Origin of the sequence: Liquorilactobacillus satsumensis DSM 16230 = JCM 12392 (assembly GCF_001435195.1) — a bacterium.
Taxonomy (GTDB): Bacteria; Bacillota; Bacilli; order Lactobacillales; family Lactobacillaceae; genus Liquorilactobacillus; species Liquorilactobacillus satsumensis.
In genome coordinates, this window is sequence record NZ_AZFQ01000055.1 from 108120 (window position 1) to 159025 (window position 50906).

Sequence of the window (50906 nt, forward strand, 5' to 3'; positions counted from 1 at the left end):
GTTTTACCAGATATTAACACGTTTGTCAGGCGGGAGATACATTTTATCACCTTGCTGAATATTAAAGGTGGTGTAAAAATCAGTTAAGTTTTGCGGCTGAAGATTGGCACGTAATTCATGGGGGGCATGCACGTCAATATTTAACAATAATTTTTGGCGTTCCAGCGAGGATTTAAGACACCAGACACGTGCCCAATTAATAAAGAATGCTTTAAGAGAAACATTCTTTTCACCTTTTGCGGCTTCCAGTGCACAACTTAGGCCACCGGCATCGGCAATGTTTTCTGAGACTACTAATTTGCCGTTTACCTTGCCCGCAGCAGTTTGAAGTCCATCGAATTCTGCAATCATTTTTTGAGCGAGTTTTTCAAAGTGAGCGCGATCTTCTTTTGTCCACCAATTATTGAGATTTCCCAATTCATCAAAGTGGGCCCCATTGTTATCAAAAGCATGTGAGATTTCGTGAGCAATTACGGCCCCAATTCCGCCGTAATTTTCACTTGAAGACTGCTTTAGGCTGTAGAAAGGAGCCTGCAAAATTGCTGCCGGAAAAACGATAATATTATAGGAAGGGTTATAGTAGGCGTTGACCGTATCAGCACTCATTTCCCATTTTTCTCGATCAACTTCCTTGTTCCAACGGCTGTAATGATCTTTGAGGTAGATTTTGTCAAAGTTCACACTATTGTTGAAGAGTGAATCTGATGTTACTTTGAATTTTTTATAAATTTCTTCAAGCTTATCAGGATAGCCAACTTGGATTCCAAGCTTTTCAAGTTTGACAACTGCTTTTTCTCGTGTCGGTTGGCTTAACCATTTATTTTGTTGCAGTCGCTTTTTATAAACGGTGACCATCTTGTGCACCATCTGAGTAACATCATTTTTGGCTTGTTCGCCGAAGTATTTGTGTGCGTAGTAAAGACCCACAATTTGATCAAATTGGTTGATTGCTAAGTAGTAGGCACTCTTTTGGGGATTCATGGGTTCTTTGCTGCCTGAGATTGCACGTGAATATTCACCCGAGATGATCCGAGCTTGATCTGAGAGGTAAGGGCTGACAGCCAGCAGTGACTTTGCAAGCATCCAACCACGCATGTTAGCAAACGTTTCGGGAGTTACCAAAGAATTCAAAGCGGCATAGTATTTTGGCTGAGTCACGATCACCTGATCAGGTTGTGCATCGAGAAGTTCAGTCACAAAATGCTGAATATCAAAATGATCACTTGATTTAACGAAATCAGCAAAGCTGTATTTATTGTAAGATTTTACATAATCAGCTAATTCGGTGCTGTCTTTGACATGTGGGACAAGGGTCTTATCAAATGCAAGTGTTTGGGCGATTGTTTTTTGAGTAAACTCCGCAGAATATCCAGCAAGTTTGAAGAGTTTTTCTAACATCTTGGTATAAACTTGCAATAATGCTTGTGCTGCAGGGTTATCGTCCGTATAGTATGTTTTATCCGGCAAGATCAAGTTAGGGACACCGGCTGTAAGTGCATACCGCGAAGTATTTTTCATATCAGGTTCGACATATAAAGGAATAGGGCTAGGATAGCCGCTTAAGGTTAGCGCAGCCAGTTTTTGTTCCCAATCAGTCAGATCTTTTATTTGCGCAACTGTTTCAAGGTAGTGGCGTGCAGCTTTAAAACCAACTGCATCTCTTTTAGCGAAATCATGAGCAAGGCGATAGAATTTGATGAATTCTAGGAGATAGGGATCCGTGATTTCTTGCGGGTTTTGTGCTAAGCGATCAAAGTCTTTCATTAAAAGCTTTTCAATATTTTCTGCAAGGTCCGCAAAACCGCCTGTTGAGGATTTGTCTGCTGGAATCTGAGCAGTTTTGAGCCAAGTACCATTGACTGCTTGGTACAAGTCATCTTTAATGAGTTTCTGATTAATTGTTTCAGTCATACTGAAGCCTCTCTTCCTGTGCTGATATAATTAGTATTGTAGTTCAAAGTAAAACAGGATGATACTCTAAAAAAAATTGATGTAGCTTATAAGACTGGACTAAGGTAACATCAGTAAAAATAAAGGGGACACAATAGTCGAAAGGCTTTGAACATCAGTCCGAGTTAGCGATAGTCAAAGCACGGCTGTGTTATAACTCGGTGTTAATGTGCAAAGCCTTTGTCGTGGACCCAGATTTAAATTGTAGCCTAAAAATTGACCGTATCCGGATCAGCCGCGTAGCCAACAATCCCATCAAGTTGATCAATGGTAGTCATATCCTGTTCTGAGAGGGTAAAATCAAACAGCTTAGTATTTTCCTCAATGCGTTCTTCATGAATTGATTTCGGAAGCGGAAGAAAATGATGCTGCAAAGACCATCGCAGACAGATTTGAGCAACAGTCCGCTTGTTCTTTTTTGCGAGTGCTTGGAGGGTCTTATCTGAGAATATTTCACCAGTGCCTAATGGACTATAAGCTTCAAGCAGGATTTGGTTTTGTTGACAATATGAGATTGTTTCTGTGTCCAAATCACCCGGGCAAATTCTAATCTGATTAACCATTGGAACGATTGTTTGAGTCTCTTTTAGAATTTCAAAATGTCGCTTACGAAAATTTGAGACACCGATTGCCCTTATTTTTCCAGCACGATAAGCATCTTCAAGCGCACGCCAAGTTTCCTGTAAACGTTTCTCCCAATTATCCGTGCGGAAAGGTTTAGGATTCGGCCAATGAATCAGGAAAAGATCAAGTGTTGATAATTGGAGATCTTTGAGTGATTGCTCAATTGCAGCGGTTGCAGCCTGATAGTCGTGTGCACCATTATTAAGTTTACTTGTAATAAAGAGTGAGTGGCGGGAAATGCCGCTTTCCTTGACTGCTGCACCAACACTTTGCTCATTGCCGTACATTTCGGCGGTATCAATATGACGGTAGCCAGATGAAAGAGCTGATTTAACAGCTACTTTTGCAACTGCACCAGCGGGCGTTTGCCATGTTCCAAAACCAACAACAGGGATTTTTACGCCGTTATTCAAGGTGTAAGTATCAATTAAACTGTTCATCCAAAAACCTCGCTTCAAGTAGTTTATGATTCTCAGATTCATTTTACTACACTGAACTGAGAATTGTTAATTTCAGCGGTGCAATGTTCAAAATAGCGTTGCTGAGCTTTTTTCGCAAATGCTTTCAAAAACCGGCAAAATGGCTTGAATAAGGGATAATCACTATACTCTGAATATAAATTAAATGCTATAATACAAAGGAAACATTTTTTGGGCAAATTCAAAGGGGGAATGAAAATGACAAGGTTCAGTGATAAAACGATTGCTGCAGCAATTGCCACAGGCCTTGAAACCCTTGGAGTATCGCGAGAAAATGTCCAAATAGCGGTGATTCAAAAACATAAACGAGGCTTTTTAGGAATTGGACGTAAACTTGCGATCGTAGACTTGACAGTGAACCCACAATTGCTTGAACAAAAAAAGAAACCGGCTAAAGACCGAGTCAAGCTGTCAAAAGAAACCCCACAGCTTAAACAAGATCCACCTCAAGTTATGCTAAAACAGGCTAAAAAACAGCAGGTGCGGGATGCAGTGATTGCAGCACAATATTATTTAATTGATATCATAGAGAAAATGGGAGTAGCAGTAACGGTCCAAGTCGATTATACTAACAAAGAAGCGAAATATGTGTTAATTACTACGCAAGAAGGTCGGTTGATCGGTAAACGCGGCCGCACGCTAAATGCTTTACAGGTTTTAGTGCAGAATTATTTAGAAAAGAAAGGTGCAGCGCGAGTGAGAGTTGTTTTAGACGTTGGCAACTACAGAAAAAGACGGCGGCAGACACTCGAACGGCTTGCCGAAAATGTAGCGCTTGAAGCCATTGTTGAGCATAAAAAAATTGCATTGGATACGATGCCGGCTTTTGAAAGAAAAATAGTGCACACTAAGTTGGCACATAATGAAAAAATTGTTACGTATTCAAGAGGTAAAGAGCCACAGCGGTATGTTGTGGTTGATGCAGAAAATAAACAAAGAAAATTTTAGGAAAGTAGGAGTGTATCATGGGATTAGAACATCGGCCTGATAAATTAGAAGATGAGCTGTGTTTTGCGATTTATACTTCACAAAAAATATATAACAAATTTTATGCGATGGCATTAAAGGAATACAAACTAACTTATCCGCAGTATATTACGTTATTGACCCTGTGGGAGAATGAAGAACCCATGATGATCAAACAAATTGGAGCGCGGCTGAACTTGGATAACGGGACCTTGACACCCTTGTTAAAGAGAATGGAAAAAGATGGCTGGATTGAACGGAAACATGGGGAAGAAGATGCCCGACGTGTGTATATCTGTTTAACACATAAGGCAAAAAGCAAGAAATATGAGATCAAAGATAAATTAACATCTTGTTTCGCGGCAGTTGATATGACGCCTGAAGAATACAAAAAAGATGTGGCCTTAATTAAAAGCATTGGCAAAAGAATTGGCGTTGAAGATGATTAACCAGGTTTGAAGACTGGTTTGGGGATTTGTTCCATAGTAATTCGGATACTTATAAAATAAAACTATGAGAGTGTGACATAAGTCGAAAAAATTTGAGTGCTAACTCGAAATTACGAACATAGCGAGTACTTTGCGATGAGTAATTCGAAGTTAGACGGAGAATTTTGACTTATGGAACACGTTTATTCGGAATAAAAGAGGGGCTGTGACAAAAGTTAACTTTTGTCACAGCCCCATAGTTTTTGACTCTTTTTTAGTGGATGTGGTTGAACAGCAAGAGGTGCAATTTACTTTTTTAAAACAAAAGACGTGATACTAGAGGAACGACTGCATCCACAACAACACCGATTACAACCACCGCAATTGCAGCCATTGAGCCCTGGACAGAACCGAGTTTTAGCGCAAAGGCAGAACCGATGGTATGACCGGAAGTTCCCAACCCTAGACCAGTTCCGATTGGATCAGAGTTTAAATGGAAGAACCGAACTAACCAGTCACCTAAGGCATAGATAATAACTGCGTTTAGAATGCAGGCCATTGCGGTGATTGCTGAATTCCCCCCAATTGCACTTGAAATTGGTAAGGCGATTGCAGTGGTGGCAGCTTGAGGTAACATTGAAGCAATTCCAGTTTGGCTGAGACCCAGCAGCTTGGAGATCAAGACGATTGCAAATAATGAGAGCGTGGTGCCTACCAGGAGGCCGGCTAAAATCTCTTTCCAGTATTTTTTAATAACATCGTTTCTTTTATATAGTGGAATAGCGAAGGCAATGGTGGCAGGATTTAAGAACCAAAAAACGAGATCACCGCCGGGTTTATACGCCTGTGTGTAAAATTGAGTGACGTTTTGCTGAAAGAATTTTGCTAGTAAAACGAGCAGTGTGATTCCTAAAACCATTGCTACGAACAGCGGTTGGAAGATAAAAAGACCATGCGATTTTTTGAAGAGCCACTGACCGCAAAGATAGACCAGTAGGGATAGGCAGATGCCAAAAAATGGAGTTGTTAATAATGACATGCTACTCCTCTCCTTTCACGTGGATGCGATGTTTAATTGCAAGCGGTTGGTGGACGAATTTGTGTTTTTCAAGATGTGCTTTCCTTAACCAGATAAAGGTACGTGTTGTGTATGCGGTTACAACCAATAGAATAATGGTTGAGCAAATAATAACTAAAATTAATTGGAGGCCTGCTGTACGCATTACATCAAGGCTCGCGGTTAAGGAAATTCCAGAGGGAACAAAGAGAAAGCCGATAATACTGATTAAGAAGGCTCCTAGCGAGTCTACCCATTCAAGTTTAAGCAGGTGAGCTGATAAGAGTACGTACAATAAAATCATCCCAATTACAGGCGCTGGAACCGGAAAAGATTTGGGAAACAAGCCGGAAATTAAGTTTGAGACAAACAAGATAGTGGTGTAAATGCCCATCTGAACGAGCAAAGGAGCTGCGGCTGCACCTTTCTTTTGTTCCACGTGTGTTTTGTTCATTTTGTTGACCTTCTTTCTTAGACTTTGTTCTTGATGAATTAAGAATAGTACAAACAAAATGAAAAAAGCCGTCTTTTGCGGTTAATTGCAAAAAACGGGGGGTGAATGTTTAAAATCAGCGGGTCAAAAATCAAATTACATATTAAGTCGTGTCTTGAGAACTTTAAGATAGGAACGACCAACCGGAATTCTTTGATTATTAGTCATGATTAAGATGAAGGTGTGGTTGAACCAGGGCTGCAGTTCACGGATATTGTCAATGTTCACGATTGCACTGCGATGCACTTGAATAAAATGTTGAGCAGCAAGATGTGAACGGAGCCAAACTAATGTTTCATGTGAAACGTATTTTTTGCCATCCAATGTAAAAATTGTCAATTCGCCATTTTCAACGGTTGCTGCTAGGATTTCACGGGTTTTGATAACAACTGTCCGCTCGTCATTTGTCAGTGTAATAAATTGGTTATCTTTTTGCGGTGCAGGTGAGGACGGAGGGCCCTGGGGTAACCGAGTCGAGAGCGCCAGCTTTGCTTTTTGGAGTGCTTGATTGATGCGTTCCTGATCGAAAGGTTTTAAGACATAGTCGATAGCATTAATATCAAAAGCCTGAACGGCATATTTGTCGTAGGCAGTCGCAAAGATTACTAGTGGCGGTGTGTTTAATTGATGCAGTTCTTTTGCAAGTGTAAAACCGTTTTCTTCATTTAAAGAAATATCGAGGAACACGAGATCAATGTGGTGCGCAAAAAGAAGTGCCAAGGCCTCTTTAACGCCTTCAGCTTTAAAAACTGTATTTACGGTAATATTTTGTTGCAGCAGATAAGCAAGTTCATCACGTGCCAGCGGTTCATCATCAACGAGCAGGACATTCATACAGCTTCCTCCAGTTTTCAATAAAAAAATATTTTTCACTGTAATTATAGTCTACTTGCTAATTAATTTGAAATTTGGAAATGAAATTGGAACAGCTGCTACTTACTAAATTACTAAGCAGTGTGAATGGCACTTGAACTTTGTTTAAATAGCGTTGCGTTTACTTTAAAAATAGTTCTGTTTTCTTATTACTGCGAATTAATGCGTAGATATGTTTTCCTTGGGTATCATTAACTTCACCTAAGTCGATTTCATAGCCGCCAGGAACAAAAGTAAAATTCTGCAGTCTTTCTTTGACGAAACCGAAAACCGCTTTTCCAAGTTTGTGATGTTCATTTGTTTTTTGAACTGCAGCACTTAGTGTGTAACCTTCTTTTAAAAAGGACTGAATCATTGCGATTTTGAGAAACATAAAGTGACTATATTTTCGGTGCTGACCTTCGTCAGAGCTATTTTCAGGGTGAATATAGCCGCGTTCTTCCCAGTAACGCAACTTTCTTTGCGAAACACCAGTGGCTTTTGAAATATCACCAATTCCGAAGAGGAAATGTTCGTTTTTTATTATATCCTTGAAACGGGTAACATACGCAGCATTGTTTTTGTCTCCCATTGAACGTTCTCCTTTGTCAATTATCATAACGTTAATTGTAACCTTTATAACATCTTTGTCAAATTATTTGACAATTAAAAAAGATGAGTATATTATTTGTCACGTTGAACTATTAGTTCACATACTTATTTTAGAATGTTAGGGAGAGAAGACAACTTGGGAAAAGCAATTGATGAGAATGGTAAAGCGTACAACAGAACGTTATTGGTCGCACTTTTACTAATAGGTTCATTTTGTACCGTTTTAAATCAGACAATTTTAACAACAGCATTTCCAACTTTGATGAAAAGTTTTGATATTAATACCTCAACTGTCCAGTGGCTCACATCGGGATTTATGATGGTAAGTGGCGTAATGATCCCGATCAGTGCCTGGCTGACAGTACGTGTGAACTCTAAGGCATTATATGAAGGCGCAATGGTCGTCTTTTTACTGGGAACAATCACGTGCTACATCGCACCTAGTTTTTCTGTCTTATTGACGGGTCGTTTAATTCAGGCACTTGGGGTAGGGGTTACCATGCCGTTGCTACAGACAATGATGTTAACGATTTTTCCGGCAAATAAACGCGGAGCTGCTATGGGAATGGCAGGTCTTGTAATTGGGGTTGCACCTGCAATTGGACCCACACTTTCAGGTTGGGTAATTGACAATTACCATTGGCGGACTCTATTCGGGATGTTGATTCCGTTTGCTGCTTTGGTGGTAATTGCGGGTTTTTGGTTAATGAAGGACGTCTTACCCACGCAAAAGGTTAAACTTGATTGGCTTTCAGCGTTACTTTCGACAATCGGTTTTGGAAGCCTGTTATACGGTTTTTCTGAAGTTGGTGAAAAAGGTTGGGGTAGCAGCATTGTAATCCTCTCAATTATTGCGGGTGTAATTTTTGTTGTCCTGTTCGGTATCCGACAGTTGCGTTTAGAAAAACCATTTTTGGACCTGCGGGTTCTTAAAAATCCAGAATTTTCAGTAGCAGCACTTTTAAGTTCGGTGCTAATGATGGCAATGATCGGTGTTGAGATGGTACTGCCGCTTTATTTGCAGACTGTTCGCGGAGAAAGTGCATTTCATTCAGGTCTCACTCTTTTACCAGGGGCTTTAATGATGGGTGTAATCAGCCCGATTGCAGGACGTGTTTTTGACAGGATTGGAGCAAGACGAATCGCAATTACCGGTTTATTTTTATTAACAGCTGGAACGATTCCGTTTGCGTTCATTACTAGAGAGACACCATTTGTTTATCTAGTTACGTTGTATGCTCTTAGAATGGCTGGAATTGCAATGTCGATGATGACCGTGACGACTTCAGGGATGAACTCCTTGCCGCTTAAGATGATGAGTAATGGAACGGCCGTTAATAATACAATTCGACAGGTAGCGGCATCGGTTGGAACGGCAGTCTTGGTCAGCATTTTAACAAATGTTACTAAAAATGATATGCCTGGTAAGGCCATGTTGCACTCCGATCCTTTGGCATATAAGAATGCAGCTTTTCAAGCGACACTCGGTGGGTATCATGCCGCCTTTTGGGTAGCAATTGGTTTTAGTTTGGTCGGTTTAATTGTCGCCTTCTTTGTTAGTGGACGGACTCCTGGTGAAATGATGCAAAAAAGCACGGAGAATGTCGGAGGTGAACAAGCATGATTATTATTTGTTTATTGATAGCAGCAATTTTGCTTTTTACGGTCATGATAACGATTGATAAAGTGGGGTTACGCACAATCCTGAGCTTTATTTGCGTCGCGGTGATTCTCGTGTCAATGTTTTTCATGGTTAAGAACGACCGTGAGCATTTTGGGATGCATCAGGTTTCTACAGTAAAAACAAGCAAACTATATTCTGCAGCCTCGTCGTCACAGCTTAAGATGTTGCTTTATCAACAAGTCGGTACATCCGGTAAAGAAAAAGTCTATATTTATAAAACCAGTGCGGCACAAAAGAAGGTTACGACGACTAATCCGGATCCGCGCAATACTCATAGCAAAGTAGTTAAAGTTTCCGGCACAGCGGAAGTGGTCACAAAGACAATGCGTTGGGAATACAAGAATAGTTTTTATAGTTTCTGGTTTGGAATCTCAGGAAATGGGCATCAGCTGGTGCGGCATTATAAGACCTTTAGGATTAATAACGCGTGGCTTGTACTAAGTACAACGCAAGCCAAGAAACTGGCACAACTTGTTAAGCAGAACCAAAGCAAGATGAAAGAAGCTGGTAAAACGTTTGTTACAGCACAGGTCAAGCAGGCACTCACAGCGGCTTTAACGAAAAATCCAACAATGTCGCAAGCACAGCAACAAGCGTTGACTAAAAAGGTTGCCGCCCAAGCACAGGCGCAGTTTCAACAACAGGCGTTGGCGAAGCTGATTGCAGAAGTTAAAAAATAAGCATTGATTTACTGCTCGGTAAGAAAAATACAGCAAAAAATTTGAAGTTACTTAAAGCTAGAAAATTGGTCAAGATGTACATTTTGACACAGTTTCCTAGCTTTTTTGCTTGCATTCTCATAGTGAGAAATGTACCAGATCACCATATATTCCAACGTGAAGATTTAAAATGCTGCTGCACGGTAACAAGTGCTTATGTTGGTCTAATAATTTTTTGAGGAGTAACATAAAAGTCGTAGACTGCTTAAAAAAGCTGATAAAAATGTCAACGCTGAGATTTTGAATAATTAAGCTAGTATTTTAACAGGATTGAGCAGATTAGAAGAGGTGAAAAAAGCAATTTCTGTGACAAGCAGTATGCTTTTTTTAAAATCAGAGTAATGGAGCTGTATGAAAAATATGAATAAAAATACACATAACAGCCGCCTAATGATGAAACTCTTTACTTATATAATTGCTTTAGGCGGATTTTTATTTGGATATGATACCGGTGTTATTAATGGGGCTTTGGCATTTATGAGTCTTAAAGACCAATTGAATTTGAATGCTGGGACTCAAGGGATTGTGTCCAGTGCGTTGGTTCTTGGGGGTGTCCTAGGAGCAATTAGTAGCGGACGAATAGCGGATCGAATCGGGCGCAGAGCTTTATTGCGCTGGATTGCCATCTTATTTACTGCTGCGACAATCGTTTGTGCGTGGGCACCTGGGATTGGGATCCTGATTTGCGGGCGTTTTGTCCTTGGGATAGCAGTCGGGGCTGTTTCAGGATTATCGCCCATGTATCTTTCCGAAATCTCAACCCCTGAAAAAATTGATCGGAACGTTAATCGAAACGCAATTGCAATTGTTCTTGGACAGCTAGTGGCATTCACTGTAAATGCGTTTCTAGGAAATATCTGGGGCGACTGGCATGCGATTTGGCGTGTCATGATGTTAATGGCAGCATTGCCTGCGATTCTAATGTGGGTGGGCTCATATCAAATTCCAGACAGTCCTAAATGGCAGCTGCTGCACGGTAAAGAAACGGGTGCAAAGACTAGTTTCGAAAAACTGGGTTTCTCATCGGATTTAATGCAAGAAAATGTGGCGGTAGTTCAAAAGGGATTACAGGAGAACAAGGTTAAAAAAAATGTCCCTTTGCGACGAATTCTGCGCAATAAACCGTTGCTGTTTGTTTTTATCGCTGGGATCAGCATCGCGCTGATTCAACAAATCTCCGGGGTAAATACCGTGATGTATTACGGGACGGTTGTTTTGGAAGATGTTGGCTTATCAAGAGGTTCTTCGCTTTATGGAAACATCTTGATTGGGAGTGTTTCTTTTTTAGCAAGTATCGTAGGCACACGCTTAATTGCAACACATAATCATCGGAATATCTTATTAGTTGGAATTTTTGGGAATGTTGTTTTTCTAGGGATACTGTCTTTGATTTTACAGTTGCATTTGCTACCAACAGCATGGTTGAATGTTGCTGTACTAATCTTTTTAACTTTATTTTTGGCAAGTCACCAAGGAATTGTCAGTCCGGCAACTTGGCTGATGATGTCGGAAATCTTTCCGTTGCCCGTTAAGGCACGTTTCATGGCGTTCGCCACAGCAACTACGTGGTTGACAAATTTTGTGATTAGCTTGATCTATCCTACGTTAATTGCAATGTTCGGTTCAGCGCTGACCTTTATGATCTTTTCATTGACCAATGTTTTCAGTATTTTTCTAACGCTGTTCCTAATAAAGCCAGCCAAGATTCAAGCTGCAAAGCACGCACCGATTAAATAATCCTAAGGAGTGTTGATGATGGCAGATTTTTTTGTTAAAACGAGTGCACCAGTGAGTGAATTACCGCAAAATGATCGTCCTAAAATGTTTCTGTTTGGGACACCGAGCTACACAAATATGGGGGACCAAGCCGTTTCGTTAGCGATTAGAAAATATTTTGAACTTGAATTTCCGCAGTATCAATTTATTGAAATCATGGACTACGACACCCACGCTGGAATTAAAGCGGTTAAAGAAATTATTAACGCCCGTGATATTGTGGGTTACACTGGTGGCGGCAATCTGGGCAGTTTGTACACTGACATTGAGGAAGGTCGTCGGGAAGTCTTTAAGACATTTACACATAATCTGACAATTTCTTTTCCCCAGTCAATTCATTTTGAAAAAAATGACTACGGAGAAAAAGAGTTAGAACTTAGTCAAGCAGCTTATGCAAGTAATCCTAACCTAGTGTTATTTGCCCGTGATGCGCAGAGTTTTCGCCGAATGCAAAAGGCATTTGACAATCATGTCCGCTTCACCCCTGACATGGTCCTTTTTCTTGAACCACGAATTCTTAAGCTCAAACGGCAAGGAGCGCTCTTTGTGCTCCGCCATGATGGTGAAAAAGTGCTGACTGAATCCTTTATTACGACGTTAAAGGACGTGTTGGCAAAGGAAGGACCGGTAGAGCGGACCGATACAGTTTTAGAAAATCCAGCTAAAATAACACCAGTCACACGGGAACGACTTTTTGAAGAAATTCTTGAAAAAATTGCTAGTCAAGAAGTTATTGTTTCTGATCGTTTTCATGCAATGGTTTTTTCGGTGCTGACGCAAACCCCATGTCTTTTATTTGGCAATAGTTATGGCAAAGGAAAGCATGCTTATTACGACTGGCTGGAAAATGTCAAATGGATCCAGTATACTGATGAAACAGATTTGGGAAGAATTACCACTCAAATTGATGATCTTAAAAAAGCACCAGTTCACGACTTTGAATTGCGGGCAAACTTTAAAGATCTGGACCGTTTATTGCAGGCACATACTGCTAAATTCAACTAGTAGGATATTAGTTTGACAGCGTACAACTGTTATTTTGAGCTGCGGCAACTAGAGTATGAGGTGGTCATATTTTAACGAAAGGAACGCCTTGGAAAGTTATTCTCAATTTTGCATGGCCAATTTTACTGAGTGGGCTTTTGCAACAACTTTATAATCTGGCTGATTTGATGATTGTAGGGCAACTATTAGGGGCGCAATCAGTTGCGGCAATTGGCAGCACAAGCAGTCTAGTAGGCTTTGTTTTGGGCTTTTCACAAGGAATTACAACTGGAATGGGGCTGATCATTGCGCGGCTGTTTGGTGCACGCGCTTTTAAAGATGTCAAACGCCAGTTTAGTATTAGTTGTCTGATCTGTGGAGTCATCGCCATGATATTAATGGTTTTAAGTCTGGTTTATGTCAAGCAGGTACTGCTGCTTTTGGGGACACCGCTGGCAATTTTTAATGATGCCCGCGACTACATTTTAATGATTTTTGCAGGCATTCCAATTTCAATGGCCTTTAATCTGTGCGCTAATATGCTGCGTTCGGTAGGAAATAGTCGGACACCGTTAGTTTTCCTAGCGATTGCAGTGGTGATTAACATTGTCTTGAACTTTGTCTTTATCTTAGCGTTTGGAATGGGAACAATGGGTTCGGCGTTAGCAACTGTAATCTCGCAATTTGCAGCTGCAGTATTGTGTGGAATTCACATGTTGAAAAATGAGATGATGTTTCGCTTTAAAATGCCAACTAAGCTTAAATTTAAGGAACTAGCAGCGCAGTTAACTGTTGGGATTCCAATGGGGATGCAGTTTTCAATCATCGCAATTGGTGCTTTACTTGTACAACGTGCACTGAATGGATTGGGCACGACCGCAATTGCTTCTTCTTCCGTTGCTGCAAAGGTAGACCAGGTTGCAATGTTGCCGCTGTCTGCTCTGGGAGCAGCCTTAGGGACATATATCGCTCAAAACTATGGTAGTTTGCAGTATAAGCGGATTTTAATAGGTATTAAGCAAACAAGCTGGATATCATTAGGAATTGGCTTATTTTTAGCAGTTACGATTATTGGTTTCAGTGATTTGTTGACATACCTGTTTGTTCTGAGACCATCAGCGGGCTTGTTGCAGCTGAATCGTTTGTACTTTAGAGTCGTAACGCCATGGTATCTTTTGTTATCAGTACTTTTTATTTTACGGTTTACACTGCAGGGACTTAACTATAATTTGCTGCCCATGATTGCGGGTGTCGTCGAATTAATCATGCGCATGATCGCTGCCTTGCTTTTTGTCAATTATTGGGGTTATCTGGGAATCTGCCTGGCTGAACCATTAGCGTGGGGCGGCGGATTATGCACCCTATTACTGTGGTTCCCGACAGCAATCAGGCAGATTAAACGATTAGTGAGGATCGAAGAACCAGGCAGCGCGGGATAAAGATTCAAGAATAGCTGTGTGTTGAGATTAAGAAGGCTGCGGCAAAAGTTTTTTACCACGGCCTTTTTTAGTATAAGCTGTTAAGCAGCTGAGACGAGGAGCGGATAAGCGTTTAGTAACAAGCGTAAATTTTCACAAATTATTGTAAATTAAACAATCTCTTGTTGCCTGTATGTCAGTTTTCTCCTATACTCGAAAGTGAAACTGCAAGTCTAAAGTTAACCAAACGTGGTAAACATTTTCATGGAACACGACATGTTGCGGAGGTTGGCGGAAAAATTGAGTTCTTTTGGGGAGAATTCCCGACGTGCTGGTTTCAAGTTAAATTAAGACCTGAGTTTTGACACAATTCTAATAAATTAAAGGGAATATGATGATGAATTTTTTTAAGTTCAAGCAAAAAAAGGGACTGTCTTTAGTAGCACTATTATTTATAGTAATACTTGTCGCCGGAGGGTTAATTTGGCGAACAGTTAAGCAACAGCAAACTGCGACGCGGCAGCGAATAGAAAGGCAAAGGGCTGCAGCCCAGGCAAGTTCTGCAGCGCAGCAGGAGTCCTCTAAAAAGACTCCCATGGTGAAAAACGAACCAACAATTGTTAAAAGCGCGGCCTTAGACAACTATTTTACCAAAAATGGTTTCATTGGAAGTGTTTTAATCGTCAAAAATAATCAGATTGTCTTGGAAAAAGGTTATGGGTATGCGAATGCAGCCCAAAAACGCAGTAATACACCTAGTTCAGTATTTTTAATCGGTTCAACGGAGAAAGCGTTAGTGGCGACGTCTATTCTCCAGCTTAAAGAACAAGGAAAGCTTAATCTTGATGATCCGATTGGTAAGTATTATGCAAATTTTCCAAATGGTCAAAAAATTAAGCTGCGCAATCTGTTAACACATACCTCGGGGTTGAGAGGGCGTGCTGAAACTTTTGCTGAAAAGACACCAGCAGAACTGCTGCAAGAAATCAGCAATAATGGGATTAATACACAACCAGGGCAGTGGCACTACATGGATGATAACTACGTAGTGCTTGCTAATTTGGTTGAAAAGCTTTCAGGGCAGTCTTTGAGAGAGTACCTGCAACGGCACATTTTTCGGCCCAGCGGTCTGCAGCATACTGGTTTTGCCGATGAGAACTTTTTCAAACGCTCAGATGCAGCCAACGGATATTTGAAGCAACATTACTTGACTGATACACAAACAGAAAGATTGCCAGCATTTTCTCAGCTTTATGGGGTCGGTGACATTTACATGGATCCAGGCGACATGTATCGATTTGACCAAGCACTTACTAGCGGAAAGCTGATTTCAAAAGAAGATTTGCAGACAATGTGGACCCCAGGAAGTAGTTCTAAATATGGGATGGGATTTTACAATGATCCTGGATTAATTATTAATCGCGGGTATCTTTCTGGATTCAGTATTTCGAATGGCTTTTCCCATGATAAGAAGAACTTTATTGTGCTCTTTTCAAATGTCAAAGATAGTAATCTTTCCTTGGGGCTTTTGAATGGGCACATCTTAGCACTTTTAAATGCAGCTTAAAAAAGGAGAATTTTTTTGAAAATCGGTTTTTATTCACCATCTACTCCAATTACCAAATTAGCGCCGCTTAGGTTCCAACGGGCTAAAAGGTTTTTAACAGCTAAGGGAGTCAGTCTTGTGGCAGGGAGTTTAACCGGAAAGGGTGATTTTTACCGTTCGGGTTCTATTGCACAACGAGCAGCTGAACTCAATCAGTTAATCCATAATGATGAACTGGATGTTATTATGGCAACAATCGGAGGGACTAATAGCAATTCACTTCTGCCATACATTGATTATGAGTATTTGGAAGAACATCCAAAAACTTTCGTGGGGTATTCTGACGCCACTGCGATCTTATTGGCGATTAAGACTAAGGCACCAAGTTGTCGCGTGCTATATGGTCCGGCACTGGTCGCTTCATTTGGCGAATGGCCGCCGGATGTTGAACAGACTTGGAACTACTTTGTTCAGATTATGAATACTCCCAAAGGGGGAGCTGTCACAATCAAGGCTCCACAGTTTTGGACGGATGAACGTGCGAACTGGGAAAGCTTCGAACATCAGAAGGCAAAAAGGGTGAACACTTGGGAGTACAATACCCCCTGTTTAACGGGTACGCTGTTAGGCGGAAACTTGAACACAATTTACGGGATTTTGGCTTCACCCTATTTTCCGCAATTGAAGACCGATACAATCCTATTGATTGAAGACGCAGAAAAAGATGCTGCAACTGTTGAAAAAAATTTTGCGATGTTGAAAAATGCGGGAATTTTTGAGCGGATCAAAGGTGTGCTGCTCGGAAAACATGCTTTGTTTGACGACCAAGGAACACAGCGACAGCCGTTTGATATTTTGCGAGAAGTTATTAATGAACCTGTGCCAGTGATTGCTGCGTATGACAGTTGCCACACGATTCCCATGATTACCACTCCGCTGGGTGCAGCGGTTCGAATTAATGCAGTTGAGATGACAATCACATTTTCACATTTTTAACTGTGTTTTCGAGTAAGTCGAACTGATAAAAATATACATAGCTTAATTTATAACTAGCGGTACTCAAAACAGGTGCTGATAAAAGTGGAAGTTTTTCCTTTTTTGTCAGCACCTGTTTTTTGCGTATGCGCTACAACTGCTAACGGTTAGGTTGAAAAACGTTTAGAAGTGCAAATACAGGGCTAGTAAGCAATATAATCATCCAATTTTTGTGCATTGGTGATAATAATCCTGCGTTTGTTATCGGAACTGTTGCCGAATTCAATAATTCCTTCGTCTTTTAATCTCCGCATCATGCGGCTGACACTCGTATGGTTGGCAATGCCGCAAAAACCTGCAATGTCTTCATTAGTAACATAAAAATCGATTAGAATTTGTGAGCTATCAGGTAAGGATTTACCGAACTTCAATGACATATCGCGCAAAAAGTTTGCAAGTGCTCCAAGCTTTCCATTCATTGTTAGGCGTTGTAAGCGGGAGAAATTTTCAGATAAACGGTGACGATAGTATTGTTTAACGTAGTTTTGTAATTCTGGATTCGAGTTAACATACTGCCAAAATTTAACGCGATTGATCTGATAAAATGCGGCGGTTTCAGATTCAATCCGCACATTGAACGGTTGCTCGTCGTACTGAAGAGCCTCGTCATGCAGCAGTGAAATTACATCGGGCTGATTGATGTATGAGATGTTGAATTCACGCCCGTCTTGTAAGATAACAGAGGTTTTAATAATTCCTTCTTTGAGGATGAAAACACTCGCTGCTTTTAAACCATGAAATGTTAGGTAGGTGTGACATTTTTTGGTGATTGTTGGGATGTGTTTGCTTTTTAAAAAATGAACTAGGTAATCAATATCTTTGTTAGGCAACTATTTTCCTCTCTTCTACTCTTTTTCTTTTATAATATCTTAGTCATAAATAGCATATCCTTGTATTAACATTTGTCAATGTTTAATGATATCATTCTTGGCTGACTAACTTTAATAGTACTGATTGTCAATGAAAGGATTTTTCAACAGTATATCATTTTTCAATGTAAGCAAAAAAGAAAGAGGATGAATATTTAAGATGGTAGAAATAAATCTTCCATACGATCGAGGAGTTATTACTGCTAAGATTCCACAAGAAAAACTGGCAGGGACTTTGGTCTCAAAAGCAGCGACCTATAAAGCCGCATTTTCAGAAAATGAATTAGTTGAACGTTCCCTGAATAATCCGATTGGGAGTCCCTCATTAGAGAGCCTGGCGGCAGGAAAGAAAAACATTGTCATTATTAGTTCTGACCACACACGACCAGTACCGTCACATATTATTACACCAATTCTGCTGCGTCGTTTGCGTACCGCAGCACCCGAGGCACGGATTAGAATTTTAGTTGCTACTGGTTTCCATCGACCATCGACGCATGCGGAGTTGGTTGCTAAATATGGTGAACAAATTGTGGCAAACGAAGAAATTGTGATGCATATGTCTCAAAATGATGAGGACATGGTTAAAATCGGTAAATTACCTTCAGGCGGTGACTTGATTATTAATAAAGTTGCAGCTGAAGCGGACCTCTTAATCTCAGAAGGATTCATTGAATCGCACTTTTTTGCGGGCTTTTCTGGTGGACGTAAATCTGTTTTACCAGGAATCGCGTCTTATAAGACAATCATGGCAAATCATTCAGGTGAATTTATTGATGACAAGCATTCACGTACAGGAAACTTGCAACACAATCTAATTCATCATGACATGGTCTATGCAGCTAAAAAAGCTGGTCTACGATTCATTTTGAATGTTGTGTTAGACGAAGATAAGAAGATTATTGGTTCCTTTGCAGGAGATCTCGAAGCAGCACATAAAAAAGGAACGGATTTTGTAGCTGATTTAGCCGGAGTCAAAGCGGTTAAAAGCGAAATTACGATCTCTACCAATGGCGGATATCCCTTGGATCAGAACATTTACCAAGCGGTTAAGGGGATGACAGCTGCAGAAGCAACAAATAAACAAAATGGCACGATTATTATGGTTGCCGGTTGTCGTGATGGTCATGGTGGAGAAGGTTTTTATCATAATATTGCCGATGTAGCGGATCCCCAAGAATTCTTGGATGCAGCTATTAATACCCCCCGCTTGGAAACTGTTCCAGACCAGTGGACGTCTCAAATTTTAGCGCGGATTTTGGTTAACCATCATGTAATCTTTGTCTCTGACCTTGTTGATCCGGCTTTGATTACTAAAATGCACATGGAATTGGCTAAAACACTTGATGAAGCTCTGGAAAAGGCATATGAACGCGAAGGACAGGCAGCAAAAGTTACTGTTATTCCAGATGGCCTGGGCGTCATTGTAAAGGATTAATTGATGGAACAAAGTGAGATGTTGCAGTTCTTGCAACAAGTTGCCCAACAAAAGGTCTCTCCTGAAGAGGCATTGGTAAAGCTCAAGAATACAGGATTTACCGAATTAGAATATGCCAAAATTGATACTGAGCGGACCGTGCGCACGGGGTATCCAGAAGTTATCTATGGAGCAGGCAAGACAGCTGCCCAAATTGTCGGGATTGTACAGGCAATGAAACAGCAAAAACAACCAATCCTGGCTACTAGGGTAACCGCGAAAAAGGCTGCTGCTGTTTTAGCGCAGGAACCACAACTGCAATATGATCAGATTGCACAAACGCTGCGACTGCCAGCAGCCCAAATTGAGCAAAACGGTGAAATTGCAGTCGTGACGGCTGGAACGTCGGACATCAATGTTGCTGAGGAGGCTGCCGTGACCGCTGAATTTTTCGGTAACCGGGTTACACGAATTTATGATGTTGGAGTCGCAGGGATTCAACGGCTTTTCTCCAAGTTGGACCTGATTCGGCGGGCAAATGTTGTGATTGTGATTGCAGGAATGGAAGGTGCCTTGACTAGCGTAGTGGGCGGTTTGGTTGATGTTCCCGTAATTGCGGTGCCTACTAGTGTGGGTTATGGCAGCCACCTGAACGGTCTGACTCCTTTGCTTTCAATGTTGAATAGTTGTGCAGCCGGAATCAGCGTAGTCAATATCGACAATGGGTTTGGCGCGGCCTACAATGCCAGCATGATCAATCATTTAGCACAGGGGGGAAAGGACGAATGAAGACATTAGTTTTAGATGCTTTTTCAGGAATTAGCGGAGATATGTTTTTAGGAGCACTCTTTTCCTTAGGATTGTCTCAGACTGATTTGGAGAATGAACTAGCCAAATTACATGTTTCAGGATTCCATTTAACGGTTAAGCAGACTGAACGCTCAAGCATTTCAGGGGTCGATTTTGATGTTGTACTGGCTGACCACCAGCACAAGGATAATGGCGTTACTGAGCACGGACATCATCATGGCAGAAATTTTCAGATGATTCAAACATTGTTGCAAAAAAGTACCTTGAAAGAAAAGGTTAAGCAACGGGCATTGATGATGTTCAAAGAGATTGCACTGGCAGAAAGTCAGGTGCATCACAAAGACTTAAATGAAGTTCACTTTCATGAAGTAGGTGCCTTGGATTCAATTGTAGATCTTGTAGGGGCGGCAATTGCTGTCGAGCTGTTAGGGATTGATCAGATTGTGGTAAATAACTTGGCAGACGGGACAGGGACAATCAAGATTGCTCATGGCGTTGTTCCTGTACCAGTTCCAGCCGTAATGCAGATGCGTTTAGGAACGAATATCCCGGTGCAACAACGTTTCGACGTACATACGGAACTAGTGACACCTACAGGAATGGCAATTGTTAAATGCCTGGCACAGTCTTTTAATGTTACAACAACACCGGGAGTTTTAGAAAAAACTGGTTATGGCTTTGGCAAGCGCGCGACTGGCAGTTTAAATGCTTTACGTGCAAGTCTGTTCAATTCTAAACTGAGCGCTCAGGAAGTTGCACAAACTCAAGACCAGGTAATGTTGCTGGAAACTAATTTGGATGATATTACCGGTGAACAACTCGGCGATGCTATCCAGGGCTTAATGGAACTTGGCGCTAAAGATGCGTGGAGCGTGCCAATCATGATGAAAAAGGGACGTCCGGCATACAAATTATGTGTGTTGCTTGCGCCACAGCAAAAGCAACAGTTACTTGAGTATTTATTTGCACAAACTTCTGCGATCGGTGTGCGGTCCCAACTGCTCCAGCGCGAAATTATGCAACGCCAGTTAAAAACAGCTAAGACGTCTTTGGGAGAAATCAAAATTAAACAACTGAGCTACCAAGGAATCAGCAAATTTTCGCTGGAGCATGATGAGCTTTTAAGGCTGGCAGCTAAGTGGCACAGACCAGTGTTTGAGGTAGAACAGCAAATTTTAGCAGAGCTTCAAGAAAAAGTTAATTGAGGAAGGAAATTAAAATGAAGACATTAACAGAAAAAGAAAACAAGTTACAAAGTGTAATTGCAGGTTACGACCGAGTTGTAGTAGGTTTTTCAGGCGGAATTGATTCAACCGTTGTCTTAAAGGAAGCACTCAATACTTTGGGCACACAGAATGTGCTAGCAGTTGTTGCCAACTCGGAACTTTTTGCAGATGAAGAGTATCAAAAAGCTGTTAAATTGGCAAATGAGCTCGGAGCACAAGTTCAAGGAATACAACTTGACTACTTAGCAGAAGAACATGTTAAGCATAATACACCAGAATCATGGTATTACATGAAGAAGATTTTTTACCAGTCACTAAATAAAGTTGCTGCGCAGTTTTCAGCAACTGCCGCATTAGATGGGATGATTATGGATGACAATGCAGATTTTCGTCCAGGGTTGCGTGCGCGCGATGAAGAAGGTGCGGTTTCTGTTTTGCAGGTAGCTGGAATGTATAAGAAGGAAGTCCGTGAACTTGCACACAAGTTAGGACTTGAGAACTGGAACAAGGTTGCGTCTTGCTCTGTTTCTTCTCGTTTCCCATATTACACGGAATTGACAAGTACAAAAGTCCAACGTGTAATCGCAGCCGAAGGATATTTAAGAGCGCAAGGCTTTGCAACTGTCAGAGTTCGTGTGCATGAGCAAATTGCACGCATTGAAGTACCAGCAACTGATTTAGCAGCACTTATTGCAGAAAAAGCACAAATTGCTCAAAAATTACAGCAGTTGGGTTACGAGTATGTAACTGTTGATTTACAAAACTTTGAGAGCGGGCGGATGAACAAAACACTCTCAGCTACAGAAAAGAAGAAAGTATTAGTGGGGTAGAGTTGACATGCATTATTCTTTATTAGTTCGTTGTATTGCAGAATTTATTGGAACAGCCGTGATGGTTGCATTAGGCAATGGGTCAGTTGCTAATGTTGAGTTAAAAGGAACTAAAGGGTTTCACGGTGGCTGGGTGTTGATCGGCTTTGGTTATGGAATTGGAGTAATGATTCCTGCACTGATGTTTGCAACTGTTTCAGGAGCACAAATTAACCCGGCAATGACGATTGCACTTGCTGTGACAGGCGGCTTTCCTTGGAAGGAAGTCGTGCCATATGTTGTAGCGCAGTTATTAGGGGCCATCTTTGGTCAATTATTAATTGTGCTGGCATATCGACCTTATTATGCCGAAACAACTAATCCAGAGGCTATTCTAGGAACCTTCTCGACAATTGATGCAGCTAATAGTTGGCTGAATGGTTTTATTAACGAGTTTATTGGGACTTTCTTATTAGTAATGGGTGCTTTAAGCATCACAGCTGATAAGGTTGATTCTCGGGCTGATTTTATTGGATTAGGCTTTTTGGTAATGTGCTTGGTGGTTTCATTTGGAGGCCCAACTGGTCCAGCTTTGAACCCCGCACGTGATATTGGGCCTAGGTTGCTGCATGCTTTATGGCCTTTTGAATTCAAAGGCAGTTCGCAATTCAGTTATAGCTGGGTTCCGATTGTTGCACCTACAGCAGGTGCGATTGTAGCTGCAGTTATTTATCAGAGTATTTTCTAGTTTTATCGTCAAAATTTTTCAAAAACTTAAAGAGAGTGTGACATAGGTCGGGAAAATTCGAGTTAGACGGAGAATTTTGACTTATGGAACACGTTTATCCGGAATAAAAGAGGGGCTGTGACAAAATTTAACTTTTGTCACAGCCCTTTTTTATAAAGTAAATACAAGATTTAGATTCTTATTAGGTATATGCAGGTTAACGCTTAGTTCTCCAAACGGGGGAGTTTTTCAATAAGTGAAGCCAAGTTATTCAAATTAACATTAAAAGTATGTTTCGCAATTGGTGCCAGTAATTTTAAGGGGAGTTGGAGATTTGTTTTTTCCGGGATGTAAAGCTCTTCTTGCAAAACACTAACACCAGCAGCTGTTTCAGTTATTGTAAAAACAATTTGATATGCTAATTTGCCACCTGTACTTTGGTATCTAATATGGTTGCCGGCTGTGCTTAGTGTGATTGTTTCATGCTGATTAAGTGCAGCTTCTGCGCGCTTGATAATGAACTTAGCACCCTCTTGGTTTACTGTGGTAATTTCTGGAACCCATTCAAGTAAGTATTGGGGATGGACTAGAACTTCTTTAACCCTTTCAAGCTCTGCATTAACTGAAACAATGTTAGAAAATAATTTATATTGCATAATCAAGACCTCCTCGATTTGATGGTCTTAATATACTAAATTTCAGAAATAAGAGATAATCAGAATACTGATATTTAAAGCTCCTCATTTGTTTTTTCGCCAAAAAGATCTTTTAGAAAAAGACTGCGGCGGTGTGCTTCTAATTGTTGGTCAGCCTGACCACTTTCTTTAGCGATTTGCGCGCGTAGCTGATAACAGTTAGCCAGCATATAATGTGAGTTATGAGCGGTGATATAAGTAATCGCATCTTCCAACCACTTAAGCGCACTATTTATGTGATCAGCCTCGTAATTAATTAATGCCGCCAGATAAAAAACAATATTTAAATTTTCGACGTAATTATCATCTTTGATTGAACTTGTGGCCTTTTTCAAAAGGTTGAAAGCAGCTTGAAGATGCCCTTGTTTAACTTTAATAAGCCCTAGAGAAATAAGACTTAAACGTTTTAAGGGTGAAGCAGTTCGACTTTCCTCAGCGCTAATCGCGAGTCTTAAATTTTGCGCTGCTTCACTTAGATTGGCGTCGAGGTGAAGCTTAGCCACCCCCAAATAATAATAATATGCTTGGGTCTGTTCAGCTGTTTGTACATGAGCAATTGTTTCAGTAGCGAGCAAGAAATTTTTCAAAGCTGCATAGTCGTGCTTGTTGCATAATTCAGTCAATTTCTGATTGAAATTTTGCTGAGTGCTAATCTCAAAATCTTTTAGCAAACTGATTTCTGTCAAGCTGATTGATAGGCGCTGGCACAAGTTGATTAATAATTTTGCACTTGGCAGATACTTGCCGTTTTCTATTGCCGACAACATTGACTGAGCACAGATCCCTTTAGCAGTTTCTTTTTGTGAAAAATTCAGCTGGTTACGTCTTTTTTTTAATGAAATTCCAAGTTGATTATGCAAGAAGGCCTCCTTATATTTAAATCCATTATAATGCGAATGAGTCTCATTTAGTAAGAGTAATTTTATTTTTGGGACTTAATTGTGGAATACTTGCTTCAGTAAGATTACCAATAGCACACTTTAGTTTACGAGCTGAGCGTGTGTTTACCAAGATTTACACAAATCCCGCGTTTTTTAAGGTGTCTGCCGAATAATAAAGGTGATTCAGATGTACCATAGAGTTGTATTAGCGTGTGGCAAGCCATCTTTTTACTTAGCTCTAATCAATTTAATGGGCCCATGAACTGAGGATCCAAATGCTTGCTGGTAATTTTTCTTTATTTAATACAAAAATAGGAGGAGTCCCAAATGAAAAATACCCGTTGGTGGAAAAACGAATTAGTCTATCAAGTCTATCCGCGTTCTTTTCAGGATACTAATAACGACGGAATAGGTGATTTAAGGGGCGTTATTCAACATTTAGCTTATTTTAAATCATTGGGGGTGACGATGCTTTGGATTTCGCCAGTCTATCAATCACCGATGGTTGATATGGGTTACGATATCTCGGATTACGAGGCAATTGATCCACAATTTGGAACAATGGCCGATTTTGATGAATTGCTTGAAAAGGCTCAAAAAATGAAAATCAAGCTAATTATGGATTTGGTAATTAATCACACTTCAGATCAACATGCATGGTTCAAACAAGCGCTTGCTACACCAGATAGTCCGTACAGAAATTACTATATTTTCAAAACTACAGCTAATGGGAAAGCTCCCAATAATTGGCGCAGCATTTTTGGAGGTTCAACGTGGACGGAAGTCCCGCATGAACCAGGGACCTTTTACTTTCATACTTTTGCTCCGCAGCAACCGGATCTTAACTGGGAAAATCCACAATTGCGGCAAAAAATTTATCAGATGATAAACTGGTGGCTGGATAAAGGAATTGCAGGATTCAGAATTGATGCAATTACGCATTTGAAAAAGGATCTTGACTGGGCTAGTTTGCCCGCAGATGGAGCGGACGGGCTAGTTACGGTCACTAAAAAAGGTCAGAATCGCCCAGGATTAGAGCTATTTTTGGATGAATTGAAAAAAGAAACATTTGACAAATATCACGCTGTCACGATCGGTGAAGCTTATGGTGTTCCTAAAAAGGATTTGGCAAAATTTATCGGTCCAGCAGGCTACTTTTCAATGATTTTTGATTTTAGTTACATTAACATCGATGTTGCTGATGTTGATGAGTGGGATCGCGGACATGCAAATTGGTCAGTAACTGATTTAAAGCAGATTATTTTTGAATATCATGCTGCCATTCAAGCGGTCGCTGGCTGGACAGCCAATGTGCTCGAGAACCATGATCAACCGCGGGTACTGTCAAAATTGATCAAGGATAAACGCTACCAGACGCCCACAGCAGCTAAAGCACTGGCGACAATGTATTATTTTTTGCCAGGAGTTCCATTTATTTATCAAGGGCAAGAAATTGGAATGAAGAATTTTGAGCGTCAGAGCATTAAAGAGTTTAATGACGTTTCATCACTCAATAACTATCAAGTTGCACTTGCAGCCGGCCAGGATACAAAAACAGCCTTGGCGTTAGTTAATGAACGTTCACGGGATAATGCACGGACACCAATGCAGTGGGATAGCAGCCAATATGGGGGATTTTCACAAACACAGCCATGGCTGAAAATGGGCACCGATATCCAAGGCATTAATGTGGCGGCAGAAGAAGTCGATCCGACCTCAACGTTGAATTATTATCGCCAATTGGCTAAAGTTCGGCAGGATCCGCAGTATCATGCCATTTTTATTGAGGGTTCATTGGAAGAACTGAAAGATATTCCAGCCGATGTCCTTGGCTATCAAAGAGTCTGGCAGCAGCGGGCAATTTTAGTGTTAGTTAATCTGTCTCCAAATGAACAACACGTTACAATTTCAGCAGGAAGGGTACTCATAAACAATCAAACCACGCTCGACAAAACAGCCGATACAATCAACTTAAGACCATATCAGGCTGTAGTTTTAGGATAATCGATGTGGCAGCATAATCTATGAATTCTCATAAGTATGATAGCAATCGCGGTGTTTAGAAACTTTTTTGCGTAAATTGAGCAGGTCCTGAGCTAAACTTATTTGCACAAAAAGGTTTTTTGCTGTGCAGTGATTCTTGGGTGTCGCTGTTAGGCAGGCAAAAAATATGGGGTTAAAAGGCAAATAAGCAGCAAATCTTTATAATATAGTTAAAAAAAACGTAAATAATTCTTAACATAGAGTGAAACTGTTCCTGAGGTTTAGATAATATAATAATATTAAAATAAGTTAGTTAATCAGCTTTTAGATGGATACATGTTGACCTTTGGGTTTCTACCGAAAAGGGTTGGAAGCTGGCAAGCGGGAATCAGAAAAAATCTGCATGCACTTTAATAAAGGAGCAGGCACTTTTGAGGGGTAAGATGGATGGATAAGAGTAAAAGACAGCAAAACGAACAGACAGTTAAAACAGCACGCTATCACCCTGATTATCAAACAGGATTAAGTCACGCCATGGTGGAGTCGCGTTTTGCTGAAGGGGCAGTTAATCAGACTGTTGATAGTGACTTTAAAACGAACCGACAGATTATTATAGATAACACCTTTACTTACTTTAACCTGATTTTTTTGGTTTTAGCAGTTCTTTTAGTAGTAGTCGATTCATTCAAGAACTTGACTTTTCTTCCGGTAGTGATTGCCAATACGGTGATCGGAATTGTACAAGAAATCCATGCTAAGAAAGTTTTGAATAATCTGAGTGTGATGAACGCGGCTACAGTGACAACCATTAGAAACGGAGAAGAGAAAACGACACCGTTTGAGGAATTGGTTCTTGACGATATTGTAATTCTTAAGACGGATGATCAGATTCCTGCGGATGCGGTGGTGGTAAAAGGACAGGTTCAGGTCAACGAATCCTTGTTAACCGGAGAGTCTGATGAGATTACCAAGAAAGAAAACGATGATTTACTTTCCGGCAGTTTTATCGTTGCAGGAAAATGCTATGCGCGGTTAGATAAGGTAGGTAACGACGCCTATATTTCGAAGTTAACGTTAAAGGCAAAGGCCATGGGACATGATGAACAGTCCAAGATGATTAAGTCCTTGAATAAGTTAATCAAATGGGTCGGAATTATTATTATTCCTGTAGGACTTATTTTGTTTTTCCAAAATATACTTCTTAATCATGAATCTTTAGAAAATAGTGTTATTTCAATGGAAGCTGCATTAATTGGGATGATTCCAGAAGGCTTGTATCTGCTGACAACCATTGCGCTAGCTCTGAGTGCAACTCGGTTAGCGCGGAGGCAGGTGATGCTGCACGACATGAAGAGCGTTGAGACCTTAGCAAGGGTTAATGTCCTATGCTTAGACAAAACGGGCACGATTACTGAAAATGAAATGGCAGTCCAGAAAGTAATTCCAGCCGCTGGTTACCAAGAAAAAGGACAGGTTGTTCCCATAGAAACGTTGATTGGAGATTTTGCAGCTGCCATGCCAGGTGACAACGCAACAATGAAGGCAATTAAGCATTATTTTACTAAAACAAGCGGCCGGCAAGCTCAAAGTAAAGTTCCTTTCTCCTCAGTACAAAAGTTTAGCGGTGTTAGTTTTGCTGACCAAACTTATGTATTGGGAGCGCCTGAAATGGTTTTACGTGCCAAATTTGACAGTTATCAGCCAGAATTTATTAATTATACGCAAAAGGGCTATCGTGTTCTTGTTTTTGGAGAGTATCCCAAGGAGCTACTTAAGCCTGTCTTAACAGCAGAAGTAAGACCTTTAGGTTACATTTTGATTGCTAATCCGGTGCGTAAGGAAGCTCGCAAAACATTTGCATATTTTGAAAAACAAGGCGTTGCCCTCAAAGTAATTTCTGGAGATAATCCGCTCACAGTTTCGCATGTTGCAACAGAGGCCGGAATTGCAGCTGCAGATAGATATATTGATGCCTCAAGGTTAACCCCGGAGCAATATCCTGCTGCCGTTAAAAATTATACAATTTTTGGACGTGTCAGACCTGAACAAAAGAAACAGTTTATTCAGCTGCTGAAAAAACAGGGGAGTACGGTTGCAATGACGGGTGATGGGGTAAATGACATTCTTGCGATGAAGGAAGCTGACTGCAGTATTGCGATGGCCTCCGGAAATAGTGCTGCAATGCAGGCTTCTCAAGTGGTGCTGCTAGATTCAGACTTTTCAAAGATGCCAGAAGTAGTTTTTGAGGGAAGACGGGTAGTCAATAATATTGAACGTTCTGCCGGTTTATTCCTAGTGAAAAATATTTTTTCGTTGTTGATGGCAGTCTTGGCGATGCTTTTAACCGTCTCTTACCCCTTGCAGCCAACGCAAATAACGTTGATTAGTGCTTTTACAATCGGATTGCCTTCATTTTTACTAGCATTGGAAGATAATCGAAAACGTATCAGGGGCAACTTCATTATAAATATTCTTAGTCGTTCGATTCCGGGTGGAATAACGGATTTGTTAGTAGTAGGCGCGCTCGTTATTTGCGGAATAATCCTCGATTTACACAAAGCCGATGTATCAACCGCAGCAACAATGCTCTTGATCGCAGTTGGGTTTATGGTATTGTTCAAAATTAGTCAACCCTTGAACAAGTTCAGAGTAGGTGTGATTGCAGCGAGTTTTGTGTGCACTGTTGTAGCTGCACTATTGTTTAACAATCTGTTTTCGCTCACGGCAATTTCTCCGATTTCAATTCTGTTGTTAATAATTTTATTTTTTGCCGCTGACTCTGTCTTTCGCTATTTAACTAAGGCAGTTGAAAGAGCAAGAGAAGCGTTACTGCAGCGAAGCGGACAAGAGCATCATCTTAGTTTTAAGGAGATATGGCAGTATTTAAAAAAGAAAAAAGCATAGTGTAATTTTGAGTTTGGGACAAAAGTCGCGAACTCTTTTTTGCTTTCCAAACAGCTAGTGCTGAGACATGAACCAAAAGCCAACTAAATGCCTTTTTTCACTCTCAATATTTCGCGGGAAATTTTGCAAAATAAGTAAAATTAGATTTGGGCCTAGTGAGCGTTTAACTACGGTACTAGTAGCAAGTCTTTTTTATTTAGGCTGAAAAGATCACAGATGGCAGGGAAAAATTAGAAGCAGATAGTTGAAAAACTTACGGGTACAGTAGCTGACATAATGTTAATTTTTAAAGTGCTAAAAAGTTAATGTTATATTTGAGAGTTGATGTGAAAAAACAAAGAATTTTATGAACTAGGTATACCATCTTAGTTATAATGTACTAATTATCTATGGTATCTCTCATCACAATTCCCGATAGTTCGCGGGTTCTTTCCTCACAGTTGATTGGTATCAATTAGTGGGTGTGCGTAAAGCCTTGGAGTATCAGGAATTGTTTAGAGGGTTACCACAGTATATTTTTGCTGGGATAATGATGTATTTAACAGGACATTCGTTTCCAACCTGTAGCTCTGACAATCAGATTAGAGCGTTAGTGGGTGTGCTATTTTAGATTATGATTAACGCCGCACTAAATTCACCGGGAGTTATTTTTGTGGAGAAGACACACTTTTTTGAGAAAATAATTGATTAAATAAGCATGTGCTGAAAAATAGGTCTCAGGTGATACTAAAATGCAAAAAAATAAGCCTCACTCAATTAAGAGATGAGGCCACAGAAGTGTTGTGCGAATAAGAGACTATTATTAATCCAATTAAGAATAATAGTTCCTGGTTCTCAATTAATATAACATGAAGAACAGGGGGATTCAACCCCTTTTACTTAAATTGAACTACAATTATAATTGATATTTGGTCTTAAAAAAACATTTTTCTTATATAAAATTCGCAAAAGTATCTGATTAATTGTTAGGCTGCCATACAGCAAACGGGAACACTTTAAAGAATATTTTGTTGTTCCAAATGTTCCTGGGCTTTTTGAAGGACAAGCTTGTCACCGAGAAAGTCTGCAAAGGACCACGCTTTGATCATGTACGCGAGAGCTTCTTGTGTCCAACTATCATGCTGATCACGCAGCGTGGTAGCATAGAGGAAATAGAAGGAGTCCATAAACATAGGGGTATTATGCTTTCTGGCGAATTTAATGGCGGTGGTCAAACTTTCTAAGCAGGAACTATAGTTTTCCGTGTTTGAGTAATATTTACTGAGATTATCTAACAGCATGAGATACCAAAAAACATTCTTATCGGTGTTGATTTTTGTCAGTAGGGCGGGAAGTTGTTTGAAGTAGAAGGAACTTTTATCGAGCTCCTTTTTCATTTCATAGGTAACACCTAGCTCACAAATAGCAAGGATCGTATAGATATTGGCTTTATCTGTTGATTCCTGCAAGATTTGATTGTAGCCAAAAACGGCATCATCGTAATCTTTTTTAATCCACATCGCAGCTGTAGTTTTTAAAAAGTTAAAATGTGCTTGTTGTTCAGGAACAGTTGTCTTTTTAATTTTTTTAAGTGTTGCTAATGTGTCTTCAAATTGATAATTCATGAATTGCTTATCAGCAGTATTTAAGAAACGTTGATTTTGAATCTTGGTATTTGCCACTAAAACATCGTCTAACGACAAAGAAAGTCGATCGAGAATTTTGGCGAGAATCTCACTACTAGGAGTAGTGGAATTGCGCTCCAACGCACTGATGGTCCCTTGTGTAGTGATATTATCGGCAAGATCTTTTTGGGAGATATGAAGCTTTTTGCGCTGGGTCTTTATAACATTTCCGTCTATCATTTTAATTCCACCTTATTTTTTTTAAAATTATATGTTACTATTAGTTAAAAAGGGAGATGAGTATAAATTGAAGAAAAAGTTAATTGGATTGATAGCTTTATCGGCGCTTTCGAGCGGGCTCATTGTTGACGCTGTTCAGACTACTAATATTGCAAAAGTTGCAACTAATGGTGTTCGGACCGAACAGGCAAATTCACACAGTAACTCAAATAATACGGGCACTGTTTTTGCATCGGAATTACCATACCATTAACCCAATGTTAATCTTAATTATACGTTCGCCTCTAATTTTACCATAAGGGTCACTATAATCCATAGCCGAAAATTTTAAAAAATATTGTTTCGGTTATCTGGTAAAAACAATTTCTAAGTCTAAATTATATGTATCAATAAATGACATTGTCGTGTTAATAAAATGCTCTTTTTAATTGTTGCGCAGTAAAAATAATTAAAGAGAGCGTTTTTTTGTAACTAAATATTCTAAAATTTAGCAGACTAAACTGAATTTTGTTGGTTATATTAATGAAGCGAAGCAATTGGAAATCAGTATTATTGCGGCTGCACATACACGTTATTCTTGGAATAAGTGGACTTTGCTTTCAAATATTTAGCGCGCCTTCCTAAGATAAGAGAGTATGATAGAAGGTTTTAAGATTGGAGGACTAACATGAATGCTATGAATAATTTTGAGTTGATCAGGAAATTTTGAGTATCGGACATGCTTATCCACAAAAAATAAGGGGGCTGGGCCAAAAGTGAAATTTTAGTCTAGCTCCTTTACTTATTCTGGATAGACGTGTTCCATAAGTCAAAATTTTTCGGCTAACCTCGAACTACCCAAATTTTACCGACTTATGTCACACTCTCTTTTCCTTGAAAAACGGTAATTAAGCAGTCGTGAAAGCAGATTTTACTGAATGTTGCTACTGGCCAACATAACTATTTTTAAGTGTAAAATTTTTAGAAATATGCACAGTAGGTTTTTGCGTCACGTCAGCACCATAATATTTTTTGGCGAATTTTGAAAGAGTCCCATCTTTTTTCAAGGCGGCAAGTGCAGTATTAATCTGTTTTTGAAGTTGCTTGTTATTTTTGTTAATGACAATTCCTTCACCTGTGCCATCTTCATTAGTAGTAAAGTACATGTTAGGAATAATCTTAAGTCCGCTGTTAGGAACCGCCTTGAGTGCTAATTTCTGGAGGTAATAGTCATTCATAATGAAATCGGTCTTACCATTTTTTACATCACGCAGATAGACATCGTTAGTCACATTATCGTAGTTGACAGCTTTTGCACCTAATTGTTCAGCTAGGCGTTGATAGTTTGTTCCAGATTCGCCTGCGGAGCGTTTCCCCTTGAGGTCAGCCCAACTGTGAATACCTGAATTATCGCTTGCACGAACTACGAGGCTGTTAAATGAGTGTTTAATGGATGTCGACATCAAGTAGCTCTTTTTACGGGCAGGAGAGATTGCAAAATCATTGATTGCAACTTCTGTTTTACCAGACTTCACCGCAGTTAACATCCCGTCAACATTATACTCTTTGAATACTATTTTTTTATGGAGTTTCTTAGCAACTGCCCGGATAACTTCAATATCATAGCCAGTTAATTTTTTTGTGTTTGAATCATGATACGAAGTTGGATAAAGTGTTCCTGAAGTTGCGACTGTCAGTGTGTTTTTATGACTGAGACTTTTGGTGCCCAAAATAATGAAGCCCAGAATACAGATAACTGCTAGTCCTAAAGAAATCAACCATTTTTTACGTGACATTTGTAGTTCCCCCTTGGATTGAAAGATCACTCTTACTTCTATCATAGCCTTCGGAAAGCGATTCCACAAATGACAAGGCTGTCCTAATTAGAAGTTAACCCTTTAATATTGAAAACGATGTTCTGTCCACTGTTCAAGCAAGCTGAGGACGCAGCAGACTAACCAGTAGATGACTGCAATTACGATATAAATTGTCATGTAGTCTTGACTGGCCCCCGCAACTATTTTGGCTTTCATGAACATTTCTGACACGGTAATCATTGCAGCAAGTGAGGTTCCTTTGAACATGTCTAAGAGGACATTTCCCAAGGAAGGCAGGACAATGCGAAAGGCCTGCGGAAGAATTACATACTGCATTGTTTGAAGGCTTGAAAATCCAAGTGCGCGAGCGGCATCATATTGGGTTTGATTGATTCCAAGGAGGGCTGAGCGGTAATATTCGGCAATAAAAGCACTTGAAACTAGAGTGATTGAGAGAATCGTGGCTGAAATGGCATCCAGATTTGCCCCAAAATAAGTTAAAAACAAAACTACCAATGTTGGGACACCCCTAAAAAAAGAGATATAAAAGCGTGCTAAGAGGCTGAGCGCACGGTGCGGGTTTATGCGCAGTAGCATTATAAGAATCCCGACGACATTTGAAGTAATAAAACAAGCAACCAAAAGAGTTAGGGATAATGGCAACCCGCTGAGAATCGTGGGAAGTGAACGGAGTGCAAGTGTCGGGTTAAATAGATTCATGTTAAATTGCTCCTTATATGAGAAATCTTTTTTGAATTGACTTTCTATTATGACTATCATAGCGCTAAACTAGTGAAATTTCTTAAGGAAAAGGCTGTTTCAGCACTAGCTGCTTGGAAACAAAGGACACAACAAAAGAGTTCGCGACTTTTGTCCCAAACTCTTACTATTCATGCTGATGGATGAGGTGTTTCATAAGTCAAAATTTTCCGGTCAACTCCGAATTACTCACCTTAAAATACGCACGATGTTTGTAATTTCAAGATAACATTCAATATTTACCGACGTGTGCCACACTCTACCTCAATTTTATTTTGTAAGTTAGTTTAAAACTTGAAACCTGCCAGCAAGAGGCATGTTCAGACTAACTAGCGGACCTTAGCTGCCACCACTTCTTGTACCCAACCTTGGGGTGCAGGGCGATCTCCCAACTGGATCCCGACTAAAGCGTCATAAAGTTTTTTGGTTACAGGGCCGGGTTCAGTTTCGCTATAAAAGACATGCTTCTTATCTTGATAGGTAAGGGAACCAACCGGAGAAATGACAGCTGCAGTTCCCATCGCCCCAGCTTCTGAAAATTTAGCTAATTCACTAACTTTAAGTTGAGTCTCTTCAGGATGCAGACCTAATTCCTTAGCAATTTCCAAGATGGATTTTTTAGTGATAGACGGCAAGATTGAATTTGATTTAGGGGTTAAGAATTGGCCATCTTTGGTGATGCCATAGAAGTTCGCACCGCCAAATTCATCAATATATTTATGTTCGCGTGGATCTAAGTAAAGACAATCTGCAAATCCGGCCTTCTTTGCCAAGATTGAAGGAAACAAACTCCCGGCGTAGTTTCCGGCAGTTTTGGCTTGACCAGTTCCAGCGTAAGCGGCACGGTCATATTTGCTAACTACATATGGCATTGGAACTAATCCTTTAACATAAGCGCCAACTGGAGTGGCATAGATATGGAACTGATATTCTTCCGAAGGTGCAACACCGACAAGCGGTTGGGTTCCGATCATAAAAGGTCGAATGTAAAGTGCACCGCCTGTTCCATAGGGTGGGACAAATTCTTGATTAGCTTTGACGACAGCTTTAACAGTTGCAACAAACTTTTCCTCAGGATAGGGTTCCATGAGTAATCTTTTAGCAGAGTTTACAAATCGCTTAGCGTTCATGTCGGGGCGAAAAAGGTTGATTCCGCCATCTTTACGGCGATATGCCTTCATACCTTCAAAAACTTCTTGCCCATAGTGAAGATCTTCGGCAGCTTCTGATAAAGTTAAGGTGGAAGCAGTGGTTAGTCCACCATTTTGCCAGTTACCATCTTTAAAGTCTTCATGGTAGCTGTAGGGCAAATCCCGGTATGAAAATCCTAAATTAGACCAATCGAGGTCCGCTACATTTTGCTTTTTACTTTCTTTTGTCATTTCAAAAACGCTCCTTTTTGATTTTCGAACTAGCTACGTGTATCCCGCAATGTGAAATTTAAATTAGTTTTACAGAAAGTATTCTGCGTAAGTTGTAACACCTCCTAGAATTTGAATGCGAAAACTCATAACCCGCTAGGCAAGATTGCAAAAAAGCGTCCCTTAGCTGTTCAGTTAGAACGGCTAAAGGACGCTTTTGCGTGGTACCACCTTTATTTGTAATCTTAAGCAGACTACCTCAATTGTTTCATATGAAACAAATACACGATAATGTGTGTATGCAGTGCAACTTACTCTTGATTTTAGCTGCATGGCTCGGAGCTGATTGTCAATTATTTTTCCGGATTGCTTTTCAGCTCCCAGCAACTCTCTGAACGGAAAATGTAAAAGACACTTCTCTTCTGTGCTTTTCAAGTTTTTATAATTTTCTTATCCAAATCTAATGTTTGACAGAAGCTTACACCCGCAACCTGACGATGTCAAGTGCAAAAAAATGAGATTTTTGGTGGGCTTTAACATTTAAAAACTAACCACGAGCTAGTCCAAATGGGCAAGATGATATTGTTTAATAATTTTGCAGCTCTGGGTTGAATAATTATTTGTGTTAAATTATATGCAATTGTTTATAATAAGTAAGTGAATCTAGTATACTAGGCGTAATTTGTCAGTCTACTCTTTAATTTTTAGAAAGTTGAGAAATAAGTTGATGGAAAGTTTAAGTTCATGGTTTCTGCTTTTCCCTGCTGGTATTGTAGCTGGAATTTTGAGTACAGTTACAGGTTTGGCATCGTTAGTATCATATCCGACTTTACTCGCAGTGGGAGTTCCACCGGTCTTTGCGGATGTTACCAATACTGCTGCATTGGTTTTAACCGGTTTTGGATCTAGTATTTCTTCTCAAAGGGAATTGAAGGATCATCGGGGAGAATTGTTAAAAATTCTGCCACTCACGATTTTTGGCAGCATTTTCGGATCTATCTTGTTGCTAGTTCAACCAGCAGCATCCTTTACCCACATCGTACCTTTTTTTATTTTATTTGCAGGTTTGTTACTGTTACTCCCAATCCGACCCATTTTTACGCAAAGACAGGCACTTAAAAAGTCTGCTTCCCGCTTTGAGAGTGGTTTGAAAAAGACAATTTATTATACTGCAATTTTTTTGGTAGGCGCTTATGCCGGTTATTTTGGTGCAGCTGGAGGAGTAATTATGCTGGCAATTTTTTCAATTGGAAGTACCACTAAGTTTACGGTCTACAATGCACTGAAGAATGTTTCTTTGGGACTTTCGAATTTAGTCGCAACGCTCATCTATGCTTTTGAGTCGCATATCTACTGGTTATTGGTGATTCCCTTGGGGGCAGGGCTTTTCTTGGGTGGTTATCTTGGACCTAAGATTGTGCGACTGATTCCTGAAAAACCATTAAAGTTATGTGTAGGAGTAGGAGCACTTATCTTAGCAATTAGTCTTTTTATTCAGGCCTACCACTAGAAGTTGTGGCATAGGACCCGATTGTGGTGAACTAAGCAGTAGACTAGGATGTTATCAAACTACAGAACTGAATCCAAAAATGAGTTTTGGTTCAGGTTCTTGTATGCCTAAGTGTAAACGCTTGCATTAAAACCGAATTACGCTATAATACGAAGTGTAAGGGATTATAGCAAACGCTATAATCGAAGGTTCAGTGGCATGCTTGCATGTTGACTGGATAAAAAGAGCTGTCGCAAGACAGTTAGAAAAGAGGTTAGAGTTTGAAAATCCCTTATTTAACAGCAGTCCAGTGAGATAGTTAATCAAGTCGATGATGATATTGAAGAAATTCAAGATTGTTAAAGGCAGAGTTAGCTAGACGAAAGAAAAAAGCAAACGGATTAAAACCGGAACTTTATCTTGCTGGGCTGTTTTTTGATGACCAAAAATAAGCAAGGGCATCTATTTTACTAACCAAGTGGTTGAAAAACGGTCGTTAGCTAGTTTAAATTAGTCAGATGGTAAATAAAAGTTTTGAAATTTATCAGTTTAGCAAGCAATGAAAATAAAAATTAGAATTAAGTGATAAAAATTAAAAATTGCTATTGATTTTCTTCACAAGTGATGATACATTGATAATATCAAATTCGAAGGAGGCTACAGACATGAAAAAAGCAATGATCGAAATTAACGTTAAAGATGCGATTTTACCTGTAGCCTCACAACTTCAAGCCCTATTACTATAACGCAGGACTCTGACAATTTATGTCGAGTCCTATTTGCGTTATGAAATGGGGCTTGGCCGGCACCCCATTTCTGATGGGGTGCTTTTTTTGTTGGAAAATCAGTAATCAAAGGACAAAAATTCGAAAGGGTGGTTTGTGATGACGAAACAAATTCAATTTTTTGATACAACATTGCGTGACGGTGAACAAACGATTGGAGTTAACTTCAGTATTGAGCAGAAGGTAGAATTGGCAAAACAGCTTGAGGCATGGGGAGTTGATTGTATTGAAGCCGGGTTTCCGATTGCTTCTAAAGGTGATTTTGAGGCGGTCAGTGCGGTTGCACAAGCAGTGAAAAAGACTTGCGTCACCGGACTTGCACGAGCACGTAAAGGAGATATTGATGCTTGTGTTGCAGCGACAGCAAAAGCTGCACATAAACAGATCCATGTTTTCATTGCTACTAGTCCGGTCCATCGTGAATCTAAATTGCATATGTCCAAGGAACAGGTTCTTAAAGCAATCAAAGATTCTGTTTCATATGCGCATCAATTCTTTGAAATTGTGGAATTTTCACCCGAGGATGCCACGCGGACTGAGTATGATTACTTATGTAAAGTAATTCAAACAGCAATTGATGCAGGGGCTTCAGTCATTAATATTCCTGATACTGTGGGATATACAAATCCTGCAGAATTTGCAGAACTGTTCCAGTATATGCAAAAAAAGATCCCGTCATTTGCTGAGGTGACCTTTTCTGTACATTGCCACGATGACTTAGGCATGGCGGTTGCAAACAGTATGGCTGCAATTAAAAATGGAGCAACTCGGATTGAAGGCACCGTTAATGGAATTGGCGAACGGGCAGGCAACGCGGCACTTGAAGAGGTTGCTGCAGGTTTATACGTAAGAAAGGATTATTACGATGCAGTAGATCGGATTGATTTGAAAAAAACAAAAGCGATCAGCGAGCTGATTAGTCGTTATACAAAAATGCCTGTGCCACATAACAAAGCGGTTGTCGGAGCGAATGCTTTCGCACATGAATCTGGAATCCATCAGGATGGGATGTTAAAAAGTCCACAGACATATGAGATTTTAACCCCTGAGTCAGTCGGAGCTGCCAAAACCACGTTGCCTTTAGGTAAGCTTTCAGGATCACATGCGGTGATGACGAAGCTTAGACAGATGGGATACAGCGTTGAACGTGAAGACATGCAGCAGATCTTTCCAATCTTCAAGAATAAAGCAGATCATACTGCGATTGTCTCAGAAACTGATTTGCGTGAAATAATGGAAAAATTTGAAAAGGTGGTTTCATAATGCAGGGGAAGAAAAAGGTACAAATCACGGCTTTAGCAGGGGATTATATTGGGCCGGAGATTATGGCAGCCGGGCTTAAGGTCCTAGAAGTGGTTGGAGAAAATGGGCGCTTTGATTACGAACTACATGAAGTTCCCTTCGGTGGAGCTGCAATTGATCAGACGGGTGAACCGCTACCGCAAGAGACACTCAGTGCTTGTCAGCAAAGCGACGCAGTGCTACTGGCGGCCATTGGTGGGCCTAAGTGGGACCACGCTGTTAAACGACCAGAGGCGGGTCTATTAGAAATTCGCAAAAAGTTAAATCTGTTCGCAAATATTCGTCCAACTGTGATTGAAGAAGCAATGCAGCAATATTCACCTTTAAAAAATGGAAAACCGGTTAATTTTGTGATTGTGCGTGAACTTACTAGTGGAATTTACTTTGGCACTCCACGCCAACTGGATGAAAATTATGCGCTTGATACAATGCGATATACCAAAGAAGAAGTTCAACGAATTACACGCAGTGCTTTTGAACTCGCACGCAAACGAAAAAAGCATGTCACGTTGGTAGATAAGGCCAATGTTCTAGCAACTAGTAAATTTTGGCGCAGAATTGTTGCCGAAATTGCCCTTACGTATCCTGATGTAGCTTATGATGCTTGTTATGTTGATGCTGCCTCGATGAAAATAATCTCTGCACCACAGCAATTTGACGTTATTTTGACCGAGAATTTGTTTGGCGATATTCTCAGTGATGAAGCGGCCGAGATTACAGGTTCGCTTGGAACTATTCCTTCAATGAGCTTAGGCAGCAGCGGTCCTGCGCTCTATGAACCGATTCATGGGTCTGCACCGGATATTGCTGGTAAAGGAATTGCGGATCCGATTTCAATGATTAGATCTGTTGCAATGATGCTTGCTAATTCGTTTGACCGTGCGGATCTTGTGGCACAAATTACGACAGCTATCAACGCTGTCATTAGTAAACAAATTGTCACACCTGATCTTGGCGGCAACGCCAGCACCACAGAAGTTACTGATGCGATTATCACTACAATCAAAGAAAGTAGGAACAGCAAATGAAACAGACAATGTTTGACAAACTTTGGGATAGACACGTAATTTCTGGTGAACCAGGAGGCCCGCAACTAATTTATGTTGATCTTCACCTAGTGCATGAAGTCACCTCTCCGCAGGCCTTCGAAGGATTACGTGAAAATGGTCGTCAGGTAAGAAGAACTGACAAAACATTTGCAACGATGGATCATAATGTTCCTACGACTGATATTTTTAACGTGAAAGATGCAATTTCACGCAAACAAATCGAAACACTAGCGCGAAACGCCAAAGAATTCGGAATTCGATTAGCTGGAATGGGACACGCAGATCAGGGAATTATTCATGTGATTGGACCACAACTTGGACTGACACAGCCAGGGATGGTAGTGGTATGCGGTGATTCACATACTGCTACCCATGGAGCCTTTGGTTCAATTGCTTTTGGAATTGGAACTAGTGAAGTTGAACATGTACTTGCCACGCAGACAATTTGGCAAACCAAACCCAAGACGATGGGAATTCATGTGCATGGACGATTACCACATGGTGTCTATGCCAAGGATATCATTATGGGAATCATTGCACGTGAAGGAGTGGCCTTTGGTACCGGTTATGCCGTTGAGTTATATGGAGATACGATTGAGAACATGAGCATGGAAGAGAGAATGACCCTCTGTAATATGGGAATTGAAGGAGGGGCAAAAATGTGCAATGTTAAACCGGATCAAACGACTTTTGACTATGTTGCTGGCCGTAAATACGCACCTAAAAATATGAAGCGGGCGATTGCAGACTGGAAACAATACTATACTGATAGTCCTGAGGCATTTGACAAGGTCATTGATTTCGATGTACACAAACTTGCTCCGTTTGTTTCTTGGGGAACAAATCCTGGGATGTCAGTGCCCGTTGATGAAAAATTGCCAGAAATCAAGAACGCTGACGATCAAAAAGCTTTTGATTATGTTGGCTTGCGTCCTGGACAACCTGTTTTGGATATTCCGATTCAATATGCATTCTTTGGGTCTTGTACTAATGGGCGCTTATCAGACTTAAAAATTGCCGCAAATGTTTTGAAGGGCCACCACATTGCAGCCGGGGTCACCGCTTTAGTTGTTCCCGGGTCACGGGCCGTAAAAGAAGCCGCTGAAAAAATGGGGATTGATCAGATCTTTAAGAATGCTGGTTGTGAGTGGCGCGAACCCGGTTGTTCTGCTTGTTTAGGTATGAACCCGGACCAAGTGCCAGCAGGGTTGCACTGCGCTTCGACTTCTAATCGGAATTTTGAAGGACGCCAAGGCGCAGGATCACGGACACATTTGGCAAGCCCCGCAATGGTTGCGTACGCTGCAATTAATGGACATTTTGTTGATATCAGAAAGGAAGAAGTCTAATGGAACCAATTACGACGATTACTAGTACGACAATTCCGCTAATGAAGGAAAATATTGATACTGATCAAATTATTCCTAAGCAATTTTTAAAGAACATTCTAAAAGTAGGTTACGGCAAAAACTTGTTCTATGATTGGCGTTATTTAGCAGATCGGACGCCTAATCCAGAATTTATTTTGAACCAACCAGAACGCCAAGGGGCACAAATTTTAGTGACCGGTGATAATTTTGGATGCGGCTCTTCACGTGAGCATGCGGTCTGGGCTTTGAAAGATTTCGGATTTAAAGTAATTATTGCCGGTGGCTATAGCGATATTTTTTACATGAATAGTACTAAAAATGGAGTATTGGCAATTATTCTTCCAGAAGAACAGCGTCGTATTTTAGCACAAATTCCGACAGACGCTAAGATTACCGTTGATTTGCCGCAACAACAGGTACGTTATCAACACTTCAGTTTTGATTTTGACATTGATCCATTGTGGAAAAATAAGTTCATTAAGGGATTGGACGATATTGCGATCACAATGGGATACGAAGATCAAATTGCGGCTTATGAAGCAAATATCCCAAACTATAACTGAGAGGTACTTTTATGGAAATGCAAAATGTTGCAGAATTACAAAAGAGAATTGATCGGACACATGAATCGCCATTATTTTATAAGATCTTTGCACTAGTGGCAGGTGGGATGTTTTTAGATGCTGCTGATGTCTACATGGCCAGTGCAGTGGTTAGCTCAGTTTTTAAAAGCGGCTGGTCAACACTAGCACAGAATTCGTATTTTCTTTCAGGTGGATTTTTAGGATTATTTATTGGCTCTTTAATTGCAGGTTTTATCGGAGATCTTAAAGGGCGCCGTGTTGCCTATCAGGTTAACCTTTTATTATTTGGCGGATTTACCTTCCTAGCTGCATTTGCACCTAATATGTGGGTTTTGATTATTTGCCGTTTGTGCGCAAGTATTGGTCTGGGATCAGAAATTGTGACTGGATATTCAATGGTTAATGAATTTGCACCAATTCATAATCGCGGTAAGTGGTGTGCGGGTGTTTCGTTAATTGCAAACTGTGGGGCACCGTTGACCTTGCTTCTTTGTACCTTGATTATTCCACGTTTTGGTTGGCGGGTCATGTTTGCAGGGATTGGAATTGCTGCAGCAATTTTATGGTATTTACGGCGCGATATTCCTGAATCTCCGCGATGGTTAATGGTACATGGGAAAAATGAACAGGCAGAAACGGTCATTAAACAACTGGAAGTTAATGGCAGCCGAACAGCAATGCAATCAAAAAAAGCGACACCGGTGCAACACTCTTTGGGAATTAGTCTGTTCGTCGCGATTGTTGCAGTTTCGGCGGTTAACATTTGTCAGTATACATTTACCTCATGGACACCAACATTGTTGGTTAAGCGTGGAATTAACATTTCAAGTTCGTTGGGACTGTCAACGTTAATGATGCTTGGGGCACCTGTCGGCTGCGCACTTGGAGCATATTTGGTTGATCGAATCGGCCGTAAAAAAACAATTGTACCCGCCTTTTTACTGACAGCAGTTTTTGGAATGCTGTATGCGCAACAGGCAAGTACAAGTGGCGTAGTTATCGTAGGGTTCTTGTTGACAACTTGTTTTTATGTTTTGATGGCTAGTGTGGTGGCTGTTTACGTTGCAGAATTGTTCACGACGGCTTTTCGCTTCCGGGGTGCCGGAATCTCCAATGGGATTGCTAAGTTATTTACGGTTGCAATGCCCCTTGTTGTTGCATGGATGCTGCAGGTCACATCCGTCGAGATGATTTTTTGGACTATCAGTGCAATTGCATTGTTTGCCGGGGTAGTTGTTTGGACGTTAGGAACCGAGACCAATCAACGAAAGATTGGTTAGAAAGATTTAAAAGCAAAAAAACAAAGAACACACTCGGTTTAGAATTTAAATGGCAGAGATTCAATGCGCTGCAAATAACGTTGCCGTTTGGCTAGTGTGGAGTTGGTGATTCCACCACAATTAAGCCATGTTCCATGTTTGACACCGATTTGTTTTAAAGTTTTGTTGATAAAGATTTTTTGAATGCCATTGCCCATAAAGCATTTGAAATAGAAGGTGGGTGAGGTTGAGGTTGTCAGTACATAGGCATGCTTTAAATTAGTCAAGCAGCCGCGGATTCCAGTTCTGGTAACGATGTGCGAGAGTCCCTCGCCTTCTTTCATGACTTTATCAATGAATCCTTTTAACATTCCAGGAATGCTGTTCCACCAAATTGGAGTAATGAAGATGATCCCAGAAGCATTCTTTAGTTGGGTGAGGTACTTAGTGACTAACGGATCATGTGTTTTACCTGAATGGAAAAGGCGGAGTTCCTCGGCATCATAAAAAGGTTTGAAATTATCACGGTAGAGATCAATCACCGCATACGCACAATTTTGTTTTTCTAAATTACTTTTAACAGCTGTTAAAACAGCATGGTTAAAGCTTTGATTGTAGGGATGGCAGTAAACAATGAGTACTTTATTCATAGGAGCCTCCTTTTAATAGCTTATTTAGAGTTTGTTCGAGTAAATGATAATCTTTGGTTACAATCTTATTTTTTAACAAGATGCCATAACCTTGAATGAATGACCAGATTTGAATAAATAGTACGTGTTCTGAAACAGTAGTATGTTCTGTACGAGTTACCGCAGCTACAACAGTTTTTGTTAACTTTAGAAATTGAAACTTGTCACTTGTCGGACTAGCGGCTGGATAGCTAGTGCGCACGCTTGGATTGAAGAATAGAAAGTCGATAACTTGGGGTTCGTTAATGAAATAGTCCAATAACTGATCTCCGAGGATAAGAAGTGCCTTGACAGGATCTTGTGGCAAGGAGGCAACTACTGCCGGAGAAATTTCAGCATAAAGACGGTGCGAGAGTTTTTCAGAGACGACATAGAACAAGTCGTCTTTGTTTTTAAAGTGTTTATAAAAGGCACCAGTGGTGAGGTTCAATTGTTGTGAAAGGTTACGCAGTGAAAGCTGCTGCAGTTGACCCTGCTGAATTTTTTGAATGGTAAGAGCAATAATTTTTGTCCGTGTATTATTTTGATTCATGGATCTTCCTCCTCTCCAAAGGGTAACACTGTTATCCTTTGGGTTCAACTTAAATTTCGAAGATTATTTAATGGAACACGGAAACGCAGCTACTACAAAACAAAATGGAACAAAACGAGAGTGCGACATAAGTCGGGAAAATTTGAGTGCTAACTCGAAATTACGAACATAGCGAGTACTTTGCTATGAGTAATTGGAAAGTCAGACGGAAGATTTTGACTTATGGAACACGTTTATCCGGAATAAAAGAGGGGCTGTGGCAAAATTTAACTTTTGTCACAGCCCCGTTGGCTTTTAATTCTCCATTGATATTCAAATTTAATTGACTTATGGCACACTTTTGATGTTTAGTGCAGCTAACCGGATGCCTAATTTAAAATTCAACCATGAAATATCATATTTATAAATTAGGAATTACTATTTTTATTGTAGTGCCCGCTGCAGAACTCTTAATTTGCAGATGGCTTTCGTTGCCATACAAACCAATTAAACGGCGATTTAAATTTGCCAAGGCGGTGCCGGTGCCCGTAGAAGAAGTAATTGTTTCTTGTCCTAGACGAGCAAGCAATTCTTTTTTTATGCCAATCCCATTGTCAGCCACAATAATATTTAACGCTGTGGGGTGTTGTTTAACAGTGATCTTGATGATGTTGCCCTTGCGCCGGTTAGGAAATGCATGCCGTACAGAATTTTCAACGAGGACCTGCAAGCAAAAAGGCGGGACTTGGACTTCGGGAGCAGCGTCAATTGCGTAAATCACAGTGTATTTGTCTGGAAAACGGGTCTGTTCCAATGACATATAAGAATTAACATGCTCTTTTTCTTGTTTTAATGGAATCTGTGTTTCCGTCACTCCCTGTAGACTGGAACGAAAGAAGGTACTGAGTTGAAGAAGGGCAGTCCGTGCTTGATCCACATTTGTTCTCATAAGCGCGCTGACCGTATTGATCGCATTAAAGAAAAAATGAGGATTAATCTGTGCTTGAAGTGACTTAATTTCCGCATCACTCGCTAATTTGGATTGTTCTTCCGCCATTCCTAATGCGAGCTGACTAGAAAAGATTGAGGCAAGTCCTTGCGCAAGGTTCTCTTCGACGCTAGTTAGACGTTCTGCTTTTGTAAAGTACATCTTCAAAGCACCGATTGTCTTATCATTAACGATTAATGGCAAAACAATCGCTGAGGCAAGCGGGCAGCCGGCATGCGGGCAACCGATTTCAGCTTGATGATATGCAAAACGGGCTGTGCCGCTTGCAATGACATGTTTTGAAAGATCTGTCAAAACCGCTTGACCAGCAAGATGATGATCTTCCCCCGCCCCAACATGTGCCAGAACATTTACGCGATCAGTGATCCCAACCGCATCAAAATTAGTATACTGTCTGATAATGCGGCATGCCTGTTGTGCCGAGTTAATATTTAGCCCTTGGCGAAAGTATGGCAGTGTTCGATTGGTCAGATTCAAGACATCATGTGTCTGCACAGCCTTAAGCTGTTGTTCATTTGAAAGATACGCATTTAAGATGGAGATGAAAACTGAGACTCCAATACTGTTTAACAGAATCATCGGGATGATAATCAGCTTAACAAGCGCAAGGCCGCTGAAAATACCGATAAATACCATTTGCAATGACTCAGCAAGCAAGCCAAGTGCAGCACTCATTCCCGGACTCGGATAAGAAGTATTATGCTTTAATTTTTTAGCCAAGAGTCCACTCACAAGACCAACTAAGGTTGAACTGACAATGTAAAAGTAATCAGAAAAGTTCCCTTGAATAACACGGTGCAATCCTCCTAGAAAACCAACGACACTTCCGACTAGCGGACCGCCAATAATTCCGGCAACAGTAATTACCAAAGTACGGGTATTGGCGATCGAGTCAGATTGCGGCAGGCCAGTTAAAAAGGGAGCCTGCACAAGTGAATTGTTACGTGTGATTTCAACACCCGTTAGATTGGAGATAATGGTGAAGATTGTGAAGATTGCAATTAGTGCAATGCCTGCTTTTAAGCTTTTCTGTGCGATTAATTTACGGAAAAAAGAAACATTTACGAGTAAAAAAGCCAGTACTAAGATAATCCCAAGGCGTTGCAATAAAAGAATGAAGAGTGAGAACACTTTGTCAGCTCCTTTCCGAGTTTTATGCTGCTCAATTTACATATAATGGTAGCACTTTATTTATTTAGAAACCATTTTCATTTTAATAACCTAAAGGGGCATCAGCACAGAAATTTAAAAGCCAGGGCCGACGTAATTGGTTATAATTCAAAGCAGATAAAATTATCTTGTGATAGAAAACACAGATTTTATAGTTTTTTTTTGTTAAAATATAAGATGACAATATACAGACAGATGATATTGTAAAATAAGTTGACAAGGAATCCAAGAAAGTTAAAATTTAGTTATAAAAATAGTCCAAAAAGGATGGAGCAGATGTTAGGGGATAAATTTTCGTTAAAAGCAGATTTGATAATTGGAATCGGTGATCTCAGTAACTTAACAGGCGTTTCGGCTAGACAACTGCGGTATTGGGAAGAAAAAAAGTATATCGAATCAGTCACAGATGGAAAGAGTTCGGCACGCAAGTATAAATTTGAAATGTTCTATAAAGTTCGGGCCATCAAGCTGCTTTTGGATGAAGGCTTAACGCTTGCAAAAGCAGCTGAACAAGCTGAACAGCAACGACAGAAAGTTGAAATTTGTAAAAAATTTGTGAATGCAGTCTTCACAGATGTGGTGATTGAAGATCCGGAGAAGGTTTTAGGCAAAATCATGATGGGCTACCTTGATGAAGACCAGAAAAGAAAAGTAGTCGGAATTGTTGCTGAAGGGCGAAGCTACATTGAGGTTCAAACGAAAAAATAATGAAATGGTAGGTTAATTGATGTGAGGCTAGGATTGATTCACCATATTGCTTTGATAGGACACGAACTTGAGCGGACACGCGCTTTTTATGTGGACAAGTTAGGGTTTGAAGTCATGGCACAGCATCAGCGTGCGGATAAAGGAGACATCAAATTAGATCTTGCAAAGGGGAGCATCCACTTGGAAATTTTCATTAAGCCAGCTGCGCCTCAGCGACTGACTTTTCCCGTTGGAGAGGCGACGGGGTTGCGCCACCTTGCTTTTAAAGTCGAAGATGTTGTTCAAACTGCCATGGAGTTAAAAAAATTGGGCATTGAGACAGAACCGATTAGAAAAGACACTTTTACAGGTGAAAAGATGACCTTTTTCTTTGATCCTGATGGCTTACCGCTTGAAATTCACGAATAAAAAAACAGGGGAGAGGAAACGCAAATTTGGGAGTGCTGCTTTATTATTATAAATCTGCTTAAGATCATTGGGGTGATTTTTTGACCGGAACGAAGGACAACCAACGCAGCCGTTATACTAAAAAGATGATCCGTGACAGTTTTTTTAAACTTTTACGCATAAAAGATATCGAAGCGATCACTGTGACTGACATTTGCCGGACAGCACAGATAAATCGGGGGACATTTTATCGTTATTATCGTAATCCTTTTGATTTATTGCAGCAACAGCGTGAGCAGCTCTTTAAAGAAACCCTAGCTTTCATTAAATATCGATTTAATGAAGGGGAACATACGATTCTTCCCGCCATTTTTGAAGTTCTAAAAAAAGAAGATGCGGAAGTGGTAAAGGCTTCTTTGGATAGAAGATATGGCGGTGATTTCCTGGAAAAAATTTTTGCAAGTTGTCGTGAGACAGCACGACCTTATATAATTAGCCAGATTAAGTGGATGACAGATGAACAGTTCGAATATTTCTATGCATTTATTACAAATGGAGTTATTGGTACAATTAGTTTGTGGGTCTCGCAAGGGATGAATCCGGAAACAGGCGAGCTTGAAGCAGATATAATGACGATTGTACGCAAAAGCATTGAACAGATGTCACAGACAGCTAAGTTGAAAGAAGTTAAGGGTTAAAAGAGGCTCAGAAAATTTTTATTAAATAAGACCGAAAGCTTAAGAGCACCAGAGCTCTATTCAGGCTTTCGGTCTTTTCATGTGCTAAAATTATGGGTGTGCCATAAGCCGGTAAAATTCGAGTATTGACGCGAAGTTATGAACATCGCAGTCTTTTGTACCGAGTAATTCAAAGTTAGACAGAGAATTTTGATTTATGTCACACACTTATCTGACAAAGAAGAGGTGCAATTAAGTTTTAGCTTTTAACCCGGTTAAAAGTAATGCAGGCGTGCGGTTCATTCAGGTATTTGCTGAAGAATCAGCGTGACTATACTAAAGCTTGTAACTTGGTTACTGGGTAATTGAGTGGTCTTGACTTGCCAGACCTGGGTCTTTTTCCCAAGATGAAGTGGGGACGCGACTGCCCGTAAGCTTCCTGTGGAAACGGGCAACAGGTGGTTTGTATTGAGGCTGACTCCCACTGCGATTTGGCCGGCAGGGGCTCCTGCGTTGGCAGCTAGGCTTGCGGCGGTTTCCGCTAAAATGGCATTAATGCCGCCATGGACAAGCCCATAAGGTTGTTTTAACTTTTCTCTGACAGTTACTGTAATAACAGCTTGTGCAGCAGAAACAGATTCAGTTTCAATGTCTAAAGTTTCAAGTAAATTCACAGACACATCTCCTCAGTTAGTAACGTTTAGTTCCATTTTAACAGAAAGGACATGAAATAGATGGCAACAAGGAAATGGCAAAAAGTTAAGGAATATCAAGAAATTATTTTTGAACGTAGTGGCAAGATTGCTAAATTGACAATTAATCGGCCTAAAAGGCGAAACGCATTTACACCTGTAACAATTACTGAATTACTCGAAGCATTTACAAATTGTCGGGATGATAGTTCAATCGGAGTGATTATTTTAACCGGTGCTGGGGATGAAGCCTTTAGTTCCGGCGGCGATCAGGGAGTCCGTGGTAATGGGGGCTATGTTGGTCCTGATAAAATTGCACGGCTGAATGTACTTGATCTGCAGCGGTTGATCAGGGTTATTCCGAAACCTGTGATTGCATTAGTTAAAGGCTGGTCAGTTGGTGGCGGCAATGTATTACAGTTGGTTTGTGATCTGACAATTGCAGCTGATAATGCTAAATTTGGTCAAACTGGTCCCAAAGTCGGAAGTTTTGATGCGGGTTATGGGTCCGCATACTTGGCACGTGTGATTGGACATAAACGGGCTAAAGAAGTGTGGTTTATGAATCACTGGTATACTGCTCAAGAAGCACTTGCAATGAATTGGATCAATAAGGTAGTTCCTTTAGCTCAGGTTGAGGCTGAAACATTAAAATGGTGCGATGAGTTATTGACCAAGTCGCCAACCGCATTGCGTTTCCTTAAAGCAGCGATGAATGCTGATACAGATGGCATCGCTGGGCTACAGCAGCTTGGCGGCGATGCCACAATGCTTTTTTATACTACAGACGAAGGAAAAGAAGGCCGCGATGCCTTTAATGAAAAACGGCAGCCGGATTTTGATAAATTTCCTAAATTTCCATAAGGGCATAAGGAGCGGTAAAGGTGGAAAATTGGTTAACAAAACAGGCTCAGCTAGAACCGCAAAAAATTGCACTGCTTTTTGAAGGGAAGAGCTGGACCTTCAAGCAGCTCAGAACGGCAGTAGTAAAATTTGCTGGTTGTTTAACTACGGCGGGGTTTCAAAACGAACGTAGAATAGCTCTGATTGCGGCAAACACTGCGGAAAGCTATTTTGCGCTTCTGGCATTGCAGCAGTTGGGGATTGAACCGGTTTTGCTGAACTTTCGGTTAAGTTTGCAGGAACTTAAGAGTCAGCTTGCGACTGCAGATATCCATGTTATTTTAGTTGATCCAAAACTGTCGCCGCGCATCAGCGGGATTGCTGAATTGCAGTCAAGGTGGACAGTCAGCTCCTTACAGCAGCTTGCAAAGCTAAGTCCGGTGACGCCAACTTTAGTTAAAGAGTTTGCGGAAGAAGCTACAGCATCAATTATGTATACTTCGGGTACAACGGGAGCACCACATGGTGTGATGCAAAGTTATCGCAATCATTTTTATTCGGCGGTCGGTTCTGCTTTTAACTTAGGATTGCAAGCACATGATCTTTGGCTGTGCGCCGTTCCGCTTTTTCATATTAGCGGGCTGTCAATCGTGATGCGCAGTCTGATTTATGGGATGGGAGTGCTGCTTGTACGGCATTTTGAACCTGTGCAAATCACTAAACTATTGTGTACTGCACCGGTGACTTTAATGTCAGTTGTGCCGCAAATGTTGGTACAGCTGCTGGCAGTCTTTCCAGTTGAAGGATATCAGCAGGATTTTCGCGGCTTTTTACTTGGTGGAGCTCCAATTTCACACGCGACCTTAGCGCTTTGTCAAGAACGGAAGCTGCCGGTAGTCCAATCATACGGAATGACAGAAACCTGTTCGCAAATTGTTGCTTTAAATTTTGCAGATGCACCTGATAAAATTGGGTCGGTCGGCAAGCCCTTATTTCCCGTGCAACTTCGGATTACTGGAAAGGGTACTGGAGAAGTTCAAGTCAAAGCGCCTAATGTTGTTAAAGGATATCTAAACGCTCCAGACGATTTTAAAAAGAAGCTGACGCGCGATGGCTGGTTTCGTACAGGCGACCTTGGGGTCTTGGATGCAGCCGGTTTTTTATTTATAAAGGGTCGAATTGATGAGATGTTTATTTCAGGTGGGGAGAACATTTATCCAAATGAGATTGAAGCTGTTTATGCCCAGTTTCCAGCGATTCAGGAGATTGCAGTCATTGGAGTAGCCGATCAACGCTGGGGAGCAGTACCATGTGCTTTTTACGTAGCTGACACGCAGATTAAACAAGAGCAGCTGCGCAGTTATGGGAGACAAAAACTGGCCCATTACAAAGTGCCGCGGTATTTTATTCGACTTGCTCAGCTGCCACGGACAGCTAGTGGGAAGGTGCAGCACTATCTGTTACAGCAATTTTTTAGCCAAAAGCGAAAATTAGACTAACGAACGGCCAAAGTTTGAAAACTAATGCATAATTACGAATAGCATGCGTTCTTTGCGTTGAGCAATTCGAAGTCGGTCGCGAAATTTTGACTTATGGAACACGTTTATCTGGGATAAATAAAGGAGAGAGTGTGACATAAGTCGGGAAAATTTGAGTACTAACTCGAAATTACGAACAT

Annotated in this window: 45 protein-coding genes and 1 other annotated feature; of the genes, 28 read left to right on the forward strand and 17 right to left on the reverse strand. The window is 40.6% G+C overall.

Going from position 1 to position 50906, the window contains the following annotated elements; translation table 11 throughout:
* Positions 1-3: 3 nt before the first annotated feature.
* Together FD50_RS11990 and FD50_RS11995 are read right to left on the reverse strand one after the other, a co-directional pair.
* The gene (locus FD50_RS11990; protein WP_056962008.1) at positions 4-1911 is read right to left on the reverse strand and encodes a M13 family metallopeptidase; all 1908 of its coding nucleotides are present in this window, start codon (positions 1909-1911) and stop codon (positions 4-6) included.
* Positions 1912-2159: 248 nt separating this feature from the next.
* Positions 2160-3014: an aldo/keto reductase gene (locus FD50_RS11995; RefSeq protein WP_054757302.1), complete on the reverse strand. Its 855-nt coding sequence runs from the start codon at positions 3012-3014 to the stop codon at positions 2160-2162.
* Between the two features lie 237 nt (positions 3015-3251).
* On the opposite strand from FD50_RS11995, the gene jag reads away from it, so the two are divergent.
* Together jag and FD50_RS12005 are read left to right on the forward strand one after the other, a co-directional pair.
* On the forward strand, positions 3252-4001 hold the full coding sequence (jag, locus tag FD50_RS12000; RefSeq protein WP_056962009.1) for an RNA-binding cell elongation regulator Jag/EloR: 750 nt from the start codon (positions 3252-3254) through the stop codon (positions 3999-4001).
* A 17-nt stretch (positions 4002-4018) separates the two neighbouring features.
* The gene (locus FD50_RS12005) at positions 4019-4468 is read left to right on the forward strand and encodes a MarR family winged helix-turn-helix transcriptional regulator (protein ID WP_056962010.1); all 450 of its coding nucleotides are present in this window, start codon (positions 4019-4021) and stop codon (positions 4466-4468) included.
* Between the two features lie 295 nt (positions 4469-4763).
* Here the strand turns inward: FD50_RS12005 and lrgB are convergent, their stop codons facing one another.
* From lrgB to FD50_RS12025, 4 genes are all read right to left on the reverse strand, one after another.
* Positions 4764-5486, reverse strand: coding sequence for an antiholin-like protein LrgB (lrgB, locus tag FD50_RS12010; RefSeq protein ID WP_056962011.1), 723 nt, complete (start codon positions 5484-5486; stop codon positions 4764-4766).
* A 1-nt stretch (position 5487) separates the two neighbouring features.
* Entirely contained in the window at positions 5488-5958 is a 471-nt protein-coding gene (locus FD50_RS12015; RefSeq protein WP_054757299.1) for a CidA/LrgA family protein, read from the reverse strand.
* A gap of 135 nt (positions 5959-6093) precedes the next feature.
* A complete protein-coding gene (locus FD50_RS12020) occupies positions 6094-6831 on the reverse strand; it encodes a LytR/AlgR family response regulator transcription factor (RefSeq protein WP_054757298.1) in 738 nt (245 codons plus the stop codon).
* Positions 6832-6991: 160 nt separating this feature from the next.
* The gene (locus tag FD50_RS12025) at positions 6992-7441 is read right to left on the reverse strand and encodes a MerR family transcriptional regulator (protein WP_054757296.1); all 450 of its coding nucleotides are present in this window, start codon (positions 7439-7441) and stop codon (positions 6992-6994) included.
* Positions 7442-7597: 156 nt separating this feature from the next.
* Here FD50_RS12025 and FD50_RS12030 point away from each other — a divergent pair, with 156 nt between their 5' ends.
* From FD50_RS12030 to FD50_RS12060, 7 genes are all read left to right on the forward strand, one after another.
* Positions 7598-9085, forward strand: coding sequence for an MDR family MFS transporter (locus tag FD50_RS12030; protein WP_056962012.1), 1488 nt, complete (start codon positions 7598-7600; stop codon positions 9083-9085).
* Positions 9082-9825: a DUF4811 domain-containing protein gene (locus FD50_RS12035; protein ID WP_054757294.1), complete on the forward strand. Its 744-nt coding sequence runs from the start codon at positions 9082-9084 to the stop codon at positions 9823-9825. Before FD50_RS12030 ends, FD50_RS12035 begins: the two co-directional genes overlap by 4 nt.
* 390 nt (positions 9826-10215) lie before the next feature.
* Positions 10216-11601: a sugar porter family MFS transporter gene (locus FD50_RS12040; RefSeq protein WP_056962013.1), complete on the forward strand. Its 1386-nt coding sequence runs from the start codon at positions 10216-10218 to the stop codon at positions 11599-11601.
* Positions 11602-11619: 18 nt separating this feature from the next.
* Entirely contained in the window at positions 11620-12645 is a 1026-nt protein-coding gene (locus tag FD50_RS12045) for a polysaccharide pyruvyl transferase family protein (protein WP_056962014.1), read from the forward strand.
* Positions 12646-12770: 125 nt separating this feature from the next.
* Positions 12771-14063 (forward strand): MATE family efflux transporter, encoded by a 1293-nt coding sequence (locus FD50_RS12050; protein ID WP_268872012.1) that lies wholly within the window; start codon positions 12771-12773, stop codon positions 14061-14063.
* Between the two features lie 376 nt (positions 14064-14439).
* The gene (locus FD50_RS12055) at positions 14440-15609 is read left to right on the forward strand and encodes a serine hydrolase domain-containing protein (RefSeq protein WP_056962016.1); all 1170 of its coding nucleotides are present in this window, start codon (positions 14440-14442) and stop codon (positions 15607-15609) included.
* Positions 15610-15624: 15 nt separating this feature from the next.
* A complete protein-coding gene (locus FD50_RS12060) occupies positions 15625-16584 on the forward strand; it encodes a S66 family peptidase (protein ID WP_056962017.1) in 960 nt (319 codons plus the stop codon).
* A 182-nt stretch (positions 16585-16766) separates the two neighbouring features.
* Here the strand turns inward: FD50_RS12060 and FD50_RS12065 are convergent, their stop codons facing one another.
* Positions 16767-17453: a Crp/Fnr family transcriptional regulator gene (locus tag FD50_RS12065; protein ID WP_054757288.1), complete on the reverse strand. Its 687-nt coding sequence runs from the start codon at positions 17451-17453 to the stop codon at positions 16767-16769.
* Between the two features lie 199 nt (positions 17454-17652).
* Here FD50_RS12065 and larA point away from each other — a divergent pair, with 199 nt between their 5' ends.
* Genes larA through FD50_RS12090 form a run of 5 tightly spaced genes read left to right on the forward strand, consistent with a single transcriptional unit; the run spans position 17653 to position 22502 of the window.
* Positions 17653-18930 (forward strand): nickel-dependent lactate racemase, encoded by a 1278-nt coding sequence (gene larA, locus FD50_RS12070; protein ID WP_056962018.1) that lies wholly within the window; start codon positions 17653-17655, stop codon positions 18928-18930.
* Positions 18931-18933: 3 nt separating this feature from the next.
* Positions 18934-19698 (forward strand): nickel pincer cofactor biosynthesis protein LarB, encoded by a 765-nt coding sequence (gene larB, locus FD50_RS12075; protein WP_056962019.1) that lies wholly within the window; start codon positions 18934-18936, stop codon positions 19696-19698.
* Positions 19695-20924: a nickel pincer cofactor biosynthesis protein LarC gene (gene larC, locus FD50_RS12080; RefSeq protein WP_056962020.1), complete on the forward strand. Its 1230-nt coding sequence runs from the start codon at positions 19695-19697 to the stop codon at positions 20922-20924. Before larB ends, larC begins: the two co-directional genes overlap by 4 nt.
* 14 nt (positions 20925-20938) lie before the next feature.
* A complete protein-coding gene (gene larE, locus FD50_RS12085; RefSeq protein ID WP_056962021.1) occupies positions 20939-21775 on the forward strand; it encodes an ATP-dependent sacrificial sulfur transferase LarE in 837 nt (278 codons plus the stop codon).
* Between the two features lie 7 nt (positions 21776-21782).
* Entirely contained in the window at positions 21783-22502 is a 720-nt protein-coding gene (locus FD50_RS12090; RefSeq protein WP_056962022.1) for an MIP/aquaporin family protein, read from the forward strand.
* A 203-nt stretch (positions 22503-22705) separates the two neighbouring features.
* Here FD50_RS12090 and FD50_RS12095 read toward each other — a convergent pair whose 3' ends face one another.
* Positions 22706-23137, reverse strand: coding sequence for an SRPBCC family protein (locus FD50_RS12095; RefSeq protein ID WP_056962023.1), 432 nt, complete (start codon positions 23135-23137; stop codon positions 22706-22708).
* 74 nt (positions 23138-23211) lie between these two features.
* Entirely contained in the window at positions 23212-24036 is an 825-nt protein-coding gene (locus tag FD50_RS12100) for a helix-turn-helix transcriptional regulator (protein ID WP_056962024.1), read from the reverse strand.
* 348 nt (positions 24037-24384) lie between these two features.
* Here FD50_RS12100 and FD50_RS12105 point away from each other — a divergent pair, with 348 nt between their 5' ends.
* On the forward strand, positions 24385-26061 hold the full coding sequence (locus tag FD50_RS12105; RefSeq protein WP_056962025.1) for a glycoside hydrolase family 13 protein: 1677 nt from the start codon (positions 24385-24387) through the stop codon (positions 26059-26061).
* Between the two features lie 426 nt (positions 26062-26487).
* Positions 26488-28944, forward strand: a complete 2457-nt coding sequence (locus FD50_RS12110; protein ID WP_056962026.1) for a cation-translocating P-type ATPase — start codon at positions 26488-26490, stop codon at positions 28942-28944.
* Positions 28945-29939: 995 nt separating this feature from the next.
* Here FD50_RS12110 and FD50_RS12115 read toward each other — a convergent pair.
* Complete coding sequence (locus tag FD50_RS12115) at positions 29940-30788, reverse strand: helix-turn-helix domain-containing protein (RefSeq protein ID WP_056962027.1); 849 nt, start codon at positions 30786-30788, stop codon at positions 29940-29942.
* Positions 30789-30855: 67 nt separating this feature from the next.
* On the opposite strand from FD50_RS12115, the gene FD50_RS12120 reads away from it, so the two are divergent.
* Complete coding sequence (locus FD50_RS12120; RefSeq protein WP_054757278.1) at positions 30856-31041, forward strand: hypothetical protein; 186 nt, start codon at positions 30856-30858, stop codon at positions 31039-31041.
* A gap of 670 nt (positions 31042-31711) precedes the next feature.
* Here FD50_RS12120 and FD50_RS12125 read toward each other — a convergent pair.
* The 3 genes from FD50_RS12125 to FD50_RS12135 all read right to left on the reverse strand — a co-directional run bounded on the left by FD50_RS12125 (position 31712) and on the right by FD50_RS12135 (position 34725).
* Entirely contained in the window at positions 31712-32563 is an 852-nt protein-coding gene (locus FD50_RS12125) for a transporter substrate-binding domain-containing protein (protein ID WP_054757276.1), read from the reverse strand.
* Positions 32564-32665: 102 nt separating this feature from the next.
* Positions 32666-33304 carry an amino acid ABC transporter permease gene (locus FD50_RS12130; protein ID WP_056962028.1) on the reverse strand — a complete coding sequence of 213 codons (639 nt, stop codon included), beginning with the start codon at positions 33302-33304 and terminating at the stop codon, positions 32666-32668.
* A gap of 368 nt (positions 33305-33672) precedes the next feature.
* Positions 33673-34725, reverse strand: coding sequence for a branched-chain amino acid aminotransferase (locus FD50_RS12135; protein ID WP_056962029.1), 1053 nt, complete (start codon positions 34723-34725; stop codon positions 33673-33675).
* 183 nt (positions 34726-34908) lie between these two features.
* Positions 34909-35138, reverse strand: a binding site (T-box leader).
* A gap of 290 nt (positions 35139-35428) precedes the next feature.
* Between FD50_RS12135 and FD50_RS12140 the strand changes: the two genes are divergently transcribed.
* The 6 genes from FD50_RS12140 to FD50_RS12165 all read left to right on the forward strand — a co-directional run bounded on the left by FD50_RS12140 (position 35429) and on the right by FD50_RS12165 (position 42563).
* Positions 35429-36214 carry a sulfite exporter TauE/SafE family protein gene (locus FD50_RS12140; RefSeq protein WP_054757274.1) on the forward strand — a complete coding sequence of 262 codons (786 nt, stop codon included), beginning with the start codon at positions 35429-35431 and terminating at the stop codon, positions 36212-36214.
* Between the two features lie 863 nt (positions 36215-37077).
* Positions 37078-38241, forward strand: coding sequence for a 2-isopropylmalate synthase (locus FD50_RS12145; RefSeq protein WP_056962030.1), 1164 nt, complete (start codon positions 37078-37080; stop codon positions 38239-38241).
* Entirely contained in the window at positions 38241-39308 is a 1068-nt protein-coding gene (gene leuB, locus FD50_RS12150; protein ID WP_056962031.1) for a 3-isopropylmalate dehydrogenase, read from the forward strand. Before FD50_RS12145 ends, leuB begins: the two co-directional genes overlap by 1 nt.
* Complete coding sequence (gene leuC, locus FD50_RS12155) at positions 39305-40678, forward strand: 3-isopropylmalate dehydratase large subunit (protein ID WP_056962032.1); 1374 nt, start codon at positions 39305-39307, stop codon at positions 40676-40678. The genes leuB and leuC overlap by 4 nt, the downstream gene beginning before the upstream one ends.
* A complete protein-coding gene (gene leuD / locus FD50_RS12160) occupies positions 40678-41262 on the forward strand; it encodes a 3-isopropylmalate dehydratase small subunit (protein ID WP_056962033.1) in 585 nt (194 codons plus the stop codon). The genes leuC and leuD overlap by 1 nt, the downstream gene beginning before the upstream one ends.
* Positions 41263-41273: 11 nt before the next feature.
* Positions 41274-42563: an MFS transporter gene (locus FD50_RS12165; protein WP_056962034.1), complete on the forward strand. Its 1290-nt coding sequence runs from the start codon at positions 41274-41276 to the stop codon at positions 42561-42563.
* 38 nt (positions 42564-42601) lie between these two features.
* On the opposite strand, the gene FD50_RS12170 is transcribed toward FD50_RS12165, so the two are convergent.
* The 3 genes from FD50_RS12170 to FD50_RS12180 all read right to left on the reverse strand — a co-directional run bounded on the left by FD50_RS12170 (position 42602) and on the right by FD50_RS12180 (position 45882).
* Positions 42602-43192, reverse strand: coding sequence for an NAD(P)H-dependent oxidoreductase (locus FD50_RS12170; protein WP_054757263.1), 591 nt, complete (start codon positions 43190-43192; stop codon positions 42602-42604).
* A complete protein-coding gene (locus FD50_RS12175; protein WP_056962035.1) occupies positions 43185-43763 on the reverse strand; it encodes a TetR/AcrR family transcriptional regulator in 579 nt (192 codons plus the stop codon). The genes FD50_RS12170 and FD50_RS12175 overlap by 8 nt, the downstream gene beginning before the upstream one ends.
* A 400-nt stretch (positions 43764-44163) precedes the next feature.
* Complete coding sequence (locus FD50_RS12180) at positions 44164-45882, reverse strand: sensor histidine kinase (RefSeq protein WP_056962036.1); 1719 nt, start codon at positions 45880-45882, stop codon at positions 44164-44166.
* A gap of 315 nt (positions 45883-46197) precedes the next feature.
* Between FD50_RS12180 and FD50_RS12185 the strand changes: the two genes are divergently transcribed.
* The 3 genes from FD50_RS12185 to FD50_RS12195 all read left to right on the forward strand — a co-directional run bounded on the left by FD50_RS12185 (position 46198) and on the right by FD50_RS12195 (position 47714).
* Entirely contained in the window at positions 46198-46629 is a 432-nt protein-coding gene (locus tag FD50_RS12185; protein ID WP_054758106.1) for a MerR family transcriptional regulator, read from the forward strand.
* 21 nt (positions 46630-46650) lie between these two features.
* Positions 46651-47037 (forward strand): SMU1112c/YaeR family gloxylase I-like metalloprotein, encoded by a 387-nt coding sequence (gloA2, locus tag FD50_RS12190; RefSeq protein WP_054758108.1) that lies wholly within the window; start codon positions 46651-46653, stop codon positions 47035-47037.
* An 80-nt stretch (positions 47038-47117) separates the two neighbouring features.
* A complete protein-coding gene (locus FD50_RS12195; RefSeq protein ID WP_056962037.1) occupies positions 47118-47714 on the forward strand; it encodes a TetR/AcrR family transcriptional regulator in 597 nt (198 codons plus the stop codon).
* Positions 47715-47992: 278 nt separating this feature from the next.
* Here FD50_RS12195 and FD50_RS12200 read toward each other — a convergent pair whose 3' ends face one another.
* Entirely contained in the window at positions 47993-48367 is a 375-nt protein-coding gene (locus FD50_RS12200; protein ID WP_056962038.1) for a hotdog fold thioesterase, read from the reverse strand.
* Positions 48368-48427: 60 nt separating this feature from the next.
* Here FD50_RS12200 and menB point away from each other — a divergent pair, with 60 nt between their 5' ends.
* Both menB and FD50_RS12210 read left to right on the forward strand, forming a co-directional pair.
* Positions 48428-49249 (forward strand): 1,4-dihydroxy-2-naphthoyl-CoA synthase, encoded by an 822-nt coding sequence (menB, locus tag FD50_RS12205; protein ID WP_056962039.1) that lies wholly within the window; start codon positions 48428-48430, stop codon positions 49247-49249.
* Positions 49250-49269: 20 nt separating this feature from the next.
* Positions 49270-50727: an o-succinylbenzoate--CoA ligase gene (locus FD50_RS12210; protein WP_056962040.1), complete on the forward strand. Its 1458-nt coding sequence runs from the start codon at positions 49270-49272 to the stop codon at positions 50725-50727.
* Positions 50728-50906 lie beyond the last annotated feature (179 nt).

What these genes read in the sequence shown, in the direction of transcription:
- FD50_RS11990 (WP_056962008.1), bottom strand. Translation starts at nt 1,911, where the DNA reads ATGACTGAAACAATTAATCAGAAACTCATTAAAGATGACTTGTACCAA.
- FD50_RS11995 (WP_054757302.1), bottom strand. Translation starts at nt 3,014, where the DNA reads ATGAACAGTTTAATTGATACTTACACCTTGAATAACGGCGTAAAAATC.
- jag (WP_056962009.1), top strand. Translation starts at nt 3,252, where the DNA reads ATGACAAGGTTCAGTGATAAAACGATTGCTGCAGCAATTGCCACAGGC.
- FD50_RS12005 (WP_056962010.1), top strand. Translation starts at nt 4,019, where the DNA reads ATGGGATTAGAACATCGGCCTGATAAATTAGAAGATGAGCTGTGTTTT.
- lrgB (WP_056962011.1), bottom strand. Translation starts at nt 5,486, where the DNA reads ATGTCATTATTAACAACTCCATTTTTTGGCATCTGCCTATCCCTACTG.
- FD50_RS12015 (WP_054757299.1), bottom strand. Translation starts at nt 5,958, where the DNA reads ATGAACAAAACACACGTGGAACAAAAGAAAGGTGCAGCCGCAGCTCCT.
- FD50_RS12020 (WP_054757298.1), bottom strand. Translation starts at nt 6,831, where the DNA reads ATGAATGTCCTGCTCGTTGATGATGAACCGCTGGCACGTGATGAACTT.
- FD50_RS12025 (WP_054757296.1), bottom strand. Translation starts at nt 7,441, where the DNA reads ATGGGAGACAAAAACAATGCTGCGTATGTTACCCGTTTCAAGGATATA.
- FD50_RS12035 (WP_054757294.1), top strand. Translation starts at nt 9,082, where the DNA reads ATGATTATTATTTGTTTATTGATAGCAGCAATTTTGCTTTTTACGGTC.
- FD50_RS12040 (WP_056962013.1), top strand. Translation starts at nt 10,216, where the DNA reads ATGAAAAATATGAATAAAAATACACATAACAGCCGCCTAATGATGAAA.
- FD50_RS12045 (WP_056962014.1), top strand. Translation starts at nt 11,620, where the DNA reads ATGGCAGATTTTTTTGTTAAAACGAGTGCACCAGTGAGTGAATTACCG.
- FD50_RS12055 (WP_056962016.1), top strand. Translation starts at nt 14,440, where the DNA reads ATGAATTTTTTTAAGTTCAAGCAAAAAAAGGGACTGTCTTTAGTAGCA.
- larA (WP_056962018.1), top strand. Translation starts at nt 17,653, where the DNA reads ATGGTAGAAATAAATCTTCCATACGATCGAGGAGTTATTACTGCTAAG.
- larB (WP_056962019.1), top strand. Translation starts at nt 18,934, where the DNA reads ATGGAACAAAGTGAGATGTTGCAGTTCTTGCAACAAGTTGCCCAACAA.
- larC (WP_056962020.1), top strand. Translation starts at nt 19,695, where the DNA reads ATGAAGACATTAGTTTTAGATGCTTTTTCAGGAATTAGCGGAGATATG.
- larE (WP_056962021.1), top strand. Translation starts at nt 20,939, where the DNA reads ATGAAGACATTAACAGAAAAAGAAAACAAGTTACAAAGTGTAATTGCA.
- FD50_RS12090 (WP_056962022.1), top strand. Translation starts at nt 21,783, where the DNA reads ATGCATTATTCTTTATTAGTTCGTTGTATTGCAGAATTTATTGGAACA.
- FD50_RS12095 (WP_056962023.1), bottom strand. Translation starts at nt 23,137, where the DNA reads ATGCAATATAAATTATTTTCTAACATTGTTTCAGTTAATGCAGAGCTT.
- FD50_RS12105 (WP_056962025.1), top strand. Translation starts at nt 24,385, where the DNA reads ATGAAAAATACCCGTTGGTGGAAAAACGAATTAGTCTATCAAGTCTAT.
- FD50_RS12110 (WP_056962026.1), top strand. Translation starts at nt 26,488, where the DNA reads ATGGATAAGAGTAAAAGACAGCAAAACGAACAGACAGTTAAAACAGCA.
- FD50_RS12115 (WP_056962027.1), bottom strand. Translation starts at nt 30,788, where the DNA reads ATGATAGACGGAAATGTTATAAAGACCCAGCGCAAAAAGCTTCATATC.
- FD50_RS12125 (WP_054757276.1), bottom strand. Translation starts at nt 32,563, where the DNA reads ATGTCACGTAAAAAATGGTTGATTTCTTTAGGACTAGCAGTTATCTGT.
- FD50_RS12130 (WP_056962028.1), bottom strand. Translation starts at nt 33,304, where the DNA reads ATGAATCTATTTAACCCGACACTTGCACTCCGTTCACTTCCCACGATT.
- FD50_RS12135 (WP_056962029.1), bottom strand. Translation starts at nt 34,725, where the DNA reads ATGACAAAAGAAAGTAAAAAGCAAAATGTAGCGGACCTCGATTGGTCT.
- FD50_RS12145 (WP_056962030.1), top strand. Translation starts at nt 37,078, where the DNA reads ATGACGAAACAAATTCAATTTTTTGATACAACATTGCGTGACGGTGAA.
- leuB (WP_056962031.1), top strand. Translation starts at nt 38,241, where the DNA reads ATGCAGGGGAAGAAAAAGGTACAAATCACGGCTTTAGCAGGGGATTAT.
- leuC (WP_056962032.1), top strand. Translation starts at nt 39,305, where the DNA reads ATGAAACAGACAATGTTTGACAAACTTTGGGATAGACACGTAATTTCT.
- leuD (WP_056962033.1), top strand. Translation starts at nt 40,678, where the DNA reads ATGGAACCAATTACGACGATTACTAGTACGACAATTCCGCTAATGAAG.
- FD50_RS12165 (WP_056962034.1), top strand. Translation starts at nt 41,274, where the DNA reads ATGGAAATGCAAAATGTTGCAGAATTACAAAAGAGAATTGATCGGACA.
- FD50_RS12170 (WP_054757263.1), bottom strand. Translation starts at nt 43,192, where the DNA reads ATGAATAAAGTACTCATTGTTTACTGCCATCCCTACAATCAAAGCTTT.
- FD50_RS12175 (WP_056962035.1), bottom strand. Translation starts at nt 43,763, where the DNA reads ATGAATCAAAATAATACACGGACAAAAATTATTGCTCTTACCATTCAA.
- FD50_RS12185 (WP_054758106.1), top strand. Translation starts at nt 46,198, where the DNA reads ATGTTAGGGGATAAATTTTCGTTAAAAGCAGATTTGATAATTGGAATC.
- menB (WP_056962039.1), top strand. Translation starts at nt 48,428, where the DNA reads ATGGCAACAAGGAAATGGCAAAAAGTTAAGGAATATCAAGAAATTATT.